Raw genomic sequence first — 57,671 nt, forward strand, 5'->3', positions numbered from 1 at the left:
AAGTAACTTTTTATAATTTAACATATTGTCAACTCGTTGTCAACTGTTTATGTTAATATTTTTTAAGTTGTTCGTTTATTTCGTAACAACGTGTTTAAATATATCATCATAAATTTAAGTTTGCAAGTGTTTCATTAAAGTAAAACTATTCGCATTATTTAAAACCGAGTTTCTTCTATATAAATGTAAAAATAATACCTTCTTTTATTTTGGATCAATCAATAAAAAACACCTCTAATTGTTAGCAACTTACTAACAATTAAAGGTGTCTGTTTAACTAACGTACCCAAATGAAGTATGCAAGGAAAACAAAGAATAGACCATACATCATTGGGTGAATTTCTTTTTTACGACCTGCTAATAACATTGTAATTGGGTAGAATACAAAGCCGATTGCAATACCAGTAGCAATTGAATAACCAAGTGGCATCATTAATACTGTAAAGAATGCAGGTACTGCTATTTCGAATTTGTCCCAATCAATTAAGCGTAAGGACGATACCATTAGTACCCCTACGATTACTAAAGCTGGAGCAGTAACTGCTGGTGTTACCACTGCAAGTAATGGTGAGAAGAATAATGCAACTAAGAACAGTACCGCTGTTACGACTGCTGAAAATCCTGAACGAGCGCCTGCAGCAACTCCAGAAGTTGACTCTACGTACGCTGTTGTTGTTGACGTACCAAATAAAGAACCGATAGTTGTTGCTAGTGCATCTGCCATTAAGGCACGTCCTGCACGCGGTAATTTATTATCTTTTACTAAACCTGCTTGTGTCGCTACAGCCATTAAAGTACCAGCTGTATCAAAGAAATCAACAAACAAGAATGTTAACACTACTACTAAAAACTTCACGTTAAATAATGTACCGAAGTCACCAAGTGGTTCTAGTGCTACCATGAATGTAGAATCTACACTTGGAATAGCTGATACAACGGCTGTCGGAGGATCAATGATACCTGTGATCATCCCAATAACTGCAGTAATCACCATCCCTAAGAAAATACCGATACTGCGCAATTTAATAATAAGAATAACTGAAAGAATAATTCCGAATACCGCTAATAATGTAGCGCCTGTGAAACTTCCTAAAGTGACTAAAGTAGCTGGGCTATCGACAATGATCCCTGCTCCTTGTAAACCAACAAAAGTTATAAATAAACCAATACCTGCAGAAACTGCATATTTAAGTTGTACTGGTATAGCATTAATAACAGTTTCGCGGATACCAGTTAAAGATAAAATAATAAAGATAATCCCTGAGAAGAACACGCCTGTTAAACCAGTTTGCCACGGAATACCGTATGCTCCGACTACAGTAAATGCAAAGAATGCATTTAACCCCATCCCAGGAGCAAGTGAAATCGGGAACTTAGCGAAAATCCCCATAATCAAAGAACCGACTGCTGCTGCTAATGCTGTTGCTACGAAAACAGCACCTTTATCCATTCCTGCATTTTCTAGAATACCTGGGTTAACAGCTAGAATATATGCCATTGCAAGGAAGGTTGTAATACCGCCTATTATTTCGCGGCGATAATTAGTTCCTAATTCATCGAACATGAAATATTTTTTCATTATCAAAAAATCCTCCGTGTGGTCGTCTTCAATATCGAAAACAAAAAAGACACGCTGACTACTCTACTAGTCGCATGTCTACGATATATTTCATCACAATTAGTGTGTGAAACAAATTAGTGTTTATACATTTATGTATAAACCTAAATCGTAGTCAAGTTATTTACGGTAACTTGGTAGAAACTCACGGGCCTTATCCCCGACATTATACGACGACGTATTTAATTTACATTCGTAATATATCATTTCGTTTTTTAGATTTCAACCCTATTTCCGAACATTTTTCTAAAAAGAAATGCGAAAGTTCGTGTAAAATTCTTATTTAATGTTCAGGTTCTCTTAAATGTATTACTAAAGAGGCTTTGTACTGAACATTTCAGCAATTAGTTTAAAGAAAAAATCCCCTAGAAATTCTAGAGGATCCTTCTTTTGAACGTATGTTTTAACTCATCACTTTACTTTGCAAGACTTGAATTCTTTTTTCTAATTTTTCTTTCCAATCTTCTGCTAATGCATCTACTGCTTGTATTTGTTTCATAGCGATTGCATCATTGTTTTTGAAGTACACTTCATTGCAATACAAAACAGAGATACGTGCAGGATGCTTTTCTACAAGCTCAATTGTTGAATCTGCACAGATTGTCCCTTCTTCAAGTACACGCGCAAGGAAACCTGTATAGCCTGTTTCGATTAAACGTTTGAGTAATGTGTTTGCCTCGATATATCTGTCAATCGTACTACATGGAATACGTCCCTGTGTAATTTGAATGACAGCATCTCCAATTTTATAAATATCACCAATACACACATCTGCTTCTAACATATTTGTTACGGTTAAATTTTCGCCAAATGCAGCAACGGGTAACGTTTTTCCAAGTTCCTGTTCCCATTGTATGTAATGCTCCGCAGGATATAAACAAACTGCTCGATCAGGGCCACCGTGATGTTTTTTATCTGCCACATCATCCCCTTCAAAGCCTTGAGAGGACAAATAAACTTCTTGCACTCGTTGCTTTTCAATCCCTGTAATCATTGAACGTCCTTTACTATCAACCAATTCTTTTGGCATCCCAACCGTTAATGTATGAATCATTGGTTTATTTTTCTCCATTTAAATCCCCCCCTAATCTGAATAGTATAATTTCTTGTGCATTCATTTAGTTTACTACATACAACACTTTACCAGCAATTTTTGCAGTTGAGATACTTCATTAAGCCATAAATTCAGAAGGAAATAAATCAAAAAAAGCCCTAAAAACCTCTCAGGGCTTTTAGGGCTTTTGCTATTATTCCCACTCAATCGTTGCTGGTGGCTTAGATGTAATATCATACAGCACGCGGTTCACGTGTTTTACTTCGTTTACAAGGCGGACGGAGATTTTCTCTAGTACATCCCAAGGAATACGTGCCCAGTCAGAAGTCATACCGTCGATAGATGTAACGGCACGGATACCGATTGCATAGTCATACGTACGAGCATCGCCCATTACACCAACTGAACGGATATCAGGTAATACCGTAAAATATTGCCAAATGTCACGATCAAGGCCAGCTTTTGCAATTTCTTCACGTAGAATGAAATCAGATTCGCGAACGATTTCTAATTTTTCTTCTGTTACTTCACCAAGTACACGGATACCTAATCCAGGACCTGGGAACGGTTGACGCCAAACGATTTTTTCGTCTAGTCCAAGCTCTAAGCCTAGCGCACGTACTTCATCTTTAAATAAAGTTTTCAGTGGCTCAATTAGTTGGAATTGCATATCTTCAGGAAGACCACCAACATTATGGTGTGATTTGATTGTTTGTGCAGTTGAAGTACCAGATTCAATAATATCTGTGTAAAGAGTTCCTTGTGCTAAGAAATCCATACCTTCAAGCTTAGATGCCTCTTCATCAAATACATAAATGAATTCATTACCGATAATTTTACGTTTTTTCTCTGGATCAGAAACCCCAGCAAGTTTGTCCATGAATCGTTTACGTGCATCAATTTTAATAAGATTCATGTCAAAGTCTTCTGTGAATGTTTTCATTACTTGTTCAACTTCGCCTTTACGGTTTAAGTTGTGGTCTACGAACATACAAGTTAATTGATCGCCTATTGCTTTATGGATTAACACCGCTACCACTGATGAGTCTACACCACCAGAAAGAGCACATAATACTTTTTTATCGCCAACGATTTCACGAATTTTTGCAATTTCAAGCTCAATGAAGTTTGCCATTGACCAATCGCCTTTCGCTTCACAGATGTCGAATACGAATTGACGTAATAGATCATTACCATATACAGAGTGACGTACTTCTGGATGGAATTGTACAGCATATAGTTTACGTTCAACGTTTGCCATTGCAGCAATCGGACAAGATGCACTAGTTGCGATGACTTCAAATCCAGCTGGAACTTCTGTTACATGGTCACCATGGCTCATCCAAACGATTTGTTCTGTAGGTAATTCACCAAATAATTTGTTTGGTGTTGTTACTTGAATTTCGGCTTTACCATACTCGCGTGTTTCAGCACCTTCAACTTTACCGCCGTTTGTATGGGCCATTAATTGCATACCATAGCAAATACCTAAAATCGGTAAACCTAATTCGAAGATAGCTGGATCCACATGAAAGGCATTTTCATCATAAACAGAGTTTGGACCACCTGAGAAAATAATACCTGTTGCGTTCATATCTTTAATTTCTTCTGCAGTTACCGTATGCGGATGTAATTCACTGAAAACACCAAATTCACGAATACGACGTGTAATTAATTGGTTAAATTGGCTACCGAAGTCTAGTACAACGATTTTTTCTTGCTCTTTTAATAAAGGGCTAGCTGTCAAAATTTCCACCTCTTCTATTATTTTTAAAGGATTTTTCATGTGTTCAAAGAAAAACGCGAAGAAAGTAAAAAAACTTTCTACGCGTTCATAAGCTCTTGAATATTGATAAAGGCGAATGCGTAGCAAAGTAAAGTGATTTACTATACTTTTCACCTAACGAAAACATCCGCCTTCATAGAGAAATCATTTAAGGTGATTTCGTAGAAACATCCGAACCCTATTATCGAACTTATATGAAAGCAATCCTTGCATTTAATTTTTTTCATTTTACTCTTTGTCTACGTTAAAATCAACTGATAGTGCGATTGATTAAATATTCCCAACTTTCTTTCAGCTTCACAAAATCAACATCTTCTTTGTCTTTCCCATAAATATGTTGCTCGTAGACTACCGTCAGCTTTTGCATTTCATCTGTTTCTAATGCTGAATCTACACGCTCTGCGAATGCACTTAACGTTTCTCCATCTTTTCTGCGCAAACCAATACGAGATAATTGCTTCAGTAAAACATGGTAGGAAGAATCGAAATTTGACCAATCCGCTACTTTTTTACGGTATGCTCGAACATGCATCTTAGGAATCCACGTTTTACGCTGTAAGAATAAAGAAATACCTGTGATTATTAATAATACAACAATTATCACCCAAACATAGGCAAACTTTTTCATCCATAACCACATTGCATCAAAGCTAAATGTTGATTTTGTCTGTTCCTTCTCGGTTACCTGTTCTTGCGGTTGTGGCTGCTCGGGTTTTCGTTCTGGCTGCGCCACTTCCTCCTCATCAGACGCATCTAACGGAATATCATAATCGATGTTAACATTCCCAGAAAAGCCGATTGTAGGCTCAAACTCCATCCATCCCGTTCCAGGTATAAAAGCTTCTACCCATGAGTGCGCATTGTCATTCGTGATGCGATATTCGCGTAATCCATCTGACATAGGTCCTGCAGTCCCAGGTGCAAAGCCTTTCACCCATCTAGCTGGGATTCCTACTGAGCGTAAAAGTACCACCATTGAAGTGGAGAAATTATCACAATACCCAACTTTTGTATCGAACAAAAATTGATCGACATAATCCTGATTTTCACCAGGAATGGCAGCTTGCGTTTTATCGTACTTAAAACCATTTGTTCTAAAATAACTTTCTACAGCCTTAATTTGTTCATAAACCGTATCTTTCTTTTGCGTTATTTCAGACGCTAAGTCCCTTACACGCTGAGGAAGTTGGTTAGGTAACTGCAAAAATCGATCAAAGGAAGAATCCATTGTTTCAAGTGTTGCTGGATATGACAATTGGAGCTGCTCCATACTATAAACAGGCTCACTATAAGACAATGAATAGTTTGATAATGATTTCGATTCCCCTACCTGTTGTTCTATATTCATTTTTTCAGTCTGCTCATCTTGAATAAATAAAGTGGAATCTTGAGCCGAAACAGAAAGCATACCATATGTTTGAATTAAAAATGGCATTGGAACAGCAATATCTAATTGAATCTGACGTTCACTTTCGGGCGGCCCTACTTGTAAAGAAGTCAGAATGGGTGTATTTGACTCATAAACATTTTTCCCAAAGTTCCCCTCTGAAACAATCCAACCTTTTGACGTATACGTATCTTTTGTTTCAATACGCCAATAATGACGATCACGGGAAGAGGCAGTGAATATTAAAGTATTATCTCCTTGGAACGGACCACCTAACTGACTATCATCCTGGCTATAACCAACTGATTTTTGACCATTTCCATTTCCGTCTTGTCCAGTAACCCCTTGGATAAACGGCACCGGATCTGCCCATGTTGGCCCAGTCTTTGGTAAAAAGTATGCTACAGAACTAACGAGTAATACAGATACTAGCATGGGAATAACAATTTTCCATTTCTCCATTACCGTACTTGTAGTTTCTACTTGAAGCCATAGGCGCTTGACAAAAAGAACACCTGTCATGATTAATCCTAAAACAACAACTTTTACAATTGCCGCTTTACCGTCATAGTCACTAAATGTATCCAAAGTAGCAATAAAGAATACGGTCATGGCAAAGAAGTAGAATATATTTTTTCGCACCGAAACCCAATGGTGAATTAAATAGACCAGCATCCAAATCAATACAAGAAATAACACTGTTCTGAAAACATCTGAAACCTGTCCAAAGTCACCTGTTAGAATCGTGGCCATGTTCCCTCTCCATTCAGCCAATAAAAAAGGCAATGTATCACCAGATAATACAGGACTAGGGCTATAGATAAAAACGACAAACCAGGTAATATAACCAAACTTCACTAATCCTGATAATAAAGGATGTACGCGGAAAAGACTTAGCGCTAAAGACATACCGATAAACACTAAGAAAAGATGCATCCCACCTGTATTCGTTAATTGCATAATGGGAATAAGCCATTCACGCAAAATGAAAAATACAATAACATAAGCTATGGCTAATTCTAAAAATTCTCCTAATGATTGCTTCACGGTCTTATCACCTCCGTGAATAAATGATAGAAATCTGCTGGATTTACATAAATAACTTGTATATGTTTATACCGCATCGCAAGCTCAGATTGCACTGGTTGCTGCTTTGCCACTACAAAACAAATACAGCTTTTCACTATATTCGCAAGAGTATGTAGGAATTCATCTGAAACATCACTTGTCACATAAAGCAGTGTTGCAACTTGTTTAAAGGCTTGTTGGTCATGAAATCGAAACTTGACATTCTCTGTAGGTTTTATCGCAGCTAAATGATACATGACTTGATCTAAATGCTTGTCACCCTGTATAGCTGGGAATACTTTCGTCATTGCTCCAGCAGAAATAAATGATAAATCTCCTCGTTCCTGAACGATCATTTGTAGCATTGAAGCTACTAACTCTACTTTTTCTTCAAACATCGAGGATTTTGTAGCGTCTAGCACTAACATTAGTTCAGATGATTGTCGATCCTCAAATTCCTTAGACTGTAACTTTTGTGTACGTGCAAATGATTTCCAATGAATCCACGAAAAACGATCTCCTGGAACGTACTCTCGTAATCCAACAGCCATCGATGTGTCCTTCACAATAGAGTATGGAGACATCATCAAGCCAACATCATATTTTGTTTGAAGCGCAGCATATTTCATCTCTTGTACTCTTGGGTAAACTAAAATAGTTTGGTCCTTTTCTGCTACGACAACCTTTTTAGCCCAGCCAAAAAAATCATAGAAAACAATTGTAACACCTAGGTAACGATGTTCACCACGTGGCATATTTTCCAATTCATATTGCCAGCTAAAGGTTTTTTTAAATCCAACGAACTTAATGGCATTCGCATTTTGTATTTTAGCTTGCACTAATCCCTCACTATCCACAAGTTCCTCCATTACGATATAGGCAAATGGAAAACGTGTTTTACGTTCTATCGTAATAAGCACCTTCGCTGATTGACCTCGTTCTATATGAATCGGGTCAATCTTGCGTTCGATTAGTAAAATATCTTCTCTAACGACAAAGAAAATGAATGCATATACTAAAAATGGGCTAACCGTAAAAAATACAAACCAGCTCACAAACCCACCTTGGAACATTGCATAACAAAATGTTATGATCATCAAGAAAGCGATTAATAGGAAATGTTTACTTTTTTCTACAAAAGCTTTCCATTGCCTCATTGTTCTGCAAACCTCTTTGTCGGAACTGGTGTTTTAGCAATGATCCGCTGGATAATTTCGTCTGCTGTCACGTTATCATAGCGTGCATCTGGTTTTAAAACTAAACGATGATTAAAAACAAATGGCACTAAATATTGAACATCATCAGGGGTAACATAGCTTCGTCCTTTTAAAAATGCGTAAGCTTGAGAAGCTTTCATTAGCGCTATTGTGGCACGTGGACTCACACCTAAATAGACATAATTATTTTCTCTTGTTAGGGTAGCAAGCTCCACCATATAATTTTTAACAGAATCTTCTACATACACACCTTGAACAAGTTCCTGTAATTCGATTAATTGCGCTACCGATAATACTGCTTCGATTTTTTCAATGGCTTTACCATTCTCAGCTCTTCGTAAAATTTCAACCTCTTGCCCCCTAGATGGATAGCCCATTTTTATCTTTAAGAGAAATCGATCTAGTTGTGCTTCAGGTAAAGGATAGGTACCTTCATGTTCAATCGGGTTTTGTGTAGCCATCACAAAAAATGGCTGATTGATCATCAGCGTTTTCCCATCAATTGTAACAGAAGCCTCTTCCATCCCCTCTAACAACGCTGATTGAGTTTTCGGTGACGTTCGGTTAATTTCATCGGCTAATACAACATCCCCCATGATTGGCCCTGGACGAAATTCAAACTCCATTGTTTTGGGATTATAAATAGAAATACCGACTACATCTGATGGCAATAGATCTGGCGTAAATTGAATACGCTTAAATTGTGCATCAAACGATTTTGCAAGTGCTCGCACCATCATTGTCTTTCCTACTCCAGGTACATCCTCCAATAAAACATGTCCCCTTGCTAATAATGCGACAATACTGAGCTCAGCAACTTCTCTTTTACCAATCATTACCTTTTCTATATTTTCTAAAACATTCTGTATTTGAGCATTCATTAATCGAAAAGCCTCCCATTCCATCAAGCAATTGTGTGAATTGCAAGCAAACTTAATCTAAGCATAGCGAAATCTGTCTTGTAAAACAATTATCTGAAACTTCTACTTCCTACGAACATTCATAAAAAAGGCTTGTTTGATAACATCCAAACAAGCCTAATCCTTATTATATAACGTCATTAACCATTAGAATGTTACAAATTCAATCTTTTTAACCATATTTCTTCTAAAGATGTAGAATTTTCTTGCAAGAAAATTTCAGATATCGCCCCAGAAATGATAATTTCACCTTCATGTAAAACTAATACATCATCTGCTATTTCTTCAGCAAAAGATAGCAAATGAGTAGAGAAGATAACGGTATTGCCTTTTTTCTTCTCCTCCAACATCATGTTTTTCAACTGTGCTATCCAAAAGGGATCTAGACCATTCGTTGGCTCATCTAAAATTAACAATGACCCGTTACCAAGTAAGCTCTGGGCTAGGTTTAGCCGTTGGAGCATCCCTTTGGAAAAGTGTTTAGCTCTTTGCTTCCGAACATCCCACAAGGAAACACGCTTCAGTACATTCTCTTGCTCATATTTATCTACTTGTTTTAAAGATGCCAACAGCTCTAATATTTCAGCTGCAGTTAGCATAGTTGGAAAGTTTACATCATCAGGCATAAAACGGATTGTTTGTGGTTGATGCCATATTATTTCACCAGATTGCTGTTTCTCTTGACCCGTTAACAAACGAATCAAAGTACTCTTTCCAGCCCCGTTTCCTCCAACCAATGCAAGAATTCGACCAGCTTGCAGCTGAAAGGAGGCTTCTTTTAATCCTCTATCATTTTCATAAACCTTAGCTACATTTTTTCCCTCTAACAGAATCATCGCCGCTCCCCCTCCTTTAACAGCTTCGTAGCAAGCATTAACGGTAGTACAATCCAGAGTATTGTTATTATTCCATACCCCACCTGACCAAGCGGTGATAAGTAAAACCTCGTTACATCATAAAAGGCTGGACCAAGCACACTAGCTTGATTACTAAATATAAAATAGCCGAAGCGCAGCCATTCTACTGGATTAATATGTATCGTTATGATGATGAGCTTTTGTAAAAGATGCCCTGAAACAACTGCACCTATCGCCATTAAAGCATAAGAAATGAGCAATAAAAGAAAGGACCATACTACAAGTGATAATGCAAGTGCAAATAATCTTGTTTTTGCAAATACCCCTAGCAAGATTCCTAAAGACACAAAGATAATAATACATAATAGCGTAAGAATAACTAAAACAATTGGTAACCGTACCCCACCTAGTAACCCACCTACGGTTAATACAAAACCAAATGCCACTACTATTACTAATAAAAACGCAAGTACCGTAGCTACATATTTGCCTGTAATATATTGCTTCCGCTTCATAGGGTATGTTTTTAATAACGATAACCAACCTGATTCTATATCACCAGCTATACTCATACTACCAATGGTGAGGATAAATAGCGGCAGCAGAAATAATAACACACTTAAAAATGATGCAGTTTGACGTGTAAAGCCTTCAATATCTGGTAAAGCCATTTGTTGAATGACGACTATGGCAACGAAAACAAACGTAAACAGAAAGGCTACTAGTTGCATCCATCGACTTCTTAAAATCTGCTTCAGCTCTATTTTTACAAACATCACTCATGAATCCCCCAATTCAATGTCAGCAAATCACGATAGGCAAATAGTTGACCTTCTTCTTCATCATTCATCCATTCTTTGGCTTCGTCTTTTGTAGCAAATGCAATAACACCATAGTTCATCGGCGTCCAATAATTTTTGTTGTACACATAAATCGCTTTATAAACGTCAATCCATTCATTCGTTGCTTTATTTTTAATATAGGCTGCTCCCACTTCACCATCGCCATTTAGCTCAATGTAATCCATTAAGCATCCAATATCATCAAAAATCTCATAGTCTCCATTTTTCAAAACAATTTGCCCTGCGTATTCATTATGAACAATACTCATATTACAAACTTTACAAACATCTGTTTCACTATTGATTTCACGTGGATGGTATGTTTTTTCACCACAGCCTCCTAAAATAATGCCACATATAATTAGTATCATTATCCATCTAGTCACACTCGTATCCCCCTTTTCCAAAGCCATAAACTTCCCATAAACACGATAAAACCAATCACTAATTGTAAGATATTTAATGAAAACTCTATCTCTTTCATATTGCTCAGTAATTTTGGTTCATTATCTACCAGTAGATTTCGTTCTGTTTTATTAATCTGTTGATCTAGTGATGTCAGGATAACAACGCTTGGTGATGCCACAAAAAATTGATAAACTGGCTTTCTCACCATCCATTGTCCAAAACTCGATACAGCCACATATGGAACATCTCCAAAACCATCACCTGTAACATCTAGCCCTGTATAATCATCATAAAAATTATGAATTAAACGTAATCCCCGATTGTCTGACCTTGCTGTTAATATATTGCCTGTAAACTGATTATCCATAATGATCGAACGCTCATCGACTTTTGTACCTTCTAATGCAGTTTGATTCATCTGAAAGCGATTTCCTTGTATTTGAAACACTGAACTCTTCTGCAACGCTACCCCTACACGATTATGCAGAAAGCTATTTTCTCTCACCATTGCCTCCTGTGTGTCATACATCATAAGTCCATAACTATTGAAGCCATTATGAGCACTAATTGTATTACTACTTATTTCTAAATTAGTAGTCATCATCACCATAAGACCTGTAACATTCTGTAAATATGTATTGAACAACACCTTCACATTACTTGAATACATAAAATGTGTTCCATAACGGCTATTTGTTACCTTGTTTCGCTGTACATCTATTCGCGTCCCTTCTTCAACATATATACCATCCTGGACTCGTTCGATCGTATTTTGATCGATCACGACATCTTCACTTTTAAAAACCGCAATTCCATTTCCTTTTTCAGCAAAGTGAGATTCATTTCCAATGATCCTATTTTCTAAAATTCGAATATGCCTTGATTGTTGAAGATGTATACCAACTCGGATATCTTTTAGTTCAATAGCTCTTAGCTCTAAATTATCCGCCTCATTAGCAACAATTCCTTTATTTTTTGCTGTTATTCTTATATTTTCTATGGAAACATTCGTTGCATGTTCAATTTTTAATGCAGGTTCATCATTTTGGGCATAAAGCTCAGTCCCTTTTTGTCCGTACAGTTTGATCGGTTTCTTCACAATGAAATTCCCTTGGTAACGACCAGCAGGAATATGAATACTATCTCCAGCTTTTGCTTGATCGATAGCATATTGGATATCAAATTCCGCATACGCCGTTTGACTGGTAAATAGAAAAAACAAAAAGAACAACATGATTTGCTTCATCACTTTCCACCTCCTCATTCAGCAAGAAAAGACTAGAGGATTTCCCCTAGTCTATGATTTAATGACCGTGCCCTTCTTGATTCATCTCATTCGAATGCATAGAACCGGATGCATCTTTTTCATCCTCAGCCTTTTTTTGCATCATTTTCTTACGTCTCTCCAATGCATCATCTTTAATTTTTTGTAGTTCCTCCACATAAGCTTTCGAATTTTCTTGCATATATTTATCTGCTTCAGCCTTGTCCACGAAATAAATATAGCCCCAGTTCATCGGAGATTTCAGCTCTGTTTTTATAATTGTTACATCTTCAATCTTTGCCCAATCTTTCGACACAAAATCACGTACAAATTTTTCGTTTTTTTCTTCATTAGCAACCTCTGCATTTAATAAACAGCCAATATCGTCATAAAAAGCGATTGTTCCATCTTCTTTTATTGCCTGTGCTGAAAATACACCCATCTCATGGTCTTTCATATAAACTTTCATATTACACATTTCACAAGTTGTCTCTTCTTCTGGCTCTTGTAACCGTGTATCTACTAATGAAGCAACTTGCACGGTTTCTGATTCATTTTTCGTAACTTCTTGCTCAATTTCCGTTTCTTCTACCTGTTTTTTTTCGCTACCACAAGCTGCAAGTACAAATAATAATATTAGTGCAGGTAACCATAATTTTTTCACAACTTTATCCTCCAAGTTTAGTTTTTTGTTGCCACCTCCTACATTACAGATTAGTTGTGAAATTAGTTAAAAATCGCTGTGAAGAAATGGAAAAATTACCTTGAACATTCCATGAACATCTTCACTTCAAATATTTTGAATTTAGCACTTTCATTTACTTCCCCTCAAAAATAAAAACTCTCCACACTGATGTGGAGAGTTTGGCTTATATGGAAGACCGGTAACTATTGAGACGCTTCTTTTGTTTGTTTAAACGACTGAGCTTTAATGCCGTTTCATTTAATTCACGGCGAATTTCCAAATCACTAGCGCTATCTATATGGATAGGTGTAATCGGTTGCTGCTGTTGTGAATTTATAGAAATAGTTGTTGAATTGTACGTCTTCTCTTTATTTTTTTGTAATCTATTCCGAAATTGCTTTTGTGGATTTTGCCCAAAGTTATGGCTGAGATCACCAGCATGTAAATACTGTTGTTCCTGCCGAAAAACACTACTTGTCGTTGCACTCACTCTAGAAGTCCTCATAAAAAGTTACCCTCCCCTACATTTTATTATCCTTATAGGTAATTATATCGACATTATATGCCGACAATTAACAACATAGAACCATAATACATAAAAAAAGAGCGAAAAGAGCTATTTTTAAAAGTGAAACCACTTTCTTTATAACCCTTTTCGCTCATCTCACTTCCAAAAATCATCAAATATTGTAATTGGCATATGACGTTTATGTTGGGAACGCAAATAATACCCTTCTAATCTTTGGCGAGGTTCTTCTGGAATTTCTTTCCCCTCTAAATAATCATCTATTTGATCATACGACACACCTAGCGCCACTTCGTCTGGCAATGAGGGACGATCTTCTTCTAAGTCTGCTGTAGGCACCTTTTTATAAAGATGCTCAGGGCATTGAAGTTCTGCTAACAATTGCTTTCCTTGTCGTTTATTTAAACGAAAGATTGGCATTAAGTCTGCTCCACCATCACCAAACTTTGTATAGAAGCCTGTAATAGCTTCCGCAGCATGATCTGTTCCTAATACAACCGCTCCATTCATTGCAGCAATTGAATATTGGACCTTCATACGCTCACGAGCCTTTTCATTCCCTTTCACAAAGTCATTCAGCTCAACCCCCGCATTTGTTAGAGCTCTCACACTAGCATCCACTGCGTCTTTTATATTTACTGTATAAACCTTCGTTGGCTTTATATAATCAATGGCATCTTGGCAATCCTGTTCATCAGCTTGTACGCCATATGGTAATCGTACAGCGAAAAACGAATACTTCATTTCTCCCTCTTCTGCATTTAATTCATCAATAGCCAACTGCGCTAGTTTTCCTGTTAATGTTGAATCTTGACCACCAGAAATACCAAGAACAAAACCTTTTACAAAACTATAGCGTTTTGCATATTCCTTTAAAAAATCAATTGATTTACGTATTTCCCTCTGTACATCAATGTTAGGCAGTACGCGTAATTCCTCAATAATTTGTTGCTGTAAAGTCATTGCACCCGTCACTCCTTTTTACATTCGTTTAACCATCGCATGCACTTCTTCAATATTACGCATCTTATTATCCCAGCATTTTTGACTGAGATCGACCGGATATTCTTCAGGATTCATCGCACGCTTATATTCATCCCACAACAGCTCTAAATTCTCCGCCGCGTAATCACGCATTTCCTCTAATGTAGGGTTTTGATAATTGATCGCTCCATTTTTAATAACATGCTGATGTAAATTTTTTGCTTCAAAATTTGTGACAAACTTTGAGACAAACGTATGAATCGGATGGAACATTTTGATACGTTCCTCAGCTTGAGGATTTTCATCGTGCATTGTGATGTAGTCTCCTTCTGCCTTTCCATTCTTTTTATCGATAATACGATAGACATTTTTCAAGCCTGGCGTTGATACCTTTTCCGCATTAGCTGAGATTTTTATTGTATCTTCAAGTTGCCCTTCGCTATTCTCGATAGCCACCATTTTATATACTGCACCTAACGCAGGCTGGTCGTAAGCTGTAATAAGCTTTGTACCAATTCCCCAAACATCCACTTTTGCTCCTTGAGCTTTTAAATTTAAGATGGTGTATTCATCTAAATCGTTTGAGACAATGATTTTGGCATCATGGAAGCCTGCAGCATCCAACATACGACGAGCTTCTTTTGATAAGAAAGCAATATCGCCGCTATCTAAGCGTATGCCAATAAAATTAATTTTGTCTCCTAGCTCTTTAGCTACTTTAATTGCAGTTGGCACCCCTGATTTCAATGTATTATAAGTATCTACCAAAAACACACAATCGCGATGACGTTTTGCATAAGCATGGAATGCATCATAATCATTTTTATAAGCTTGCACTAATGCATGGGCATGTGTACCAGAGACAGGAATTTTAAAAAGTTTACCTGCTCGAACATTACTTGTGGAAGCAAAACCACCGATAAACGCGGCACGTGTTCCCCAAATAGCAGCATCCATCTCTTGTGCACGCCTTGTACCAAATTCCATTGCCACTTCATTTTTAATAATTTGCTTGATACGGCTAGCCTTTGTAGCAATTAATGTTTGATAGTTAACAATATTAAGTAAGGCTGTTTCAATTAGCTGCGCCTCTACTAATGGAGCTTCAATTCGGACGATTGGTTCATTAGCGAAAACAAGTTCCCCTTCTACCATGGAATACATTTCTCCAGTAAATCGGATGTTCTTTAAATACTGGATAAAGTCATCTTTATAACCTACTTCATCACGTAAATACGCAATATCCGATTCACTAAAATGAAAATCACGTAGATAATCAAGCATTCGCTCTAACCCAGCAAATATGGCATAGCCATTACCAAAAGGTAATTTTCTAAAATACAATTCAAAAACCGCTTTTTTATTATGTATGCCATCCGCCCAGTAGGATTCTGCCATATTGATTTGATATAAGTCTGTGTGTAGCGCTAAGCTATCATCTGCATAGTTTGATCTCAAAAGAAACCCCTTCTTCCGCTTTGATAATTAGTCCTAGTATACACTATATACCCAAATTCTTGCGCATTACATTCCCTCTTGTAGATGTTAGGTTTTCTAACATAAATAGTCAGAAAATTTAGAACTGTACACATTTTAGACACAAATTTTAGTACCGCTTTCATTCCCTTTATAAAAACCTTTTTTCTAAAATACTTCGAGACCAGAAATATTCTGTGTAAACTAACCTTACATAGAATTCAAAAAAACAATTGCACTGTTTTTAATACCGTTTTAACATGTAAATTAAATTTACGCAAGGAGCTGGTACACATGAAAAAAATTGAAGCAATCATTCGTCCTGAAGTTTTTGGAGCTGTTCGGGATGGTCTTGCACAGGAAGGAATTGCGGGGTTAAGCGTTTCTGAAATCGCTGGTTGTGGTCGTCAGCTAGGTCGAACAGGACTCTTCCGCGGCAATACGTATGAAATTGAATTTTTACCTAAATTAAAATTAGAAATGATTGTAGACGATGGCAAAGTTGATGCCATTGTAGAGATTTTATTGCGTGAAGCAGCAACCGGTAAAGTTGGGGACGGGAAGATTTTCATTTATCCAGTAGAACAAGCAATTCGTATCCGAACAAAAGAAGTCGGATCGATTGCAGTAGAATAAAGGGGGCGATATAGATGGATGAAGTACTATTATCTGTTAATTTAATTTGGGTGATGCTTGGCACTATTTTAGTATTCTTTATGCATGCAGGTTTTGCTATGGTTGAGGCTGGATTTACCCGCTCAAAAAATGCAGTCAATATCATCATGAAGAATTTTCTTACCATTTCTCTTGGTGGGATCGTCTATTTTTTATGTGGCTATGCCATTATGTTCGGAGACTCAGTAGGTGGCATTTTCGGCACAAGTGGCTTTGCTTTAAAAGGAGTAGATGATCTTTCTTTCTTTATCTTCCAAACGATGTTTGCTGCAACTGGAGCAACTATTTTATCGGGGGCTGTTGCAGAACGTACTAATATTTTCGCTTATGTTGGAGTTATTATACTTATGTCTTTAGTTGTTTATCCTGTAGTAGGCCACTGGGTTTGGAGTGGTCAAGGTTGGTTAACAGATTTAGGTTTTGTTGATTTTGCTGGCTCGACCGTTGTCCACTTAACAGGGGCTGTTGCAGCATTTGTCGCAGCAGTTATGGTCGGACCTCGACTAGGCAAATATGAAAATGGGCGAGTAAATGTTATTACAGGACACAGCATTCCATTAGGTGCATTAGGCGTATTTTTACTTTGGTTTGGTTGGTTCGGCTTCAATGGCGCTTCTACATTAGCAGCTGATCCAGAGCTAGTTCCTAGTGTTATTGCTAATACGTTTTTTGCAGCTGCAGCTGGTGTCGTTGCCACTGCTTTCTATACAAAATTTCGATACGGACATATCGATGGCTCTCTTACATTAAATGGTGCATTAGCTGGGCTTGTAGGGATTACTGCTGGTGCAGCGAATGTCAGCATTTTTGGCTCACTTATCATTGGTTTAATTGCTGCCCCTTTACTTGTGGAAGGTGTACGCTTCCTAGAGTGGAAGCTAAAAGTTGATGATCCTGTTGGAGCAATTGCTGTTCATGGTATTTGTGGTATTTGGGGAACACTGGCAGTTGGCCTCTTTGATATTGGTGGGCAAGGCTTATTTTATGGTGGGGGTTTTGGTCTATTAGGTATTCAAGCAATCGGCGTTATTGCAACTATTGCTTGGGTTAGTGTATCTGTAGCTGCAGGTTTATTGATCATCAAAGCATTTGTCCCATTACGAGTAACAGCTGAAGAAGAAATTGCTGGATTAGATGTAATGGAACACGGAACGCCTGCCTACGAATACCAAGATATTTTCAAAAGCTCCGCTGTACGAGGCGAAACCTTCGCTCATCGTTTAACACATTTCGGTAAAACGCAGAACAATGTTCAAGAAGAACAACATGTATAGCTAGTTCATCTGCTCCTTTATCTTTGGATAATGGGGCAGATTTCTTTTGGTGCACTCCTACATGTGAAACTGTTCGTTTACAGAGAAAGAAGGTTACTTTGTTTGAAGTGATCCAATCCATAGAAAAAGCGCTCTTTCCATTATTTCGCAAGAGACTAACATTTACCGCTTCACTCGTTCTATTCCTTCTCTAACTCAAGTAAAAATTGTTTCATAGCTAAGCCGCTTCTGAAGCCTGTTAATTGACCATTTTTGCCAATAACCCGATGACATGGAATAATTGCCAGGATTGGGTTTGCTCCAATAGCAGTCCCCACCGCTCGAACCGCTTTGGGATTACCAATGCGTTGAGCAATATTTCCATAAGTTGTTGTTGTACCATAGGGTAATTCTTTTAATGCATCCCACACTGCTAATTGAAATGCTGTCCCTTTCACATGGATTGGAAGATTAAATTCAATAAGTTCCTTCTTAAAATAGGCTGTTAACTGCTCTTTATATGGGAGCAACTTTTCTGAATTCTCTTCAAAACAATATCCTTTAAATGGTTTTATAGCCCACTCCTTTACTTCATCGAATGGTGCATTTGGTGTACCTATATAAACAAGTCCTTTGTCTGAAGCCACAACATACATATCGCCTTGTGCATATGTTAATGTATCGAAATACAATATTTCCATTCCCAAATCCCCTTCTTTCTTTTATTTCAACACCATCTTCCAGTCATTTCATGCTAAAGTTATTTTACTGACTAAAGTAAAGGAGTTTCAATAGATGAATATGTTATATGAACCTGCCATTCACTTTCAACAAGTTCATTTTTCAGTAAATGACAAAATGATATTAAAGTCAATTACTGGGTCATTTCCGAAAGGGCAAATCACCACTCTCGTTGGCCCCTCTGGCGCTGGTAAAACAACATTACTTAAATTATGTAATGGCCTTCTCTCACCATCAAATGGGCATATACTCGTCGATAATCAACCTATTTCTACATATGATCCAACAGCTTTAAGAAGGCATGTTGGTATTGCTTTACAGGCAGCTCCTATGATAGCAGGTACAGTGTTAGAGAATCTTGCACTTCCCCGTACACTGCAAGGACAAAAACTTTTGCAGCAGGAGGCTATTCAATATTTAGAGGACGTTGGGTTAAACGAAAGCTTCCTGCATCAATCTACAAATGATCTATCAGGCGGACAACGTCAAAAGGTATCCATCGCTCGAACACTTATCAATAAATCCTCTATTTTATTATTAGACGAAATAACGTCTGCCTTGGATCGTCAATCCGTACAGGATATTGAAAAATTGATTGTCACCATTAACAAAAAATACAATGTTACCATGATTTGGATTACCCATAATTTGCAACAAGCGCTAACGATTGGTCACTATACATGGGTTATGATGAATGGGGAGCTCGTTGAAACTGGTAAAAGTTCATTACTCGATGCACCAACAAATCCACGTGTTGCCGAGTTTGTACAGGGGGTAAACAAATGACATATACAGCCTTATCACTGACATTAATTTTTGTTTGTATCCCTTTACTATTATCCAAAATATTAAAATTAGACCTTGAAAAAGATACGCTTATTGCAACATTACGCTCCATCATTCAATTGCTTGCTGTCGGCTATATATTAAAGTTTGTGTTTGATGCAAATAGTTATAGCTATATTTTACTGATGGTAGCACTAATGATTATCGTAGCCACGTTAAATGCACGAAAAAAAGGAGCAGGTATTAAAGGAATCACCTGGAAGATAGCACTGACTCTTGTCATGATAGAAATAATTACACAAGGTGTTTTGCTAGGCTTTCATATTGTTCCAGCAACCGCTCAGTATATCATTCCCATTAGCGGGATGCTAATTGGTAATTCCATGGTGCTATCCATTTTATTCTTAAATCGTTTTACAGCTGAAATTATTAACCATAAGGATCAAATGGAACTAATACTATCCCTGGGTGGCACACCAAAACAGGCTATTCATCGCCAATTAATTAATGCCATAAAAGCTAGTATGATTCCTACGATTGAGAGTCAAAAAACAATCGGGCTAGTACAGTTACCAGGTATGATGAGTGGTCAAATTATTGGGGGAGCCGACCCTATTCATGCAGTCCAATTTCAACTTTTAATTATCTTTGCTCTCTTAACTACTGCAACATTATCCAGCGTTATGATTGGCTTTTTAAGTTATCCTGCACTATTTAATGAACGTATGCAATTACTCGAAATGAAATAATTGTTAGGCTGAATGTAATATAGTTTAAAAAATTTATGTTATACTAAAAAGAAAATGCAGTTAGGAGAATGACCATGTTATTACGCGATTTTTTCATCCACTTATCTGAGAACCAACTATTAAATAGTGCTGCAAAGAAATATGGCCTAAAATTAGGAGCACAAAGTGTAGTAGCTGGTACAAATATCGAAGAAACAATTGCAAGCATCAAAGAACTAAATGCACATAATATTTCTTGTACAGTAGATAACCTAGGTGAATTTGTTTCAAGTAAAGAAGAAGCGACTGCTGCTAAAGAAAAAATCCTTACTGTGATCGAAGCTATTCACGAAAATGGTGTAGCGGCACATATTTCATTAAAGCCATCTCAATTAGGCTTAGATATTGATGTTGATTTTTGTTATGACAATCTGTATGAGATTGTAGAAAAAGCCGCTTCATACGATATCTTTGTTAACTTTGATATGGAAGACTATGGACGTCTACAAACTTCCTTCGATATGGTGGAAGAATTATCGAAAACATTTAATAATGTTGGTACAGTCATCCAATCATACTTTTACCGTGCAAAAGATGATATTGAAAAATTTAAGGACTACCGTTTACGTATCGTAAAAGGTGCTTATAAAGAGCCAGTTGAAGTAGCCTATCAAGATAAATTAGATATTGATTTAAACTTTATTGAGTTGATTGAATATCACCTACTAAATGGTAAATTTACATCAATCGCAACTCACGATCACAATATTATTGCGCACGTAAAACGCTTTGTAGCTGATCATAATATTCCGCTTGATAAATTTGAATTCCAAATGCTATATGGTTTCCGTACAGATATGCAAAAAGAACTTGCAAAAGAGGGCTATAACTTCTGTGTGTACGTTCCATTCGGTGAAGATTGGTACGGTTATTTCATGCGCCGTTTAGCTGAGCGTCCTCAAAACCTTAATCTTGTCACAAAACAAGTATTTACGAAAAAAACGAATACTGTTCTTGCAGTAGCAGCAGGTGCATTCGTTCTTGGCCGTTTAACTAAACGTAATAAGTAAAAAAAAGAGAACCTTTTCGCTTATGATGCGAAAAGGTTCTCATTTTATTTATTCCATCCTTTTTCTTTAAAGCGTGCAATGGCCTCAATTCGATTGCCGACGTTTAGTTTTTCTAAAATCGTCGAAATATAGTTACGAACTGTGCCAGCAGACAAAAACAGCTCAGCAGCAATTTCCTTTGTCGTCTTGCCCTCTGCTACAAGTGTCAGAACTTGACTCTCTCGCTCCGTTAAAGGATTTTCACTATCATCTTCATAGACAAAATCAACGAGCTCTGGCGCATAAATGCGTTTACCGTCCATGATTGTACGGATTGCGCTCACTAACTCCTCTATAGGGCTATCCTTTAATAAATAGCCTCTGACACTCGCTTTTCTAGCACGTTCGAAATAACCAGGTCTAGCAAATGTAGTTAAAATAATGACTTTACAACCTGAGCCAGTGCTATGCATTTCTTCTGCTGCATCTAGTCCCGTTTTCACTGGCATTTCAATATCCATAATACAAATATCAGGCTGATGCTCTTCCACAAGCATCAATGCTTCCTCACCATTTTTTGCTAAGCCAACAACCTCCATATCCTCCTCCATACTAAGTAAAGAGCGAAGAGCGCCTAATAGCATCCCCTGATCTTCAGCAATCACAATTCGTATCATGTCACAATCCTCTTTTCTATATGTTCTTCAGATTGTCTTTGACATTCTGATGCGTAATAGCTACTGGGATAGTTACCGTTAATGTGGTGCCCTCAACACTTTCAATTTTAAAGGACCCATTAATAAACTCTAAACGTTCCCGCATTCCTTTCAATCCATTACCAGTTCTCCAGGCTTGTTTTTTTGTAATGCCCTGTCCGTTATCTCGCACTACTAAATAAACTTCTTTAAAATTTTGATGGAAGGCAATTTCACATTTTGTTGCTCCACTATGTTTGACAACATTATTAACCGCCTCTTTTAAGCACATAGATAAAACATTCTCTACAAGTGGTGGAACTTGCAGTGCGTTTTTATCCCCCTCAAAGACAAACTCCATTTCAGCTGCCTTTAGCATTTGTGAAATACGCATGATCTCATCTTCAAATTTTGCCGTGCGCATATCTGAAACTAATTCCCGAACCTCTTTTAAAGCAATACTAGCCGTCTGGCGTATATCCTTAATCTCAATCAAGGCCTGCTGGGGATCTCGTTCAATCAGCCTAGAAGCTAGATCACTCTTCAAACCAATCATGGACAATTTTTGACCTAATGTATCATGTAAATCTCGAGCTATTCTTTGTCGTTCCTCAAAAACAATTAACTCAGCAATACGTTCATTGGCTGTTTCTAACTGTCCCTCTAAATTTTCACGTTTATTTTTGGAATAAAGCGTTAGCGGTAAAAGGACAACAGCTAAAATTGTTAATACAACGAAAGGCAACTGCGATAAAAATAGGTTGAGCTCTACAAAGAATCCAGCGCCAGTTGAAATAACTGTAAATCCAATATGTAGACCATACATAATATAAAAGCCGACGGGTCTTCGGATATTGCCAATAAAAAATGCTGTAAAAATGGACAAATAGACATAGCCATACAAGATGGTCATAATAATGTTTATGACCATTTCAAAGCTAATCCACATGTAAACTAAACCGCTTTTCGAATTCATGGCAAATCGATAGAAGATAAAATAGAGCATTAAAAATGTAATGCCTATCGATATTTCGATATAAGATGATTTCCTAAAAATGAAGAAAAACGGTAGGAAACAAAAAATTATCCACAAATATACACTGAGCATCGGACTATTCGGAATAATACTATGCCATTTTCTCAACATAATCTCACGCTCTTTCCTACTTTTCCCTTATTATAACAAGAAAATTAAATTTATGCCTGTACATGCTTTGACCCATATTCTTCTCTTTACATAAAACAGCCATCTCTCTTGCAGAGATGGCTGTTATCAACTAAGCGGCAATACTGCCTCTTGCTTTACGTTTTATAATTTCATTTACTTCTTTAAACGTCACAAATTTACCTTGATCTTCATCATATAACTTGTAACGTAGTGATTCTAAACTCGTACGTAAAGTAATCGTTGTTGCCATGTGTAATGGCGGTGTCTCATTGTGTGCCTTTTCAAGATTATAATTAGGTACACGAGGAGCTAAGTGATGAACATGATGGAAACCAATATTCCCTGTTACCCATTGTAAAAGTTTTGGCAATTTATAATAGGAGCTTCCTTCAACTGCAGCTTTCACATAATCCCACTCTGAATCGTGTTCAAAATAAGAATCTTCATACGTGTGCTGGATATAAAATAACCAAATTCCTAAAGAACCTGCAATAAATAAAGTAACGCCTTGCACTAATAAAAACGCTTGCCAGCCCATGAAGAAAATTAAAGCAGCACAAATTCCCACAATGACAATATTCGTTAAAATTGTATTGAGACGTTCCTTCTTCTTCGCATCCTTACGATTAAAACGATTTAAGACAAGAACCATATAAAGTGGGCCTAATCCAAACATCACAAATGGATTACGATAGAAGCGGTACCATAGACGTTGCCCTTTTGAGGCTTGCATATATTCTTCAACTGTCATCATATCAATATCACCGATACCACGCTTGTCTAAGTTTGAGCTTGTTGCATGGTGAATTGTATGTTCACGTTTCCATTTTTCATAAGGGAATGATGTTAGCACCCCAGTAAAAAATCCAACCCAGTCGTTTGCCTTTTTACTTTTGAAAAATGAGCCGTGTGTACAATCATGAAAAATAATAAAAGTTCGTACGACAAAACCTGCTGAAATAGCACTTAAGCCGACTGTTAGCCAAGGTGATACATCCACTAACAAGTAACCAGCCACCCATAATGCAATTAACGGTACAATTGTATTTATAATCTGAAAAACACTTTTACGCGTATCTGATTTGGCAAATGGCGCTACATCTTGGCGTAACTTTTTTGTTTTTTCTTTAATAGTTGCCATCTTTTACTCCCTCGTTTCTTTTTTTCTTATGACCTCATCATAAAACAAGAATACAAGTCAGTAACAGACGCAAACATCACAAAAAGGATATGACATTTGTCATATCCTTTTATGATTTCGGTCCAGTCAAATGAAGTTGATAGAACACAAGGTCTAGCCATTGTTCAAATTTATAGCCTGCATTTTTAATGGTTCCTGCATATTCAAAGCCTAATTTTTCATGTGCTTTAATACTACCAATGTTTTCTCCATCAATACCAGCAACAAGCGTTTTGACACCATTTTCTTCAGCGATCGCTATCAGCTTGTTCATGAGCTTTGTCGCAATCCCTTTTTGATAATGTTCTTTATGCACATAGACAGAGTGCTCCATTGTATATTTATAACCTGGGTAAGGACGGAATTGACTATAGGTAGCAAAGCCAGCGACAAGCCCATTATCCTCAAATACAAGTAAAGGATTATCTAATGCTTGTTGCTCCCTAAACCACTGTACTTTTTCATCTAAAGTTTGTATTTCGTATCGATAGACAGCCTTGCTTGTTAAAATAATATCATTATAGATAACCAAGACCTCGGGAATATCTCTTTCTTCCATGAATCGTATCATTCTGCTCACTTTCCTTAACCAAATTGTTTTCTTCTATAGAGAAACAGAGATAGACAGTCATTGAATAGACTATCTATCTCCTCTTATTTTATGCCTTAAACATTGAAGTAGCGAGCATCAGGATGAGCAAAAACGATTGCAGATACAGATGCTTCAGGCTCCATCATAAAGCCTTCTGTAAGATGGACACCAATATCCTCAGGTTTTAATAGGCCGAATAGTTTCTCTTGATCCTCCAAGTTAGGACAAGCAGGATATCCGAATGAAAAGCGTTGACCTTGATATTTTGCAGCAAAACGATCTCTCATAGTGAAATCTGTTGCATCAGGGAAGCCCCATTGGTCACGAATTTCCTGATGCATACGTTCAGCAAAGCCCTCTGCTAATTCTAAAGCAGTCGATTGCAAGGCATGACTTTCAAGAAATTTCCCAGCCTCTTTTAACTGGCGTGCTTTAGCCATAACTCCTTGACCTGCTGTTACAACCATGAGTGCAATATAGTCCATTTCACCGCTCTCTACCGTTTTTAAGAAATCTGCAAGACATAAAAATGGTTCAACCTGCTGACGAGGGAAGGTAAAACGTTCAATTTCTGTCTTACTATCAGCAGGATTATACACAACGACATCATCACCATCTGCTTGAGCAGGGAAAAATTGATACAAACCTGATGGCTTTAATAGATCACTTTTTAAATAATCATCTACTAAATCCTTGAGCTCTGTTGCTCTTGAATCGCCCGCATCAAGCAATTGCTGGACTTGACCTTTCAAGCCTAAATGGTGTCCTAGTAATGTACGCATATTAACATAAGGATATAAATGAGATACAGAATAGTCTTTTTTCACATGACGTCGTAAATCAGCTGGTAAAAATACTGGCGCTCCTTTTACTGTTCGTGCAGGCTTTATTGTTACCTCTTTTGCCGGACGAGCAGCTCGTTTTTCATCTGCCGCTAAACGTTTTTGACGGGATTCTTCAATTTCTGCTAAGAAATTTTCACGTGTCCCTTCACCCATTAATAGATTCGCTTGCTCTAAGCCTTGCATAGCATCCTTTGCATAAATAACAGGACCACCATATTCATCTGCAATTTTTGTTTCAGTAAAACGACGTGAAAGTGCAGCACCACCAACTAAAATAGGTACATCAATTCCCGCCTCTTTAAAATCCTGAGCAGTAATAACCATCTGTTGCGCTGATTTTACGAGTAAACCTGACAGCCCAATAAAATCAGGTTTTTCCTTACGAATCGCTTCAATCAATTGGGCAGGGGTTACTTTAATGCCCAAATCGACTACCTTATAGCCATTATTACTTAATATAATATCAACAAGGTTTTTCCCAATATCGTGAACATCGCCTTTTACTGTAGCAAGTACCATTTTCCCTTTTCCAGCACTCTCTTCATCCTTCTCCATGAATTGCTCTAAATGAGCAACTGCGGCCTTCATCACACCTGCTGATTGTAAAACCTCTGCTACAATGAGTTGATTATCATTAAATAATCGACCTACCTCAGCCATGCCCTCCATTAAAGGACCATTAATTATATCAAGTGGCGCCTCGAAGATTTCTCGTGCGGCGTCTAAATCCTCAATTAGCCCTTCTTTTGTACCTTCTAATATATAGTAAGCTAAACGACCTTCAACCGTTTTCGGAATATCAGCTTCCGTTTTTTCCTTCTTTTTATCTCGATAAAAATCTGTAAACACTGCTAATGTTTCATCATTTGTATTAAAGAGCAGGTCATTTGCGAGTTTGATTTCCTCTTCAGGGATGGATGCATAACGCTCCAATTTCTCTGTATTAACAATGGCATAATCTAAGCCCGCCTGTGTACAATGATAGAGATAAACAGCATTCAGTACTTCACGACCAACAGGTGGTAAGCCAAATGAGATATTACTTACGCCAAGTACAGTCAATGTCTGCGGCAATTTTTCTTTGATGAGACGAATGCCTTCAATTGTTTCTAGCGCTGAACCAATATACTGCTCATCCCCAGTTCCTACAGGGAACATTAATGGGTCGAAAATGATATCCTCTGGTGCAATCCCCCATTTTTCCGTTAAAAGTTGATAGGAGCGCTCGGCAATTTCGAGCTTTCGATGACGGTCAACCGCCATCCCCTTTTCATCTATCGTTCCAACAACTAATGATGCACCATATTTTTTCACGAGTGGTAATACTGCATCAAATCGTTCTTCACCATCCTCTAAATTAATAGAGTTAATGATGGCTTTCCCTTGTGAAAACTTTAATGCTTCCTCAATTACTTTTTCATCAGTTGAGTCAATCACAAGAGGCACCTTAACCTTTTTTACAACCTCCTGCATAAATCCGCGCATATCGGCTAATTCATCGCGATCAGGGTTGGCTAAACAAATATCAATAACATGTGCACCATTTTTGACTTGAGCACGTGCAATCTCTGCGGCCTCCTCAAATTTCCCGTCAATGATTAAATTCTTAAATTTACGAGAGCCGATTACATTTGTTCTCTCCCCAATAAATAACGGACGCATAGAATCGTCATACAATAACGGTTCAATTCCTGATACCGCATGACCATGTGTTTTTTCTGGTAATTGACGAGGTTTTTCATCTTTTAAGATCTCACGAATAGCTGCAATATGAGCGGGTGTCGTCCCACAACATCCACCTACAATATTAAGCCAACCCTTTTCTGCAAAGCCTTTTAATTTTTGCGATAGCGATTCTGGTGATTCATGATAACACCCTTCTTCATCTGGTAAGCCAGCATTTGGGTAACAGCTAATATAGCCTGTTGAAAGCTCTGCTAATGAACGAATGTGATCCGTCATAAACTCAGGTCCCGTCGCACAGTTTAGGCCAACTGATAATGGTTTAATATGCTCGATCGAAATATAAAAGGCATCAATTGTTTGCCCTGCAAGCGTTGTACCCATCGGTTCTATTGTTCCTGAAATCATGACAGGTAGCTCTTTTCCCATTGATGCAAAAGCGCGCTTTACGCCAAGTGTGCCTGCTTTGACATTGAGCATATCCTGACTTGTTTCTAATAACAAAACGTCGGCTCCTGCCTCAATTAAAGCTTTTGCCTGTACATAAAAATTTTCCTCTAGCTCTTCAAATGTAATACCACCTGTTACTGATAACGTTTTTGTTGTTGGCCCCATAGCCCCTGCAACAAAACGTGGCCAATCCGATGTGGAATAACGATCCACTGCTTGTCGAGCAATTTCCACTGCACGCTTATTAATTACTTCTGCTTTTGTGCCAAGATCATATTCATTTAACACAAGAGGCGTCCCACCAAATGTATTTGTACAAATAATATCTGCGCCTGCCTCTAAGTATTTATGGTGAATTTTTTCAATAACATCTGGTCTAGTAAGCACAAGATTTTCATTACAGCCATCAAGTTCCTCGCCACCAAAATCCTCTGCTGATAAATTTTCATTTTGTAGCATTGTTCCCATTGCGCCATCAAGAATTAAAATACGTTTCTCTAGTTGCTCTTCAATCGAGTGCTTAGCCATGTATACTTACTCCTTTTTTCTGTTCATCCAATTGCTTTATATATTTCATCAACTCTAGTGTCACATCGTAACGTAAAAATGGTGTAATAAGGTAAATCCCATTGAAATATTGCGTAGCCACTTCTACTAATTCTTTGGCAATAGCAATCCCTTCCAATGTTGCCTTTTCTTTATCTTCTCCACATGCTTTCATTCTTGTTAAGGCATCTTCAGATAATTTGATACCTGGCACTTCATGATGTAAAAATTCAGCGCTTTTATAACTCGTAACAGGCATAATACCGATGTAAATTGGAGCTTGTAAATGCTTTGTTGCCTCATAAATCTCTACAATTTTCTCTATCGTATATACTGGTTGAGAAATGAAGTAGTCTGCCCCATGCTCAATTTTCTTCTCCAAGCGTGTCACAGCACGATCTAACACACGGACGTTTGGATTAAATGCAGCAGCAACTGAAAAATTTGCTTTTTTACGAAGTGGCTTACCTGAGAAAGAGACCCCTTCATTTAATTGCTTAATTAATTGGATTAGCTCCATGGAAGATACATCATAAACACTTGTCGCACCTGGGAAATCTCCTACTTTTGTTGGATCACCCGTAACGGCCAACACATCATGAATACCTAAAGCATTTAACCCCATTAAATGAGATTGTAGACCAATTAAATTACGGTCTCGACATGTAATATGAGTTAGTGGGCGTACACCATGTGAGCTCTTCAACAATGCGCCCATTGCAATATTGCTAATACGTGGAGAGGCCAATGAATTGTCTGCCATCATAACTACATCTGCACCTGCATCATATAATTGCTTTGCTCCTTCAAGGAACCCATCAATCTCTAAATGTCTAGGCGTATCCAACTCTACTATGACAGAACGTTCACGTTTAACTTTTTCATGAAGAGGCTCATACTTTGTTGGCTCCGCTTCCCGAACAATCTCAATCTTTTTAGGCTTCGCAAGCTTCTCCTGAACCGGTGATAACTCTTCTAAATACTTCTTTGCTGCTGCAATATGTTTGGGTGTTGTACCACAGCAGCCCCCTATTAAACGTACACCTTGATCACGCAATTCAACAGCCGCTCGACCAAAATAATCAGCTTCTGATTCATAAACGACACGCCCATCCTCTAAGTCCAGTAGTGATGCATTTGGATAGGCCGACATAAATGCCTTATTAGGAAGTTCTACACCTTCAAATGCCTGAATTGTATGGTGTGGACCTAGTCGACAATTGACACCAACAATATCAGCACCTAGGGCTTCAAGCTCATGGAGAGCATTATTTAAAGACATCCCATTTTGTAGAACACCGGGCTCATGCATAGAAACTTGTGCAATAATCGGCAATTTTGTTTTTTCTCGTAGCATCTTTAAGGTTGCTGTTAATTCTTCAAAATCATAATAAGTTTCAAGTAAAAGGCCATCTGGATTCCCTGCAAGTAAGACGCTTGCTTGTTCTTCAATAGTCGCTAATATTTCATCCAAGGTTGCATCACTTTTACGAATTCCCCGAATACCACCAATTGTTCCTAAAACAAATTGACCGCCATCAGCCGCTGCTCGTTTTGCGATGGTGATAGCAGCTTCATTAAAATGTTGGACACGTGATTCCAATCCATAGCGAGCTAATTTAATGGCATTTGCACCGTACGTATTCGTTTGAATGATGTCAGCACCAGCCGCAATATATTCTCTATGAATCTTTTCAATTAACTCGGGTCTCTGAACATTCATTTCCTCATGGCAATACTCCAATCCATAGCCATATAGCACTGTGCCTATTGCACCGTCTGCCGTCAATACATGCGTTTTTAACCTTTCAAGCAATCCCATAAAATTAGCCTCTCTTCCTATGTCTCTATATAATAAAAAGCCTTCTTTCATAAAAAAAGAAGGCTTTAACGATTCATCATTGTTGTTCCTTCTCATCTTCGACTCAACGGTCTTCTGGATTTAGCACCTGACAATAAAGTTGGTTGCTGAAGCTTCAATGGGCCAGTCCCTCTGCTTCTCTTGATAAGAATTAAGTATGAATTTTTTAAATAATTAAAAGAATCATATCGTTTACTGACGAATGAGTCAAGACTATTTCACATAACAAAGTTTTTTTCCACTTAAAACCTTAGAAATTGGCAAGTTCCTTTGCAAGCTCTTCACCAATTTTTTTCCCGTTTTGAATGCAAGCACCAATACCTACGCCAAAATACGAGCACCCTGCAATCGATAAATTAGGATATTTCTCATGTAATTCTTGTAGTAATCCTTGTAATGCTTCACGATGCGCTAGATCATATTTAGGCATTTGATCAATCCATTTTGTTACATTCACAACGGTTGGCTGCTCCTCTATTCCTAGGCTCTTTCTCACATCTTCTAAAGCAACTGCTGCCAATTCTTCATCCGTCATGGCGCGTAGTTGCTCATAGGCTGGATTGATGCTCTTATAAAAGAGTCGCACAAGTAATTTATTTTCTTTCGATGTATGCTTCCATTTACGACTAGTCCAAGTTGCCGCATTACAAGTTACGTCTGAATTATGGGAAACAATATAGCCCGTTCCATCTGCTGGCAATTTAGCGTCTGGCACATCAAAACCTAAATAGATAGTAATCGCTGACGCTGTCGTAAATTGGTCAAAATAGCGGTTTAAAGATTCATCCTGTAGCAGATTTTGTACAGTATGGTTCGGTAATGCTAAAACGACATAATCTGACTCAATAATTTCACCATTAGCTAAGGAAATTGTGTAGTTCTTATCTTGTTTTTGAACATTTAGTGTAGTAACACCCTTGATAATTTCTACATCGGATAAGGTTTGTTCAAGTCGATCAATTAAAGAAGATAAACCATTTTTAAAGGATATAAATTTTTTGTTCGCTGCTTTAACAAATTGCTCACGATTCGCATCAAAGCCTTTAATAATACTTCCAAAATCATTCTTATAATCAATTAAATACGGTAAAGTAGAGCCAATAGAAAGCTGATGTAAATCTCCCGAATAAACACCTGCAAGGACTGGTGCAATTTGGTTTTTCACCAGTTCCTCTCCTAAATAGTAAGTTAAAAATTCACCAATTGAACTTTCCTTTGTGAAGCCATTGTTTGGCAATGTTAAATCCTTCAACGCTTCTTTTTTTCCCTGCTCGGAAATAAGTGTACTTTCCTCTAAGGATGCTACACTCATCGGTATTCCGAAAGTTGAATCTGCCGGAATAGCATGTAACTCATTATTCGTATAAATATAAGAAATACCTGTTTCGTTGTAAACTAATTCCGCCTCAAAATCAAGCTCCTGCACGAGTTCCATAACGCCTTGATGACGGGCTACAATAGAATCAGCACCCGTTTCCATGATGAAACCTTGTTCATGTGCTGAATATAATTTGCCTCCTAAATATGTATTTTTTTCTATAAGCACTAGACGAACATTTAAATTATGTTCCTTCACTTGACGTTGCAAATAATGCATTGTACATAGTCCTGTAATACCGCCGCCTAAAACAACAACTGTTTTCATCATAACCGCCCCTATTATTCATTCTTTCTACAGTATAATCCTTTTTTCATTGAAAATTACGTTAAACCCTTTACAAATTTAGCAAAAATAGAGCTATTTCATCAGTGAAATAGCTCTTACTTTCTGAATCTCTATAAAATTGATCCTCTATAGCGATAACTTCACAACAAACATTTAAATAGGTACTATAGTGTTTATTACGTCTAAAAATATGAAAAATAGAATGTAAATGTTAGTAGTCTATCCTTTTAAATTTTGCGCAAAGCTCGCTAATTTTTCAGCTGAATTTGTTACCTCAGTAAATGAAGTGCCTAATTCACTTAATATGCCTACAATTGCTTGTATTTTTGTTGCCATACACTCATTTTGATCTTTTGCTTCTGTCATGGCTCCCAATATACTCGTAAATTGGCCTTCAGTTTGTAACATATTTTCTTCACCTGCTGCAACTTCATCTTGAATGTTGGTCAAAGAATACTCTAATTTCTCTGTTCGTTCACCTGTCTTTTTCAATAACAAAGCCACCGCTGTAACAGATTCTTTTGTCTGAATTGATAATTTACGTACTTCATCGGCCACTACGCTAAAGCCCTTTCCCGCTTCCCCAGCACGTGCTGCTTCAATTGCAGCATTTAAAGCCAATAGATTCGTTTGATTCGCAATATTGGTCACAACACTCATAATTGTTTCCATTTCCTTAGACATACCTGATAATTGTTCAATATTTTCTTCTATATCATGAAGAGAATGACTAATATTGAGCATATTTTGTGATTGATTTTTTAAACGCTCGCGACCCTCAAGTGCTTGGTTTTCAGCCAGTGTAGACACATCGAGTGATTTTTTTGCCAAATGTTTAATTTCGTCAGATTGCTTACTTAAGCAGCAAAATGAATTATTGGTTTCCTGCGAGATAGCTGCAAGTGCTTCCGAAGAATCTACAATCTGTCGTTCAATCGCTTCTTTTTCATGAACCATTTTTTCTTTCAGTTGTTCCACAGTGTTTTCAAAAGCTTCTAAAACGAGTTGTTGCTCAAAATTACAAATTTTCGATATAGCTCTGATCGTATTAAATTGATCTTGTGGAAATTCTATATTTTTTTCGACTAAATCAATAAATGATATCGATAAATCTTGGAATGCGCAGATATACCACTGTGTTCTAAGCCCAATGTGGACATGCACCTTTGCAATTTTTACACGCCTTTGGTAATACATCTCATCAATGGTTCCGTTAAACATTTCAATAATATGTTGCCGTAATGTTACTTTAAGCTTTTCTACAGAACTATGATGACTGATAATATCTACCAAATGATGCTCTGTTCCAATCATGTTGTAAAAACGGTTTACGATGTGATCTACATTATCCATAACTATTGGCTGGAAAGCTTTTAAATATTGTAAGTCGTTCTTCGTTAAGTTCAGCATTTCAATTTGCTTCGCCATCGATTGACGAGAGGACAAATCCATTTTCACTGTGTATTGCTGTAAATCCAATACCTTCGTCTTTCTTTGTTTTTGAAAAATCACACATCTTCCCTCTTTCATTCCGTTTACTTTCATCAGGCTGAGAAACATCAAATCCCTTTTAACATATTGATGGATACACGAAAAAATACCGATAAAATCTGATTAGTCAGATTTAATGGTTACATTCGATAGCGCAATTCCGTATGACAAACTTCCTCCAAAAGTATGTCGGGTACCCATTTGCTCAATTTATCCTAAGGTCATTTGCTCTCAGCAAACAGATATAGTCCCTACATGACTAACAGTAAATTATTTACGTATGCTTCTTTTCAAAATCACTCATTTACATTAATCATTTTATAAATGACTGTCAATCTTATTAATACCATTTTTTTACACAAAATGTATAAAAAGTCCTTGTTGTTAAATAAAGCGTAATAAACTATAAAAAAGCTACCACAATATTATTGGGTAGCTTTTTTAACTATTTTTTTGTTTATTATGCTTACTTGCTTTATATTTATTCTACTTTTTTATCGATCGTCTTCAAATTTCACTATACTAATATTTTTTATCCTCAATCATGATCTATCTAAATACTCGTAAAAAGCAGTATGATTTAGACTAAAATACCCATATACCCTAGCATTATAAATCATTCTAAAAGCCTATGTTTTTTTAACACTAAATTTACAATCCTTTAAGTTCCTGTAATATTTTAGCCGCTTCTTCGGATCCTGCATCTGCCGCGAGTCCATACCATTTAATAGCTTCTTTCAGATTTCTATCTAACCCTGTATCTTTATTAAAAATATGCCCCAATTGTAGCTTGGCTTCCACATCTCCTTGAAGTGCAGCCTGCTTAAACCAATGAATACCTTTTTCGAGATTGCGTATTCCTGCCAGACCATTACTCCATATATAACCTAAATCATAAAAGGCGTCTACATGATATTGCTCCGCAGCTCTTTCATACCAAAACAGACCACGATTGACATCTTTCGCTTGGCCTAAGCGCCCCTCTAAATAAATTCCACCAAGTCGATATTGTGCTTCCACATACCCTGCCTCAGCTGATTTTTTATAGGCGTTAAAAGCTTCTTTCTCATCTACCTCAACGCCTAACCCCTGCTCATAAATTATTCCTAACGTAAACATTGCCTCTGCCACATTCTTTTGTGCAGCATAATCAAACCATTTTTTTGCTAATGTATAATTCGTTGCTACGCCCTCGCCATTAAAGTACATATCTGCTAAATTATTGGCAGCGTCCGCATGTCCCTGCAAAGCTGCTTTTTCATAGTATGAAAAGGCAAGGGAATAATTTTCCTCCATACCTATGCCTCCAAAGCAAAAATTCCCAAGCATATATTGAGCATCTGCATTTCCCTGGGCAGCGGCTAGCTCAAACCATTTCAATGATTTTTCAGGTTGAAAATGTTTACCCTCTCTAGAATTATAGTATTCACCCAGTTGATATTGGGCATCCCCATCCTGCTCTTCAACCGCTTCTTTATACAAATCAATAATGAGCTCATGATCTAAGTCCTCTTCATCTAGAGCAGCAACTTGTTCATCTTGATGGCGTAAATACCACTCTACAATATCAAGCACATCATCTACTACTTCTATACTGTTTTTTAACTTTTCTAGCGAAGAAATTTGCCAAATGAGTATATAGATAGGCTGTGGAATGGCATCGCGCAAGACATCATCATATTCTGCCAACAGCGTTAATACATTCTCCTGTATCGATTGAGATTGCACTGTATGGACAATCTGTAAATGACGTTGTTGCTGTTCTTTTAATAACCCTCGTACTACTTGATACAGTATTTTCTGCAAGGCTGTTAGGTTAACTTCAGCGAATGTAAGTAATTTTATATTTTGAGCAAACCACTGATCTTGAGTTTGTGTAAGATTTTGTAGGGAAATTATTCGTTCTTTATTTCGCTTGGCTAAAATTTGCTCGTACATTATTTTCCTCCCTTGCACACTATGTAAAAAAACTGCCTTACCACTATTATATGGAAGACAGTTGAAGTTTGGTTACACATATGCTCTCAATAGTAAGCCTACGAATAGCGTAATAATTAAAAATACTGTGACATGGGTCCATTTATACATGGCTAATAAACCTATAAATTCTCGTGTGAATGCATTAGGAACATAGTAAAAAGCAGTTTTTGAACCAATCCCCTCAGCATCTAATGCTGCTTTCCTAGCATAAATACTTGCGCGAAACACATGGAAATTATTCGTAACAAAAATGGAACGATAGTTCTCTTCATGAGAATGGTGGTCCATTATTTGCTTTGAAAAGATCATATTTTGTTCTGTATTGGCTGAACAATCCTCCATAATTATCTTGTCAGTCGGAATATGATGTACTTCTATTAGGTATTGTTTCATTGCATATGCTTCTGATACCTTTTCATCATTTCCTTGACCACCAGAGACAATGATATAAGGCTTCATCTCATACTTTATATATTGCTTTACTGCTTCATCTAAACGGCTTGCTAAAAGTGGAGGTACTCTATCGCCAATTAATCCTGAACCTAATGCAATAATGTAATTTGGTTTATAACGTATTGGTGTAAGAAGATACAATATTGAATAAGCAAGGACACTAGTGTATAAGAACATTGTATAACCAAAAATCAAAAACGCATAGAAGAAAAGAATATGCCAAAATACATTTTCAATTTCAATAAAAATGACGAATACATACCATAACATCATAATAACAAAACTTAGCCCTAATATGGCTAACATTAAGTTACGGAATTTGCGTCCTTCCTTTTCCAATAATACTTTACTATTGAAAAACATGGCTATTGATAAAATAAACATAATACTTGGAAAGCTTCCTAATATAATGAATATCCCCATTTCAGAAATAATCCCCTGATCATTTGGTAGCAATAAAGGATAATGAATAATAAACGCTCTGACAATATATATCCCTATCACGCCAAGGGCTACAACGTTGAGAAAGCGCCTTTTTTCTGTTAGGTACAAAATGATAAAAATGGTAAGGAAGATTGATAAAGTTAGTAGCATTTTTTCACTCCTTCCTATTGCATAATTTCTACAATCATTACATCTGCCACTATTTGTCCATATTTTTTGATATAGCTTAATTTTTGAAAGCGTTTGTTTTATTTTTTAATATAGTTCATGTAATATTACTATATAAGAACTAGTTTATGATTAAATTAAAAATTATATTGGAGGAATGTATGTAATGAAAAAAATTCTTGCCGCTCTTTTTGCAGCGACACTGATATTTTCGACTGTTGGTGCAACATTATTTATTTCTGATACACCAACGGCAGAAGCTAAATCCTATAAATCGGGTAAAAAGGGCTTCTCTAACAATAATAATAGCTCGAATATCCAAAAGTCGGATACTACTAAAGATCAAAACAATGCAACAACAAATAAAAACAACTCAACATCTACTAATAAAGCAGATACTACTAAAAAAGGTGGTTTTTTCTCAGGTGGTCTGATGAAAGGATTAATGCTTGGCGGACTTGCTGGATTATTATTCGGTAGTCTATTTAGTGGTATGGGTATACTGGGGAATATTTTAGGTTTACTTATTAATGTGGCAGCAATTGTTGTTATTGTGATGCTTGTTGTGAAGATAATAAATATGTTTAAAGATAAAAAGCGCAAAGAGGAAGCACAATGGCACAAATAATCAACGAACAAGATATTATTAATGCTATTTGTTTATCTCAAGCCTACTATCAAAACATTCGCCCTGAGGATGTTCTTGTTGAATTAACTTACGAGGATGATGCAGGTTTTGGTGCAGAGGTCGAAGTCAACGGTCAAATCGAGGTGCTTAATACAGCAGCCATGATTGGTGCCTTACGTGTTTGGATCAAGGATGTTCTACACGGTGATCCATTCTCGACAGGGATTGAATTAGTTTTAGATGACGAAGAAGGCATTATTGCCAAACTATCATAAAAAAATAGCAGTACAATGAATCGTCCAAAAAATTCATTGTACTGCTATTTTACTTTTTCAAACGTTTTTTAACCTCTTCTTTTTCTTCTTCATTCAGAGAAAAATCTACGATAGAGCGTCCCAGCATTAATAACATGATAAACATTACTCCTGTACCAACAATTAAATAAATCATTGTAAATACTTTAGAATAAGCCGTTGTTGGATATAGTCCTGTTTCGACTCCAGTTGGAATTAAGCTCACTACAGCAAAATACATGGCATCCAACCAGTACCATCCTTCTGTCCCCTTGTAGAATAGAGTTCCTGATAGAATGATTAAAAATAGTGTAGTAAATAATGATAGGAACTGTGGACGTTTAAAGGACCTCCACAGTCCTTTTCCTAATCTTTTAGCAGATAATATAAATGACAGCATCCCATTCTCCTTTATTTAGATAGACTATACTTCGTTTTTTACGAAAACATCAAAAGGTAGAGGAGACAATCCCCCTACCTTTTAATGATTATTGAATGAGTAGCTGACTAAGATTGGTAAATATTTTAGCTGCTTGACCTCTTGTTGTGACAGCCTCAGGTGAAAATTTCCCTCCATCCCCTGTCACGATTCCTAATTCATACAGCATTGTGATTGCACGTTTGGTTTCTGCATTATATGAAGCGACATCTACAAATGGCACATTACCTTTTGCAATATACGGCTGATTAGATTGCTGTTCATAAGCGCGATGAATCATTAAAGCTAATTGAGCGCGTGTCACAGGGTGTCCAGGCTTAAATTTCCTATCTGTTCCTTTAATAAGACCATGTACATATGCTGCCGCAATTTCTGCCTGTGTTGCTGCATCATAATTTTCGATATCAGTAAATGGTGCTTTTTCTTCTGTAGTTAAGCCAAGGCTTCTTACAAGAATAGCTGCAGCTTGGGCACGTGTTACACTACTCTCAGGTCTAAATGTCCCATCAGTATAGCCGTTCATTATACCTATATTTGCAGCTGTTTGAATATAATCTTTTGCCCAATGATTCTGTGTATCTGTAAAGCTAACTGTTCCTTTCGTAGTGAAAGTTACTGTAGGATTTTGAACACTTTCATTACCAGCAGCATCAATTGCTTTGATAGATACATTGTAGGTTGTATTTTCTATTAAATCTTTGAGCGTAATTGTAGTAGTGTCAGCATTTAATGTTGAAGTTAATTTTCCATTCACATAGACAAGGTAATTTGCTACGCCTACATTATCTGTCGCTTCTTGCCAGCTAACCTTAACAGTTGTACGATCTTTTACCTCTACTCCAATAGCCTGCGTGACATCCCATAAAGAGCTTGTTTTAATGATTGGTAAAAATGCTTCATTTGCTACTGCTAAATAACCAGCTTCACTTAAATGAATATTTTCAGGGTTTGGTAGATAGTTGGCAACATCCTTTGCAACAACATCATATGTAGGAACAAAAATAGCGCCCGCTTTTTCAGTAGTTGTTTTAATTGTTGCATTCAATGTAGCTAATAACAAATTAAATTGTTTTTGTAAGTTCTCACTATAGTATGGGAAGGAATTATAATAGCCCATTACATATACTTCAGCTTGTGGATTAATCTTTTTGATTTCAGATAGAATAGTAGCAATGTTCGATACAGCTTCTTTAGTAGCTTTTATGATAGCCACAGTGTCAATTCCCGTTGCTTGAGATTCTTTTAATATTGGCAATAGATCATTTGCCCCAGCTGTTAATGTGATGATTTCAGCTTCTTTAATAGAAGCCCGTAACTTTGCCTGTTCGTCTGTATAGCCAAAACCAGTCACTGTTTTTGCAACATCATTTTGTAGATCAGCTAAAACATTTTTAGTTGTGTAGCCTGACATAGCAAAGCCCTTATTAAAGGAAGTAAGGAAGCCGTCTTGCTGTAATGCCTGTGCAATAAAATCGGTATAGCCTAATCCAATTACACCTACTTCATTCATTCCATGTGCTAATGAATCACCAAGTGCCACATAATCGGTTTGTACAACCCAACTTGGTGCTATATGGTCACCCTGTCCTTCTTCTGCACTAGCTGCTACAGGTATAGCTAATTGCAAAGCCAATACACTTGAAGCTAAAAAACGAAATTTCTTTGATAATCGCATTTACTCTCTCCTCTACTTATAAAATAGTCGTTATTTTCACTATTTTACTAGAGGAACGATAAAAATAGGTTAAATTACAACAATCTTTTTGAAACATTTCATTTTTTATCTAATTAACCTGTATCTTTCCATAAATCCCACCACCACCAACTTCAATGGCTAATTGACCCGTTCTCGCTAAATCGATTAAATGGGCTAGTTTATGTGGCACAATTTGTTCAAGCTGGTCGATTGTTACACGATGCAAAATATTCATTTCTGTACCAAATGCTTCGATTAAACGTTCCATCATTTTAGGACCAATACCTGGAATGAAATCAAGTGGTATCTGATGAATATAAGGTGGTCTATTTCGTTTATCGGGAAAGTCTTCAGATAGCTCTTGTATACGGGTAGCTACTCCCTTTATAATTTGAGTACTCCCACATTCTGTACAAATGGTAGCCTCTTTACTTAGCTGTTGACTACATTTTGCACAAACTGTTTGATGATATTTGCCAAGCAAAGGGTTTAGGCCATAATTGGCTATTATCGCTCGTCCCTCTTGCTCATGCAGGGCCATTTTTAATTCTGTAAAATTCGCTTCTGCTAATCGTAACTTTTGATACTCTCGTGCTAATTTCCCAAGCGAATGTGCATCAGAATTGCTAACGAATGTATATGCTTGTAATTCTTTAATATGACTTACCATATTTGTATCAGAGCTTAAACCTAATTCAATACCATCAATAAGCTGCGGATCAAAGACTTCAGTTAAACTTCGACGAACCCCTTTGCCAAACAAGCTTTTAAATGGTGTAAATACATGTGCAGGAATAAAAATACCTCCCAATTCATGTACCTTTTGCTGCAAGGTCTGACCATCACAATAAATACGCTGTGAACTTAAATGGATATTCTTCATATGTTGTGACATCCATTCTGAGAACAGCTTCATGAGCTCTAGTGTAGGAAAGTAAGCAAGCACATGAATAGGACCCTGACAATGTTGATCATAAATTTCGATCTCTGATCCGGGAATTAAAGTGGTTTCCTGAAATCGCAGACCACCTTCTTTAAGTTCTTGTAGTTCTCCGTGTTCAATCATCCTCACCATTTCTTCGATTACTTCAGGTGAGTGACAGTCAATGATCCCAATGATGTCTAATCCCTTTCTTGCACTAGCCGTCTCTAAAATTCGTGCTAATGTTAACGTTTTACTGCCAGTAATTTTCACTGCCCTTCCACTAGAAGTACGTCCAATATGAATATGTAAATCAGCATAGAATTCATTCAATTCAAACACTCCTTTAAATACATTCTATAAAACGAAAATACCTTACATTACTGCAAGGCATTTCTCACTTCATTATGATGGATGATTTGTAGTAGTGCTATTATTTGACTCAAAAGCGCCGGAACCGTGTGATGGTGTGGAGGAAGCATCATAGGCAACTAATGTTACACCAATCTTTTCTTCAAGCTCATTAATTTTTTCTAGTTGCTGCGGGTCTAATTGTGCAAACTTAATTTCTTTCATGGTCATCAATCCTTTCAATTATACAATTCCCCGAAATATAGAAAATATACTCCTTCGCATAATTGTGGAATTACAAACGAACATTGGATAATAAAAATGACTGATAATCAGTCATTTTTATTGACATTATTTTTCTTATTCTATAACATAATAATTAAGTAAGGCAAAAGTGAGGGATTGCATGTCAAAAGAAGAAAAAATTATTCAAGCTGCCATTGAGGTTTTTCGAGAAAAAGGTATAGAAAAAACAAAAGTTTCAGATATCGTTAAAGCTGCTGGGATCGCTCAAGGAACATTTTATCTTTATTTCCCATCACGCCTTTCTGTTATGCCTGCTATTGCAAAAAATATGGTAGAAAGAATTATTGCTACCTTAGATGAAGGTATTTCAAGTCATAAGCCCTTTGAACAGCAACTTGAAGAGGTTGTGGAAATGGTTTTCTTAATCACGAAAGATTATGGAGATATCGTTGCACTTATTTATGCAGGTATTGCGCAAACTGAGCATTTAAAAGAATGGGAAAATATATATGCACCCTATTATGACTGGATGAGTCATTTCTTATTATCTGGCCAGCAACAGGGAATGATACGTGATTCAATTGACCCAACACGTTCTGCTAAACTGATGATTGGTCTAATTGAATCTGCTGCTGAACAAATTTATTTATTTGATGATAGCAAGGACGAAACAATGAAATTGCTCAAGCTTGAGCTTATAGACTTCCTATCTCACGCACTTGGCCTACGTCACCCATAAAAGTGACGTTCTCTTTTACCTCGAAAATGACTGAATGTCAGTCATTGTATTACCTAATAGAAAGGATTTTATTGATGAAAAAAGAATGGATGTACGTCGTTTTAACAAGTTTATTTGAATTGCTTTGGGTATTTGGCTTTAACGTAGCAAGCTCATGGTGGCATTGGATAATTATTGTGACAATCATTGCTATAGATTTTCATTTCTTATCGAAGGCTTGTGAGAGCTTACCTACTGGTACAGTCTACGCTATTTTCGCTGGAGCAGGTGCAATCGGTACCACATTAATGGATATTTTCATTTTCGAAGGAGAATTTAATGCCATTAAAGGACTGTTCATGATTATTTTATTATTAGGTGTGATTGGTCTAAAATTAGCGGATAATTCCTCTAAAGAGCAGGTGCAAACGAAAGGAGAGAATGTATAATGGGTTGGGTACTTATTATCTTAGCTGCATTGTCTGAAATTATAGGTGTGGTTGGCTTACGCTTCTATAGTCAGCATAAAACATTACGAAACTTAATGTTATATATTGGTGGTTTTGGTGTGTCTTTTGCCCTTTTATATGCATCCTTCAACTATTTGCAGTTAAGCATTGCCTATGTTGTTTGGGTAGGAATTGGTACTGTTGGAGCTGTACTCGTAAATATCATTTTCTTTGGCGAATCTAAAAATCTATCACGTATTATCAGTATCATAGCAATTATCATAGGTGTAGCAGGCTTAAAAGCAGTATCTTAATGGCTTTACAATATAGGACGCCACTCTTAAATCGGAGGCGTCCTGTATTCATTTATTTAAAATGGCATAACGAAGAAGGATGGGAGTAATTAAGATAAAAATTCATAAATACCTTCCGCAATAAATTCTGCAGGTCCACGCATCCAGATATGGTCATTGTCAGCCCATCGAATGACTAAGTCACCGCCCCTAAGTTGGACTACTATCTCTTCTTCCTTCTGACAAAAACCATTTAATATAGCAGCCACTACCGCTGCACAAGCACCTGTCCCACATGCCTCTGTTATACCCGAACCTCGTTCCCAAACGCAGCATTTTAATGCCTTCTCATGAACAACCTCTACAAACTCAACATTGCAACGATAAGGAAATCTCATATCGTTTGCTATAATACCGCCTAATGTTCTTAATGGTGCTTGCTCGATCGCATTCACAAAAACTACAGTATTCGGATTGCCCAAAAACAAAGCTGTTACCAAAAGAGATTGTTGGGGTAAAGGAAATATCTCATTGATGACAAGCTCATTTGGGTTTCCTAACATCGGAATGTCTTTGCGCAATAAGAGAGGTTTGCCCATATCGACAATCACTTCTATTACACGATTGTCTTGCACCACTACCTGTGCCAGCATAATCCCGGATTTCGTTTCAATCGTAATTAGCTCTTGTCGTACAATATGACGTTCAAAAATATACTTAGCAACACAGCGAAGACCGTTACCACAATTTGTCCCCTCAGATCCATCTTTATTAAATACACGCATACCACAGTCAGCAATTTTAGAGGGTTGGATAATAATCAATCCATCTGAGCCAATACCAGTATGGACATTGGCCATTTTTTGAGCCAATTCACAAAAGATATCTTCCTTGTAATCATGTTGGAAAAGATCAAGATAGATATAGCTGTTGCCAATACCATGCATTTTCGTAAAGGCTATTTGCATACAGTCACTCCTTAAAGGATGTTTTATGTATCTAATAGAAGATGAAACTTTTCTATATTTGGCTAAACCCCTTCGTGAACTGTTCAGGAACATATGTAAGATACGGCTTCCCTGTCATTGGATGTATTTGAATATCCGCAAAAACACCAAATACATCTTGCAGCACTGTTGGCGTAAGTACTTCCTCTGGTGTACCATGACAAACTATTCGCCCTTGCTGTAAAACGTAAATTTGATCGCAATACATAGCAGCAATATTCAAATCATGTAAAGCTGCTACTACGGTTAAATGCAAAGTCTGAATTAAATCCATAAGTTGAAGTTGATGTTGAATATCTAAATGATTCGTCGGCTCATCTAATATTAATATCTGTGCTTGTTGAGCGAGTGCCCTTGCAACCATGACACGTTTTTTCTCGCCACCAGAAAGCGAACTAAAGCTTCGTTTCTCTAAATGCGATATGCCCGTTTGTCTAAGAGCCTCTTTAACAATTTGAAAATCTTTCTCTTGATCAAGCTCTAACAGCTTTTTATGTGGGGTTCTTCCCATACTGACTAAATCATGCACAGTGAAATCAAATAATACGGGTGTCTCTTGGCTTACAACAGCCAAATTTTTCGCAATTGCTTTACTTGATTGCTTTAATATATCTTGCTCATTTAATACTACTGATCCACTTTCAGGTTTTAGGAGACGATACATATTTTTTAACAATGTTGATTTTCCGCTCCCATTAGGACCAATTAATCCAACAAATTGCTTTTCTTTTATTTGAATGCTTACATCATGCAGTATACGCTGATCGTAAATGGAGAATGATACTTTTTTCGCTTCTAATGTCATGGAAGTTAATCTCCTTCACCGAAAGAATAGTTGTTACGACGGAGAAGCCAAATGAAAAATGGTCCTCCACAAAAAGCTGTAATAATACCAATTGGCATTTCCTGAGGAGCAATAATAATTCGAGCAAAGGCATCTGCCCATACTAAGAATATTCCACCTATTAAAGCACTGATAGGTATTACGTATTTATAGTTTGAGCCCACAATTAAACGCACAATATGGGGAATAATCAATCCCACAAATCCTATAGAACCACTAACTGCGACAAGCACACCTGTTAATAGAGATACTAGTAGTATTAACTGAATACGGAATTGCTGAAGATTAACGCCTAATGTCACTGCCGCCTCTTCTCCTAGTAATAATAAATTTAAATTGCGATAGTGTAGCCACAGTAGCCCAAATACAACCAAGAATACGAAAGCTGGAATCACAATATTATTCCATTTGGCTCCAGCTAAACTACCTAGCATCCAAAACATAACAGCCTTTAAGGCCCCTTCTTGCTTTGACATCATTAAAATAAAGTTAGAGATAGACGTTAAGATAAAGGACACAGCCATGCCTGCCAATAGCAAGCGGAAAATAGAGACACGTCCCCCAACACGTGATAAGAAAAAGACAAGTGCAATGGCAAGTAATGAACCAAGGAATGCGGATACTGAAAGAGCGTAAATACCTAAAAATGAAAAGGCTCCTAAAATAATCACAGAAGTAGCTCCGACAGCTGCCCCTGAAGAAATCCCTAGAATATACGGGTCTGCAATAGAATTACGTACTAGTGCCTGAATGGCTGCCCCTGCAATAGCTAACCCCGCTCCTACTATCGCAGCTAGCAAAACACGAGGTGCTCTTATTTGCCAGATGATGATTTCCTGAGAGCGACTCCAATCTTGCTCGATCGAATTTTGTATAAAAGGAATTTTAGAAAGAATAACTTTCCATACATATAACGGTGTAACTGAAACTGAGCCAACCATTACAGCAAAGGTCATTGAAACAATTAATACCATGAAAAGTACGAAGGAAAATAACATAAATTTTTTATTCATCTGTTTTAAACTCCTACTGAATATTGATGAATGAAGCAATAAAAAAAGGTATCCCATGCGAAAATGCGCATAGAAATACCCAAGATTAAACAAAGTCAGAAAAATATCCAGCTATTGTCCGTAATTGCTTGCATCCTCGTGGGCATTACAGGTATTACTAAATGGCAGGTCTCCTGGCTTCGATTCACTATCCTATAATTGCCTTCCCATTCTTAAACAGTGGCAAATCATATTATAGGATTCCTCGTTACAGTTGCGGGACAGCGTCGGACTTCCACCGACTTCCCTTTTAAGTGACATTCAAAATGTCACACCAATAGTATTTGAAGTTATAAAATTGTGACGGTTCTATCATACATTTTTATAGATAGATAGTCTACTTCAATTTAATTCAGCAATTGAGTTAACTAATATAAATAATAAAGTTGACACAAATACATTCGTTTTTTACACTAGCAGTAATAACTTATAAAACGAGGTGAAATCATGGCAACTGTTACACAACATAGTCACCATAAGTTAAGAACTGTTGACATTACCTACATTGGATTATTTACAACGTTAATGATGGTGGGTGCTAATATCACTTCCTTTGCACCTTTTATGGTAGTTGGTGGTGTACCCATTACGCTTCAAACCTTCTTTGCAATTTTAGCAGGGCTTATTCTTGGTAGTAGAAAAGGTGCGCTCGCCTGCACAATTTATATGTGCGTAGGATTGGCAGGAGCTCCTGTCTTTGCTCGTTTCGGGGGTGGAATTGGCCAAATTTTAAGCCCTACCTTTGGGTTTATTATTACATTTATATTTGCGGCATTTGTTGCGGGGTTAATCGTAGAACGAAGCGGAACAAAGAAAAGTTTTATCGTAGCTGCTTTGGTAGCAACGGCTATAAATTATTTGATAGGAACAAATTGGATGTTTTTTGCCTATAAGCTATGGGCAAGTGCGCCAGAGAATTTTTCATATAAGCTCGCTTGGCTTTGGATGATTCCTCCACTACCAAAAGATATTATTTTAGCTATTTTTGCTGGTATCTTCGCCCATAGATTACAAAAAACATTGAAGATCATGCCCATTCAATAGCATATCTCCCCGCCAGACTAGAGAAATGTTTTTCATAGGTTATATCCATCGTTTCTGCACATTTATTTGCTACATTAGGAGCACATAGTGAGGAGGATATCATATGAAATTCAATAAAAGATGGTCAGTCGGACTATTATCAGTAGTCGCTCTAATTAGTTTATCGGCTTGTACAGAGGATCAAACAAAACCTGCGTCCACTTCTAATGAAGCTGCTGAAGAAATGGATCATTCTACAATGAACCATTCAAGTTCTGGCGAAGTACCAGTAACGTTAAAAAAAGCTGAAAATCCGAAATTTCCTATAGGAAGCACAGCCATTATTACAGATGGACATATGGAAGGTATGAAAGGGGCCGAAGCAACAATAGTAGGTGCCTATACTACAACTGCCTATGTTATTTCCTATGAGCCTACATCTGGTGGAAAGCGAATAGAAAAGCATAAGTGGGTAATTCATGAAGAATTAATTGACCCACAAGAAGCACCACTGGCTCCTGGAACAGAAGTAAAAACGGACGCAACACATATGGAAGGTATGGAAAATGCGACTGTCCTTATTGACGAGGCTGTGCAAACAACTGTATATATGGTTGATTATACTTCCACTACAAGTGGTGAAGCTGTAACAAATCATAAATGGGTAACAGAAGAAGAGCTTAGTCCAAAATAATAGAAAATAACCTCTACCTTCAATTCTGGTAGAGGTTATTTTCTAGCTTTTATGTTCCATTTGCTTTCTCTTTGCAGACTTATGCCATTTATAGCCGATGCCCCAAACGGTTTGCAAGTAATCATCCGCCGGAAAACCACTTTTTCTTAATTTTTCTCGTAAATTACGTACATGTGAATCAATGGTACGATCTTCAATCGTTACATCATATCCCCAAACGGCATGTATAAGGTGTTCTCTAGAAAATGCTCTATTTTGATAATCTAAAAATAGGGCGAGCATGGCAAATTCCTTTGGTGTTAATGGAATTGCCTTATGTTGAAAATATACTTCAAAGGACTCTCTATCTAAACAAAGCCCTTCAAAGTTAATCACTTTTTCTTCAGATATCGTTCTTCTTAATACAGCATGTATGCGTGCTAACAATTCTTCCTCATCAAAAGGCTTTAAAACGTAGTCATCAGCACCAAGATTTAAACCTTTTACAATATCAGCGTGTTCTCCTTTTGCAGTAAGCATAATGATAGGAACATCCCAAAACTTCCTAATTTCCTGGCAAACCTGCCACCCATCCATCTCTGGCATCATAATATCCAAAAGAACTAAATCCACATGCTCTTCTTCTAAAAAATGCAATGCCTCTTGTATAGAAGACATTGCTCTACAATTAAATAGTGGTTCCAAATAAAGGGTTAATAAATCTAACATTCTTGGTTCATCATCAATGCATAAAATCGTTTTCATTCATTTCTACTCCTTTAAATGATAATTCAAAAGTAGTCCCTTTATTTATTTCACTTCTAACCTTTATTTCTCCCCCATGTGCTTGTACTAGCTCCTTGACAATAGCAAGCCCAAGTCCAGATCCACCTAAAGCACGACTACGTGATTTTTCCACTCGATAAAACCGATCAAAAATATACGGTAAATCCTTCTTTGGAATTCCTTTCCCTGTGTCTTCAACGATGATGCTTAAAATTCCACTGTCTTGTTTTACAGTGACTGTAGTCATATCTCCTGGTGCACAATAGATTAATGCATTATTTAATAGATTAATCAGAATTTGCTCAAGTCTTGCTTCATCTGCACATAGTGTTAAGCCATTATCACAACGTACAACTAAATAGATACCTTTATCTTGAAAAGCGGGACTTAATTTTTCTTCAATGCTTGTAAAAAACGGCTCTAAATGTAAGCAATGTTTTTCAATTACAAATGAGTTTTCATCCATTTTCGCTAAATCAAATAAATCTTTGATTAATCTAGAAAGTCTATTTGTTTCTTCTATTATAATAGCTAAATACTTTTGACGATCTTGCCCTGTTAAATCCCGTTTAGCAAGAATGTCTGTATAGCCTTTAATAAAAGTTAGCGGTGTACGAAGCTCATGTGCAATACTCGATAAAAACTCCTTACGCTCTTGCCTTAGATGATTTAAATCATTGGATAAAAGCTGGATAGCATTTGATAAATCCCCAAGCTCATCTTTTCCATTCGTAGAAAGAGCAACTGTAAAATCACCCTTACTCATTTTCAATGTAGCCTCTTTCATTTGAATAAGTGGCTTAGCCAGCTTACGAGATAGAACAACAATGACTGCAATACTGACTAGACCAGATACAATACCCACAATGAGAAAATGCTTATTCAGCCGTTTCATTAATGCATGGATGGAATCGGTATTTTGAAACATAAATACATAGCCAATCGTTCCTTGCTGATTTTGAATAGGGCTTATAGTCGCAATTGCTTTAACTTCTTGCCAATTGTCTTGTAAAACCCTTCCTTCATAAGGTATTTCCCCCTCTATTTCACGAATCAGATCACTGATTTCTTGATGTGGCTGTGAGGATGCAAGGATTGTCCCGAAATGGTCAGTCACCACGACATCTGTACTTGCTTCTGATTCCATAAGAACGACATGTGCTAGTGTTTCATTATTGAAGTTCTGTTCTAATATAGTACGATGTGAATTTCCTCTCGCTTGTAAACGCTCTAGTTCCTCTTCCACTCTAGAATTCGTCAGGGAAACATGCAAAAAAAACATCATAAAGGTTTCAATACAAAACAATGTGATGAAGAAGATAATGCCCAGCTTTAATGATAATTTTCTCATCCGTAACCACCATTTTAGAATTTCTTAAAAGTATATCTTGAAAGTGTGAAGATTTCATGCAGAAGTAGCATCTTTCCAAACAAAAAATGCCCATAAGTATATTGTATACCTATGGGTCATAGTATTGAACATTCATTAGAATTTGTATGAAAAAGGCTTGCCGTTTCACAAGAATTACCATCTTAGCAAAGATTTTATGGGTAACTAATCACTTCTCCAAGTGCCTATCCTTTCTCTAATGGGCTATTTTATCCGCTACTGCTAATATGAAAAATAATCTCTTGATGTATGGTTGATGGGAGAGGAGCTAGCGTCACAGAGTAGACCCTAGAGCGAACGGAATTGAGGGAAGCGGCATCGGACGCTAGCGGAACCGAAATCAACCATTCGCCTTAACAAAAGAGCTTTTTTTGCTAGTGACATCCTCTTTTTTTCAACAATATAACCCATAAGTATATTGTATACTTATGGGTTATATTTTAATTAAACGTATTTTTTTGCCCAACTTAAGAAATTATCAATAACTACGTCAAGGAATTTCACTGTACCTTCATCAGTTAAATTGCCTTCTTCATCAAATTTAGTGTGAACAGCACCAATATAAACGTCATTACCGCTAAGTAATGGTGAGTTAATGCCTGGAGAGAATAAAATATCACGTAAATGTAATTGTGCTTTTACAGTACCTAAGTTCCCCATTGATGCACCCATAATGATAGATGGTTTGCCAATCATTACTTTATCTACACGAGATAGCCAATCAATAGCATTTACCATAACCCCAGGAACTGTACCATTATATTCAGGTGTAACCCAAAGTACAGCGTCTGCAGCTTTTACTTTTGCTTTAAAATCAAGAACTGCTTGTGGAGCCTCATTTTCAATATCTTGATTATACATTGGTAGGTCCTTTAAGCTTAATACTTCAAGATCTAACTTTTCTGTATAACGTTTTTGAATAAATTGAGCTAATTGCATATTATAAGATTCTTTACGGATACTACCTACGATTGCTACTACTTTCATGATGTTTCCTCCTAAATGTACATTATTCTTAGTATTTGTATAGCTATTGTATTTTATACCATTTCAATAATAAATGGCAAATTCTTCAACTGGCTTGCGATACCCACGTAATCGACGACTGCTTTCTTTTTCTTTTCCAATAGTAATCATTAAGGCTATTTCATGTGTTTCTGGCACATTGAAAAGCTCACGCATTTTCTGATTATCAAAGCCAATCATTGGGCAAGTGTCCCAACCACGATTTTTCGCAGCTAGCATGAATAACATTGCAGACAGAGAAGCATTACGAATGGCTTCATCTTTCATGAATCCTTCACCGCGATCCTCATAAAATCTTGTATTCTCTGCTACAATATCCTCTAGTTCACCCGCTGTAATTATGCCTAAATCCACCATGCCCTGACTTAACTCAGCAGTATTTTTATATGCTTCCTTGTCACCTAGTACAAGAATTACACCTGAAGCTGAATGTACTTTATATTGACCATATGCTGCCTCTCTCACCTTTTCTTTCATATCCTCATCCAGCACAACAATATAATTAGCATGCTGTAAGTTAAATGCTGAAGGGGCAAGCTTAACATCCTCCAAAATAGGGCGTATATCTTCTTCAGTCATTTTAACGTCCTTGATAAAATTATTAGCAGAGCGACGCTTATCAATCAGCTTGGAAAATTCCATTTTTTTATCCCCCAATACAGTTATGTATACATCCAGTGGGGCTTTGCTTTCCCAACTGGATGAAATTGTGTTACTCATATTCTTTATCGAACATAATGGAACTTCTTACAGTGTCAATCGGACGAACAAGACTTTCAATCTGTTCACGTTTTGGTTCTAAAAATGGTGGTAATGACAGTTTTTCTCCTAATGTTTCATATGGTTCATCGCCCATAAATCCTGGACCATCTGTAGCCAATTCAAATAAAATCTGCGGAGCTACTCGTGCATACAATGATTCAAAGAAATGACGATTTACATAGCCAGAAGTGTGGAAACCAAAACTTTCGAAACGTGCAGTCCATTCATCTAATACCGAACGATCCTCTACACGAAAGGCAGCATGGTGAACAGTACCAAAACCTTGACGAGCAACGGGTAACACTGTGTTGTGCTCGACAATAATCTGGGCGCCATTTCCTCCCTCGCCTACTTCAAATAAATGGAAGTCCCCTTCATCTGCAATCTCTGTAAAAAGCATTACCTTTTCTAAAACATCCTTAAAGTATTTAAAATTAGCGACACGGACAAAAACTGGTCCTAAACCTGTAATGGCATACTCAAGTGGGATGGGGCCATTCTGCCAAGGCGTACCTGCCGCCACACCTGTATTGTGCTCATCAGAAATTAACTGATAGTGCTGATCATCAAAATCTACGAAAGATAGTGTTTTTTTACCAAACTGTTCTTTCATACCTGTATGCTTCACATTTAAACGGTCAAAGCGCTTTATCCAATAATCTAAAGCAGCATCCGTTGGTACACGGAAAGAAGTCTTTGAAATTTCATTTGTACCATGCACACCTTTTGGGATATTAGGGAAATCAAAGAACGTCATATCTGTACCCGCACTACCCTTATCATCTGCAAAGAATAAATGGTATGTTTGAATGTCATCCTGATTCACTGTTTTCTTTATTAAGCGCATTCCTAAAACATAGGTAAAGAATTTATAATTTTCTTCAGCACTACTTGTGATAGCCGTTACATGGTGTACACCTTTTAAATGATTCATAGTATGCTCCTCCTATATATCTCGATATCGAGATATATATTTAAATTTTTTTATTGGTTAGTGGCGTTCTTGCCAACTTTTTTAAGTGATAAAATCATGTTGTCCAGCTCCTGGGCTTCCAATACTTCAAATATCTCATTTATTTTCTGTTCATGCTTAGGGAATATTTCCTCCATCAAAACCTGTCCCTCAAGCGTTAGTAATACGTACGTAACACGACGATCTCTTGGACATGCCTTACGGTACACATAGCCCTTTTGCTCGAGCTTATCAATCACATAAGTAATACTACTGCTTGCAATTAATATTTTTTTACCAATCATTTGAACTGGTTGTTCTCCATGGTGATACAAAAATTCAAGAACCGAAAATTCAGTTTGATTTAAATCGAATTGAAGTAAATCTCTTCTAGTTGCATCTTGAATCGTTTGATATGCTCGGAACAAGACCGTAAATGCTTTTAAGTTACGATTGTTTTGCTTCATACGACTCCCTCTTTTTACTTCGAATTTAATTATCTCTAATTCGAGATAATAATAACATATACATTTTTAAACAGCAAACAATTTGTTTCTTTATGTTTGCCATCTTTTCGTTCGGGTAGAAGGTAGTTGTAACTTATAAAGGAGGATTCTAAATGAAAAAAGATGTCAATCAAAAACAACAACAGCTAGAAGCATTCCGAGTAAGTGATAAAGATCAACCTCTCACAACCAATCAAGGATTAAAAATATCGGAAGATGAACATTCACTAAAAGCAGGTGAGCGAGGACCCACTTTACTAGAGGATTTTCATTTCCGTGAAAAAATGACTCACTTTGACCATGAACGAATTCCTGAACGAGTAGTACACGCACGTGGCTCAGCCGCTCATGGAATTTTTGAAACATATGAATGCGCAAGTGATATTACAAAGGCTCAATTTTTAAATGGAAAAGGCACTAAAACCCCTGTTTTTGTCCGCTTCTCTACCGTTGCCGGGTCTAAAGGCTCTGCAGATACTGTTCGTGATGCACGCGGCTTTGCTACTAAGTTTTATACACAAGAGGGCAATTATGATTTAGTTGGAAATAACATACCAGTATTTTTTATTCAAGATGCTATTAAATTCCCCGATTTTGTACACGCTGTAAAGCCCGAACCAAATAACGAAATACCACAAGCACAAAGTGCCCATGATACTTTTTGGGATTTCATTGCAAATAATCAGGAGTCTGCTCATATGGTTATGTGGCATATGTCAGATAGATCGATTCCACGAAGCTATCGAATGATGGAGGGCTTTGGTGTTAATACTTATCGCTTTATCAATGCCGAAGGAAAAGCCCACTTTGTTAAATTTCATTGGAAACCTGTACTTGGGGTAAAATCATTAGTATGGGATGAAGCACAAATCATTGCTGGAAAAGATCCCGATTTTCACCGCAGAGATTTATGGGAATCCATTGAACGTGGGTATTTCCCAGAGTGGGAGCTTGGTGTGCAACTTATTCCCGTTGAAGATGAATTCAAATTTAGTTTCGATATTCTTGATGCCACGAAAATATGGCCTGAAGAAGAAATTCCAGTACGCATTCTTGGGAAAATGACCTTGAATAAAAATGTGGATAATTTTTTTGCAGAAACGGAACAAGCCGCATTCCATGTCGGGCATGTTGTGCCTGGCATTGATTTTTCAAATGATCCTTTATTACAAGGTCGTTTATTCTCCTACACCGATACACAGTTAATACGACTGGGAGGACCTAATTTCCATGAGCTTCCTATTAATAAACCAATCTGTCCATTTCATAATAACCAACGAGATGGCTATGGCCGACAAACCATTAATGTGGGACAAGTTAGCTACCATAAAAATTCCTTAGCCAATAATACACCACATCCTGTTTCTGAAGCAGATGGTGGATATAAGCATTATGAAGAAAAAGTTGAAGGGCATAAAGTACGTGCACGTAGTGAGAGCTTTAAAGACCATTTTTCTCAAGCAAGATTATTCTGGCTTAGTATGACAGATATTGAGAAAAAGCATATTATCGATGCCTTTAACTTTGAACTTGGCAAAGTAAAAAATAAAGCGATTCGAAAACAAGTTGTAGACATGTATGCTCATGTCAGTTACTCACTTGCTTCAGCTATCGCTGAACGTATTGGTATAGTTCCACCTGTAGAAGTGGAAGTACCACATATTCAACAAACTTCTCCTGCTGTTAGCCAAGTAATCAATGCAAAGGAAAGTGTCAAATCTAATAAAGTAGCTGTAATTGTTACAGAAAATAGTAGTGAAAAATTAAATGAACTTATTGCTACATTTTTAAGTGAAGATATCGTAGTTGAACTAGTAAGTAATAAACAAGGCATAGTAAGAGGCTATGAAATTCACGAAACATTTGCTACTACCTCCTCAGTTCTTTATGATGGGGTTTATGTTACAGGAGCCTTTCAGAATTCCTATGAACAAGCAAAAGCAGAACAGTTTATTGAACAAGCCTATCAGCACTGTAAAACAATAGGTTATACGGAAAATGTTTTATTTTTACAGCATATAGCCAATAAACATGGGGTTGCAACCGATCCAAAATCTTTTGTTCACGCCCTTGCTAAACATCGACATTGGGTACGAGAATGTAAATGAATGAATGAAAAGCCAGCTAACTGATTAAATCAGCTAGCTGGCTTGTTTTTATTATTTAATTCGTTTAAATTCCTTTTCATTGCCGTCTACAAATTCGACATCCACTTCAATGGATTGATAGTTATCTTCAATATTAAATACTTTGATTACTTGATCAATCACTTCATCATTAGATGTTGTAGAATCAAAATTCAACTGCTTAAATAACGGCTCTAATTTAGTATAAGCTTCATCGTCCTGCAGTTTTTCATTTTTTCGATCATCTTCTAATTTTGCTTCTATTCCTGTTTTTTTATCCTCATATTCTACCTCATAAGACTCCGTTGCAGAGTAATCAACATCTAAAGAAAACTCTAAAAAATTAAATGTCACTTGGTCAGTTGGCGTCTCACCCGTCTGTTGAGTAGCATTCTGATCTGCTGGAGCATTTGCAGGCACATCTTTTACCTCATCCTTATTACAGCCGTAAAGAATAACAGTCATTAAAGAAATCACTAAAATAAATTTCAATTTCAATTTATTCACTCCTTTCTTTACATATTATTTCCCCATTCTTCTACAAACTAACCTAAAAAGGGCATCTCCTACAAATAAGGAGATACCCTTTTCATGGAATGCGACTTAATAATAGAAGTTACGATCCACTTTATTTTCTTGAATAGCTTTTGCTAAACGAACTGTTGACACAGCCAAATCGGCATATGACACACTCTTGGTAGCATTAAAGTTATTTTGCTGTGTATCAATAAGCCCCATCCCATTTGCTATTGCTATATAGCCTGTATACGCTGGATCAATAGAAGCTGCATCCGCAAAGTTTAATTTGTAAATATCCTTATACTTTGCAACATTCTCCAATTGCATTGCTTTAACAGCCCATACTGCTAGCTCTTGACGAGTCAATGTTTCATCCAAAGCGAATTGGTTTGCTGGCTGTAAAATTCCCATTCTTACAGCTTGTTCAACCACTCCATATAATGGATGGTTTTTATCGATATTGCTGAAGGTTTGCTTTTCACCATCGCCACTACCAAAATGGCCATATGTTAAAGATTTTAGTAGAATCTTTAATGCTTCTCCCTTTGTCACAGCAGCATCAGCATTAAAGTTTGCTATATCTTTTACCTCTAATACATTTTGATGTAAAAGATAATTTAATTCATTGGCTGCTGTTGGGTGTGAAATAGATGGTTTTTCTTTTGAGTCATCTACCTCATACAACCATTCACCAGTAATTGCATCAATCTGATTAACTAAGCTACCGTTGTAAGTTGGAGCATAGACTAGATCATAGTGTTGTTTACCTTCAGTATCTTGTTTTATATATTGTAACTGTAATGTAAGGGCCTTACTATATGCTTCTTTTGCTTTATCAGCAGAGATTACCTGACTAAGAGAAGGCCAGTTATTAATCTTTTGCTTATTAACATTCAATGAACGTAATGACCCATCAGAGCCAATACCTACGTTTATTTCATCTCCAACAACCGCAATCCCGTTTACGATGCGTGGGAAGGAGAAGTAATAATCTTTACTATAATCATCATATACAGGATCATCAATTGGCATCGAATACTCATGTAAATAGGATGGAGCCCATTGCTTTAAGTATTCAATCGCCTTTGCTAATGCCGCATCCTTAGAGAGGGTAGTTGTTTTGTCAGTGTTGATAAAATCTCTCATAATATCGTGATACTGCACGATATCGCCTGTTGCCTTATTAATTTCTAAAGAGGTACCAGACCCGCCATTATTGTACATATACATGTAATTTACTGTATAAACTGTTTCACCATTGTCATTTTCTCTTTCGTCAACCATATCAATAGTGAGCTTTGCCTTGTCTTCATCAACTTTTAATAAATTTTTAGCGAATTCCTCAACCTCTGCTACTGTCATACCGCTTTTTCTTGGTGGTAATTGCTGTGAGGATATTTTCTCAGCGCTTTTCGTCTTTGGAACTTGTGTAGAGAAGCCATTCGTTGTTTGCCATTGACCTGTTAAAGCATGTACACCATTAAATCCTGTTGCTGGCATATAGACAAGCTTCACATTACGTTGATCGCTAAAATAGTCAACGTAATAACGAAGTTCAACTGCTAAGTTATCACGTACTTGTGCAACAATTTCTTCCTCATTTTTTTTCTGGCTTGAGCTATCAAAGGTTGCTTTACCAATTGATTCTGTATTTTTATACATTCCTGTTATTTGACCATTAGCAAGAACATCTATAGTGATACTTTGATCGCCAATAAGCACTCCATTATAGGTTGGTGAATAAACAAATGAGTAGGTAATTGGTTGTGATAATGGACGATTAATGACATTGTAATAACCGAAGCCATCTTCACGGAGTTTATAGTTCTCTATTTTCGCAAATTTTCTTAGGAAGTCATCTGCAATTTTTTTTGCTTCAGTCTCTGAATATTTTGCGGGATATACTGCTTCAGCGATATTAGCTGGCTGATAATAGAAATGTTCTAACTCTAAATCTTCACCTTTAAATGTAAAACCACCATATACATCTTTACCATTTACCGTTTTATGGAAGTTTAAATCATAACGGACCGTTGTATCATCTCTAAAGAAATGACCGCCTCCAGAATTAAACTCATTATCAGCTACAAATTTGAACTCTTCAGGGAATAGTGCACGTAATTTGTTAATTAGCATACCTTTTGTCACTTTCGTCTCTGAGGCAGCCAACTGTATTGCAATACGCTCTGAAGGTTCTTTCACATTTGCAGAAGCTTGTGAAACAGGTGCTAGAATACCAACAGAAAATGCAGTAGCTGTTAAAATAATACCTAACTTTTTAAATTTACCCAAAATATACCTCCTAAAATACTATTTACCATAATTATAATATATTTACCCATAATTAGAAATGAATTTTACAGATAATTTCCTCTTCGAAGAAAATACATTGGGCAATCCGTCCTTTTTTCTTCATTTTCTCAT

Annotated in this window: 54 protein-coding genes and 4 riboswitches (1 of these 58 running past the window's edge); of the genes, 13 read left to right on the forward strand and 41 right to left on the reverse strand. The window is 36.9% G+C overall.

From position 1 onward, the window contains the following. Window positions 1–277: 277 nt before the first annotated feature. From B3D98_RS01645 to B3D98_RS01710, 14 genes are all read right to left on the reverse strand, one after another. Entirely contained in the window at window positions 278–1,579 is a 1,302-nt protein-coding gene (locus B3D98_RS01645; protein ID WP_004230532.1) for an NCS2 family permease, read from the reverse strand. Between the two features lie 131 nt (window positions 1,580–1,710). Further along, window positions 1,711–1,812, reverse strand: a riboswitch (purine riboswitch). Window positions 1,813–2,021: 209 nt separating this feature from the next. Then, window positions 2,022–2,690 (reverse strand): MOSC domain-containing protein, encoded by a 669-nt coding sequence (locus B3D98_RS01650; protein ID WP_288579946.1) that lies wholly within the window; start codon window positions 2,688–2,690, stop codon window positions 2,022–2,024. 175 nt (window positions 2,691–2,865) lie between these two features. After that, entirely contained in the window at window positions 2,866–4,419 is a 1,554-nt protein-coding gene (guaA, locus tag B3D98_RS01655) for a glutamine-hydrolyzing GMP synthase (protein WP_036076059.1), read from the reverse strand. A gap of 155 nt (window positions 4,420–4,574) precedes the next feature. Next, window positions 4,575–4,676, reverse strand: a riboswitch (purine riboswitch). Between the two features lie 32 nt (window positions 4,677–4,708). Continuing rightward, entirely contained in the window at window positions 4,709–6,892 is a 2,184-nt protein-coding gene (locus tag B3D98_RS01660) for a DUF4129 domain-containing transglutaminase family protein (protein WP_288579947.1), read from the reverse strand. Further along, entirely contained in the window at window positions 6,889–8,070 is a 1,182-nt protein-coding gene (locus tag B3D98_RS01665; RefSeq protein ID WP_103118862.1) for a DUF58 domain-containing protein, read from the reverse strand. Before B3D98_RS01665 ends, B3D98_RS01660 begins: the two co-directional genes overlap by 4 nt. Then, window positions 8,067–9,011 carry an AAA family ATPase gene (locus B3D98_RS01670; protein WP_048395021.1) on the reverse strand — a complete coding sequence of 315 codons (945 nt, stop codon included), beginning with the start codon at window positions 9,009–9,011 and terminating at the stop codon, window positions 8,067–8,069. The genes B3D98_RS01665 and B3D98_RS01670 overlap by 4 nt, the downstream gene beginning before the upstream one ends. Window positions 9,012–9,205: 194 nt before the next feature. Beyond that, entirely contained in the window at window positions 9,206–9,886 is a 681-nt protein-coding gene (locus B3D98_RS01675) for an ABC transporter ATP-binding protein (RefSeq protein WP_103118863.1), read from the reverse strand. Beyond that, window positions 9,883–10,683, reverse strand: a complete 801-nt coding sequence (locus B3D98_RS01680; RefSeq protein ID WP_279496392.1) for an ABC transporter permease — start codon at window positions 10,681–10,683, stop codon at window positions 9,883–9,885. The genes B3D98_RS01675 and B3D98_RS01680 overlap by 4 nt, the downstream gene beginning before the upstream one ends. Next, window positions 10,683–11,135, reverse strand: a complete 453-nt coding sequence (locus B3D98_RS01685; RefSeq protein WP_288579949.1) for a nitrous oxide reductase accessory protein NosL — start codon at window positions 11,133–11,135, stop codon at window positions 10,683–10,685. The genes B3D98_RS01680 and B3D98_RS01685 overlap by 1 nt, the downstream gene beginning before the upstream one ends. Further along, window positions 11,132–12,403, reverse strand: coding sequence for a NosD domain-containing protein (locus B3D98_RS01690; protein ID WP_288579950.1), 1,272 nt, complete (start codon window positions 12,401–12,403; stop codon window positions 11,132–11,134). The genes B3D98_RS01685 and B3D98_RS01690 overlap by 4 nt, the downstream gene beginning before the upstream one ends. A gap of 58 nt (window positions 12,404–12,461) precedes the next feature. Continuing rightward, the gene (locus B3D98_RS01695) at window positions 12,462–13,085 is read right to left on the reverse strand and encodes a nitrous oxide reductase accessory protein NosL (RefSeq protein ID WP_257962257.1); all 624 of its coding nucleotides are present in this window, start codon (window positions 13,083–13,085) and stop codon (window positions 12,462–12,464) included. Window positions 13,086–13,290: 205 nt separating this feature from the next. Further along, entirely contained in the window at window positions 13,291–13,611 is a 321-nt protein-coding gene (locus B3D98_RS01700; protein WP_066038124.1) for an NAD synthetase, read from the reverse strand. Between the two features lie 159 nt (window positions 13,612–13,770). Further along, window positions 13,771–14,595: an ammonia-dependent NAD(+) synthetase gene (nadE, locus tag B3D98_RS01705; protein WP_048395002.1), complete on the reverse strand. Its 825-nt coding sequence runs from the start codon at window positions 14,593–14,595 to the stop codon at window positions 13,771–13,773. Between the two features lie 18 nt (window positions 14,596–14,613). Next, window positions 14,614–16,074, reverse strand: coding sequence for a nicotinate phosphoribosyltransferase (locus B3D98_RS01710; protein WP_082148178.1), 1,461 nt, complete (start codon window positions 16,072–16,074; stop codon window positions 14,614–14,616). Window positions 16,075–16,386: 312 nt separating this feature from the next. Between B3D98_RS01710 and B3D98_RS01715 the strand changes: the two genes are divergently transcribed. After that, a complete protein-coding gene (locus tag B3D98_RS01715; RefSeq protein ID WP_016995352.1) occupies window positions 16,387–16,728 on the forward strand; it encodes a P-II family nitrogen regulator in 342 nt (113 codons plus the stop codon). A 14-nt stretch (window positions 16,729–16,742) separates the two neighbouring features. Next, complete coding sequence (locus B3D98_RS01720; RefSeq protein WP_016995351.1) at window positions 16,743–18,041, forward strand: ammonium transporter; 1,299 nt, start codon at window positions 16,743–16,745, stop codon at window positions 18,039–18,041. A gap of 179 nt (window positions 18,042–18,220) precedes the next feature. Here B3D98_RS01720 and B3D98_RS01725 read toward each other — a convergent pair whose 3' ends face one another. Next, window positions 18,221–18,721, reverse strand: a complete 501-nt coding sequence (locus B3D98_RS01725) for a methylated-DNA--[protein]-cysteine S-methyltransferase (RefSeq protein ID WP_016995350.1) — start codon at window positions 18,719–18,721, stop codon at window positions 18,221–18,223. Window positions 18,722–18,815: 94 nt separating this feature from the next. On the opposite strand from B3D98_RS01725, the gene B3D98_RS01730 reads away from it, so the two are divergent. The 3 genes from B3D98_RS01730 (at window position 18,816) to B3D98_RS01740 (ending at window position 21,345) form a co-directional block, all read left to right on the forward strand. Beyond that, entirely contained in the window at window positions 18,816–19,547 is a 732-nt protein-coding gene (locus tag B3D98_RS01730) for an ABC transporter ATP-binding protein (RefSeq protein ID WP_016995349.1), read from the forward strand. After that, the gene (locus B3D98_RS01735; RefSeq protein WP_066038126.1) at window positions 19,544–20,296 is read left to right on the forward strand and encodes an ABC transporter permease; all 753 of its coding nucleotides are present in this window, start codon (window positions 19,544–19,546) and stop codon (window positions 20,294–20,296) included. The genes B3D98_RS01730 and B3D98_RS01735 overlap by 4 nt, the downstream gene beginning before the upstream one ends. A 74-nt stretch (window positions 20,297–20,370) precedes the next feature. Continuing rightward, the gene (locus tag B3D98_RS01740; RefSeq protein WP_048394992.1) at window positions 20,371–21,345 is read left to right on the forward strand and encodes a proline dehydrogenase family protein; all 975 of its coding nucleotides are present in this window, start codon (window positions 20,371–20,373) and stop codon (window positions 21,343–21,345) included. A 44-nt stretch (window positions 21,346–21,389) separates the two neighbouring features. Here B3D98_RS01740 and B3D98_RS01745 read toward each other — a convergent pair whose 3' ends face one another. From B3D98_RS01745 to B3D98_RS01790, 10 genes are all read right to left on the reverse strand, one after another. Continuing rightward, window positions 21,390–22,001, reverse strand: a complete 612-nt coding sequence (locus B3D98_RS01745; RefSeq protein WP_048394990.1) for a response regulator transcription factor — start codon at window positions 21,999–22,001, stop codon at window positions 21,390–21,392. 16 nt (window positions 22,002–22,017) lie between these two features. Continuing rightward, window positions 22,018–23,166, reverse strand: a complete 1,149-nt coding sequence (locus tag B3D98_RS01750; RefSeq protein WP_422655536.1) for a sensor histidine kinase — start codon at window positions 23,164–23,166, stop codon at window positions 22,018–22,020. 130 nt (window positions 23,167–23,296) lie between these two features. Then, window positions 23,297–24,328: a fatty acid desaturase gene (locus B3D98_RS01755; protein ID WP_054548858.1), complete on the reverse strand. Its 1,032-nt coding sequence runs from the start codon at window positions 24,326–24,328 to the stop codon at window positions 23,297–23,299. A gap of 109 nt (window positions 24,329–24,437) precedes the next feature. Continuing rightward, window positions 24,438–24,938 (reverse strand): GNAT family N-acetyltransferase, encoded by a 501-nt coding sequence (locus B3D98_RS01760; RefSeq protein ID WP_048394984.1) that lies wholly within the window; start codon window positions 24,936–24,938, stop codon window positions 24,438–24,440. 95 nt (window positions 24,939–25,033) lie between these two features. Next, entirely contained in the window at window positions 25,034–28,465 is a 3,432-nt protein-coding gene (gene metH, locus B3D98_RS01765; protein WP_288579958.1) for a methionine synthase, read from the reverse strand. Beyond that, the gene (locus B3D98_RS01770; protein WP_288579960.1) at window positions 28,458–30,305 is read right to left on the reverse strand and encodes a bifunctional homocysteine S-methyltransferase/methylenetetrahydrofolate reductase; all 1,848 of its coding nucleotides are present in this window, start codon (window positions 30,303–30,305) and stop codon (window positions 28,458–28,460) included. Before B3D98_RS01770 ends, metH begins: the two co-directional genes overlap by 8 nt. Before the next feature lie 89 nt (window positions 30,306–30,394). Beyond that, window positions 30,395–30,495: riboswitch (SAM riboswitch) on the reverse strand. Window positions 30,496–30,594: 99 nt separating this feature from the next. Beyond that, entirely contained in the window at window positions 30,595–31,989 is a 1,395-nt protein-coding gene (locus B3D98_RS01775) for a protoporphyrinogen oxidase (RefSeq protein ID WP_269899052.1), read from the reverse strand. Window positions 31,990–32,229: 240 nt separating this feature from the next. Further along, window positions 32,230–33,522, reverse strand: a complete 1,293-nt coding sequence (locus B3D98_RS01780) for a globin-coupled sensor protein (RefSeq protein WP_048394980.1) — start codon at window positions 33,520–33,522, stop codon at window positions 32,230–32,232. Between the two features lie 630 nt (window positions 33,523–34,152). Then, the gene (locus B3D98_RS01785; RefSeq protein ID WP_288579963.1) at window positions 34,153–35,439 is read right to left on the reverse strand and encodes a tetratricopeptide repeat protein; all 1,287 of its coding nucleotides are present in this window, start codon (window positions 35,437–35,439) and stop codon (window positions 34,153–34,155) included. A 72-nt stretch (window positions 35,440–35,511) separates the two neighbouring features. Further along, entirely contained in the window at window positions 35,512–36,528 is a 1,017-nt protein-coding gene (locus B3D98_RS01790) for a YdcF family protein (protein ID WP_269897902.1), read from the reverse strand. A 184-nt stretch (window positions 36,529–36,712) separates the two neighbouring features. Here B3D98_RS01790 and B3D98_RS01795 point away from each other — a divergent pair, with 184 nt between their 5' ends. Both B3D98_RS01795 and B3D98_RS01800 read left to right on the forward strand, forming a co-directional pair. Continuing rightward, window positions 36,713–37,174 carry a hypothetical protein gene (locus tag B3D98_RS01795; RefSeq protein WP_048394976.1) on the forward strand — a complete coding sequence of 154 codons (462 nt, stop codon included), beginning with the start codon at window positions 36,713–36,715 and terminating at the stop codon, window positions 37,172–37,174. After that, complete coding sequence (locus B3D98_RS01800; protein ID WP_004224435.1) at window positions 37,162–37,449, forward strand: DUF2653 family protein; 288 nt, start codon at window positions 37,162–37,164, stop codon at window positions 37,447–37,449. The genes B3D98_RS01795 and B3D98_RS01800 overlap by 13 nt, the downstream gene beginning before the upstream one ends. A gap of 49 nt (window positions 37,450–37,498) precedes the next feature. On the opposite strand, the gene B3D98_RS01805 is transcribed toward B3D98_RS01800, so the two are convergent. From B3D98_RS01805 to B3D98_RS01820, 4 genes are all read right to left on the reverse strand, one after another. Next, on the reverse strand, window positions 37,499–37,867 hold the full coding sequence (locus tag B3D98_RS01805; protein WP_048394973.1) for an ion channel: 369 nt from the start codon (window positions 37,865–37,867) through the stop codon (window positions 37,499–37,501). Between the two features lie 88 nt (window positions 37,868–37,955). Then, window positions 37,956–39,581 carry an S-layer homology domain-containing protein gene (locus B3D98_RS01810; RefSeq protein ID WP_269897904.1) on the reverse strand — a complete coding sequence of 542 codons (1,626 nt, stop codon included), beginning with the start codon at window positions 39,579–39,581 and terminating at the stop codon, window positions 37,956–37,958. 109 nt (window positions 39,582–39,690) lie between these two features. Further along, window positions 39,691–40,857 carry an endonuclease Q family protein gene (locus B3D98_RS01815; protein ID WP_269897905.1) on the reverse strand — a complete coding sequence of 389 codons (1,167 nt, stop codon included), beginning with the start codon at window positions 40,855–40,857 and terminating at the stop codon, window positions 39,691–39,693. A 72-nt stretch (window positions 40,858–40,929) separates the two neighbouring features. After that, on the reverse strand, window positions 40,930–41,100 hold the full coding sequence (locus tag B3D98_RS01820; protein WP_175400775.1) for a hypothetical protein: 171 nt from the start codon (window positions 41,098–41,100) through the stop codon (window positions 40,930–40,932). A 181-nt stretch (window positions 41,101–41,281) separates the two neighbouring features. Here B3D98_RS01820 and B3D98_RS01825 point away from each other — a divergent pair, with 181 nt between their 5' ends. The 3 genes from B3D98_RS01825 to B3D98_RS01835 all read left to right on the forward strand — a co-directional run bounded on the left by B3D98_RS01825 (window position 41,282) and on the right by B3D98_RS01835 (window position 42,602). Next, window positions 41,282–41,860, forward strand: a complete 579-nt coding sequence (locus B3D98_RS01825) for a TetR family transcriptional regulator (protein WP_048394966.1) — start codon at window positions 41,282–41,284, stop codon at window positions 41,858–41,860. A 74-nt stretch (window positions 41,861–41,934) separates the two neighbouring features. Continuing rightward, window positions 41,935–42,288: a DMT family transporter gene (locus B3D98_RS01830; RefSeq protein ID WP_054548870.1), complete on the forward strand. Its 354-nt coding sequence runs from the start codon at window positions 41,935–41,937 to the stop codon at window positions 42,286–42,288. Continuing rightward, window positions 42,288–42,602 carry a DMT family transporter gene (locus tag B3D98_RS01835; RefSeq protein WP_054548871.1) on the forward strand — a complete coding sequence of 105 codons (315 nt, stop codon included), beginning with the start codon at window positions 42,288–42,290 and terminating at the stop codon, window positions 42,600–42,602. The genes B3D98_RS01830 and B3D98_RS01835 overlap by 1 nt, the downstream gene beginning before the upstream one ends. Window positions 42,603–42,691: 89 nt before the next feature. On the opposite strand, the gene dapF is transcribed toward B3D98_RS01835, so the two are convergent. Genes dapF through B3D98_RS01850 form a run of 3 tightly spaced genes read right to left on the reverse strand, consistent with a single transcriptional unit; the run spans window position 42,692 to window position 45,445 of the window. Beyond that, the gene (gene dapF, locus B3D98_RS01840) at window positions 42,692–43,549 is read right to left on the reverse strand and encodes a diaminopimelate epimerase (protein ID WP_288579970.1); all 858 of its coding nucleotides are present in this window, start codon (window positions 43,547–43,549) and stop codon (window positions 42,692–42,694) included. A gap of 52 nt (window positions 43,550–43,601) precedes the next feature. Continuing rightward, window positions 43,602–44,393: a heme ABC transporter ATP-binding protein gene (locus tag B3D98_RS01845; protein WP_048394959.1), complete on the reverse strand. Its 792-nt coding sequence runs from the start codon at window positions 44,391–44,393 to the stop codon at window positions 43,602–43,604. 5 nt (window positions 44,394–44,398) lie between these two features. Then, window positions 44,399–45,445, reverse strand: a complete 1,047-nt coding sequence (locus tag B3D98_RS01850) for a FecCD family ABC transporter permease (protein WP_288579973.1) — start codon at window positions 45,443–45,445, stop codon at window positions 44,399–44,401. 146 nt (window positions 45,446–45,591) lie between these two features. Beyond that, window positions 45,592–45,778: riboswitch (cobalamin riboswitch) on the reverse strand. A gap of 153 nt (window positions 45,779–45,931) precedes the next feature. Between B3D98_RS01850 and B3D98_RS01855 the strand changes: the two genes are divergently transcribed. Together B3D98_RS01855 and B3D98_RS01860 are read left to right on the forward strand one after the other, a co-directional pair. After that, on the forward strand, window positions 45,932–46,528 hold the full coding sequence (locus B3D98_RS01855; protein WP_048394956.1) for a biotin transporter BioY: 597 nt from the start codon (window positions 45,932–45,934) through the stop codon (window positions 46,526–46,528). A gap of 103 nt (window positions 46,529–46,631) precedes the next feature. Further along, window positions 46,632–47,201, forward strand: a complete 570-nt coding sequence (locus B3D98_RS01860) for a YdhK family protein (RefSeq protein ID WP_048394955.1) — start codon at window positions 46,632–46,634, stop codon at window positions 47,199–47,201. A gap of 42 nt (window positions 47,202–47,243) precedes the next feature. On the opposite strand, the gene B3D98_RS01865 is transcribed toward B3D98_RS01860, so the two are convergent. The 6 genes from B3D98_RS01865 to B3D98_RS01890 form a co-directional block, all read right to left on the reverse strand. Then, window positions 47,244–47,945, reverse strand: a complete 702-nt coding sequence (locus B3D98_RS01865; RefSeq protein ID WP_048394952.1) for a response regulator transcription factor — start codon at window positions 47,943–47,945, stop codon at window positions 47,244–47,246. Further along, complete coding sequence (locus tag B3D98_RS01870; protein WP_175400776.1) at window positions 47,923–49,317, reverse strand: sensor histidine kinase; 1,395 nt, start codon at window positions 49,315–49,317, stop codon at window positions 47,923–47,925. The genes B3D98_RS01865 and B3D98_RS01870 overlap by 23 nt, the downstream gene beginning before the upstream one ends. A gap of 483 nt (window positions 49,318–49,800) precedes the next feature. Then, complete coding sequence (locus tag B3D98_RS01875; protein WP_048394950.1) at window positions 49,801–50,343, reverse strand: NADPH-dependent FMN reductase; 543 nt, start codon at window positions 50,341–50,343, stop codon at window positions 49,801–49,803. A gap of 63 nt (window positions 50,344–50,406) precedes the next feature. Then, a complete protein-coding gene (locus tag B3D98_RS01880; RefSeq protein ID WP_004224402.1) occupies window positions 50,407–51,024 on the reverse strand; it encodes a nitroreductase family protein in 618 nt (205 codons plus the stop codon). A 70-nt stretch (window positions 51,025–51,094) separates the two neighbouring features. After that, entirely contained in the window at window positions 51,095–52,078 is a 984-nt protein-coding gene (locus tag B3D98_RS01885) for a ring-cleaving dioxygenase (protein ID WP_048394949.1), read from the reverse strand. A gap of 50 nt (window positions 52,079–52,128) precedes the next feature. Further along, window positions 52,129–52,563, reverse strand: coding sequence for a MarR family winged helix-turn-helix transcriptional regulator (locus B3D98_RS01890; protein WP_004224400.1), 435 nt, complete (start codon window positions 52,561–52,563; stop codon window positions 52,129–52,131). A gap of 152 nt (window positions 52,564–52,715) precedes the next feature. Here B3D98_RS01890 and B3D98_RS01895 point away from each other — a divergent pair, with 152 nt between their 5' ends. Next, window positions 52,716–54,710 carry a catalase gene (locus tag B3D98_RS01895; protein WP_288579979.1) on the forward strand — a complete coding sequence of 665 codons (1,995 nt, stop codon included), beginning with the start codon at window positions 52,716–52,718 and terminating at the stop codon, window positions 54,708–54,710. Between the two features lie 51 nt (window positions 54,711–54,761). Here B3D98_RS01895 and B3D98_RS01900 read toward each other — a convergent pair whose 3' ends face one another. The 3 genes from B3D98_RS01900 to B3D98_RS01910 form a co-directional block, all read right to left on the reverse strand. After that, entirely contained in the window at window positions 54,762–55,226 is a 465-nt protein-coding gene (locus B3D98_RS01900) for a YusW family protein (protein WP_288579981.1), read from the reverse strand. A gap of 105 nt (window positions 55,227–55,331) precedes the next feature. Next, entirely contained in the window at window positions 55,332–57,539 is a 2,208-nt protein-coding gene (locus B3D98_RS01905; RefSeq protein WP_054548879.1) for a YcdB/YcdC domain-containing protein, read from the reverse strand. 128 nt (window positions 57,540–57,667) lie between these two features. Continuing rightward, a protein-coding gene (locus B3D98_RS01910; RefSeq protein WP_414674028.1) for a glycosyl hydrolase family 18 protein crosses the window boundary here: on the reverse strand, window positions 57,668–57,671 show its end. Its footprint extends 1,169 nt past the window's final position; only the last 4 of its 1,173 coding nucleotides appear in the window; its start codon lies beyond the right edge, outside the window — the gene reads right to left on this strand; its stop codon occupies window positions 57,668–57,670.

The organism is Lysinibacillus sp. UBA5994, from assembly GCF_002429725.1.
In the GTDB taxonomy this organism is placed as follows: domain Bacteria; phylum Bacillota; class Bacilli; order Bacillales_A; family Planococcaceae; genus Lysinibacillus; species Lysinibacillus capsici.

Coding starts and splice junctions, on each gene's coding strand:
- B3D98_RS01835 (WP_054548871.1), top strand. CDS start 42,288: ATGGGTTGGGTACTTATTATCTTAGCTGCATTGTCTGAAATTATAGGT.
- B3D98_RS01750 (WP_422655536.1), bottom strand. CDS start 23,166: ATGTTGAGAAAATGGCATAGTATTATTCCGAATAGTCCGATGCTCAGT.
- B3D98_RS01690 (WP_288579950.1), bottom strand. CDS start 12,403: ATGAAGCAAATCATGTTGTTCTTTTTGTTTTTTCTATTTACCAGTCAA.
- B3D98_RS01745 (WP_048394990.1), bottom strand. CDS start 22,001: ATGATACGAATTGTGATTGCTGAAGATCAGGGGATGCTATTAGGCGCT.
- B3D98_RS01865 (WP_048394952.1), bottom strand. CDS start 47,945: ATGAAAACGATTTTATGCATTGATGATGAACCAAGAATGTTAGATTTA.
- B3D98_RS01850 (WP_288579973.1), bottom strand. CDS start 45,445: ATGAATAAAAAATTTATGTTATTTTCCTTCGTACTTTTCATGGTATTA.
- B3D98_RS01880 (WP_004224402.1), bottom strand. CDS start 51,024: ATGGAATTTTCCAAGCTGATTGATAAGCGTCGCTCTGCTAATAATTTT.
- B3D98_RS01730 (WP_016995349.1), top strand. CDS start 18,816: ATGAATATGTTATATGAACCTGCCATTCACTTTCAACAAGTTCATTTT.
- B3D98_RS01755 (WP_054548858.1), bottom strand. CDS start 24,328: ATGGCAACTATTAAAGAAAAAACAAAAAAGTTACGCCAAGATGTAGCG.
- B3D98_RS01725 (WP_016995350.1), bottom strand. CDS start 18,721: ATGGAAATATTGTATTTCGATACATTAACATATGCACAAGGCGATATG.
- B3D98_RS01870 (WP_175400776.1), bottom strand. CDS start 49,317: ATGAGAAAATTATCATTAAAGCTGGGCATTATCTTCTTCATCACATTG.
- B3D98_RS01720 (WP_016995351.1), top strand. CDS start 16,743: ATGGATGAAGTACTATTATCTGTTAATTTAATTTGGGTGATGCTTGGC.
- B3D98_RS01650 (WP_288579946.1), bottom strand. CDS start 2,690: ATGGAGAAAAATAAACCAATGATTCATACATTAACGGTTGGGATGCCA.
- B3D98_RS01770 (WP_288579960.1), bottom strand. CDS start 30,305: ATGGGATTGCTTGAAAGGTTAAAAACGCATGTATTGACGGCAGACGGT.
- B3D98_RS01860 (WP_048394955.1), top strand. CDS start 46,632: ATGAAATTCAATAAAAGATGGTCAGTCGGACTATTATCAGTAGTCGCT.
- B3D98_RS01825 (WP_048394966.1), top strand. CDS start 41,282: ATGTCAAAAGAAGAAAAAATTATTCAAGCTGCCATTGAGGTTTTTCGA.
- B3D98_RS01800 (WP_004224435.1), top strand. CDS start 37,162: ATGGCACAAATAATCAACGAACAAGATATTATTAATGCTATTTGTTTA.
- B3D98_RS01700 (WP_066038124.1), bottom strand. CDS start 13,611: ATGAGGACTTCTAGAGTGAGTGCAACGACAAGTAGTGTTTTTCGGCAG.
- B3D98_RS01715 (WP_016995352.1), top strand. CDS start 16,387: ATGAAAAAAATTGAAGCAATCATTCGTCCTGAAGTTTTTGGAGCTGTT.
- B3D98_RS01885 (WP_048394949.1), bottom strand. CDS start 52,078: ATGAATCATTTAAAAGGTGTACACCATGTAACGGCTATCACAAGTAGT.
- B3D98_RS01855 (WP_048394956.1), top strand. CDS start 45,932: ATGGCAACTGTTACACAACATAGTCACCATAAGTTAAGAACTGTTGAC.
- B3D98_RS01830 (WP_054548870.1), top strand. CDS start 41,935: ATGAAAAAAGAATGGATGTACGTCGTTTTAACAAGTTTATTTGAATTG.
- B3D98_RS01790 (WP_269897902.1), bottom strand. CDS start 36,528: ATGCTACTAACTTTATCAATCTTCCTTACCATTTTTATCATTTTGTAC.
- B3D98_RS01895 (WP_288579979.1), top strand. CDS start 52,716: ATGAAAAAAGATGTCAATCAAAAACAACAACAGCTAGAAGCATTCCGA.
- B3D98_RS01645 (WP_004230532.1), bottom strand. CDS start 1,579: ATGAAAAAATATTTCATGTTCGATGAATTAGGAACTAATTATCGCCGC.
- B3D98_RS01845 (WP_048394959.1), bottom strand. CDS start 44,393: ATGACATTAGAAGCGAAAAAAGTATCATTCTCCATTTACGATCAGCGT.
- B3D98_RS01670 (WP_048395021.1), bottom strand. CDS start 9,011: ATGAATGCTCAAATACAGAATGTTTTAGAAAATATAGAAAAGGTAATG.
- B3D98_RS01890 (WP_004224400.1), bottom strand. CDS start 52,563: ATGAAGCAAAACAATCGTAACTTAAAAGCATTTACGGTCTTGTTCCGA.
- B3D98_RS01810 (WP_269897904.1), bottom strand. CDS start 39,581: ATGCGATTATCAAAGAAATTTCGTTTTTTAGCTTCAAGTGTATTGGCT.
- B3D98_RS01665 (WP_103118862.1), bottom strand. CDS start 8,070: ATGAGGCAATGGAAAGCTTTTGTAGAAAAAAGTAAACATTTCCTATTA.
- B3D98_RS01795 (WP_048394976.1), top strand. CDS start 36,713: ATGAAAAAAATTCTTGCCGCTCTTTTTGCAGCGACACTGATATTTTCG.
- B3D98_RS01775 (WP_269899052.1), bottom strand. CDS start 31,989: ATGAAAACAGTTGTTGTTTTAGGCGGCGGTATTACAGGACTATGTACA.
- dapF (WP_288579970.1), bottom strand. CDS start 43,549: ATGCAAATAGCCTTTACGAAAATGCATGGTATTGGCAACAGCTATATC.
- B3D98_RS01680 (WP_279496392.1), bottom strand. CDS start 10,683: ATGTTTGTAAAAATAGAGCTGAAGCAGATTTTAAGAAGTCGATGGATG.
- B3D98_RS01740 (WP_048394992.1), top strand. CDS start 20,371: ATGTTATTACGCGATTTTTTCATCCACTTATCTGAGAACCAACTATTA.
- B3D98_RS01875 (WP_048394950.1), bottom strand. CDS start 50,343: ATGAAAGTAGTAGCAATCGTAGGTAGTATCCGTAAAGAATCTTATAAT.
- B3D98_RS01675 (WP_103118863.1), bottom strand. CDS start 9,886: ATGATTCTGTTAGAGGGAAAAAATGTAGCTAAGGTTTATGAAAATGAT.
- B3D98_RS01735 (WP_066038126.1), top strand. CDS start 19,544: ATGACATATACAGCCTTATCACTGACATTAATTTTTGTTTGTATCCCT.
- B3D98_RS01760 (WP_048394984.1), bottom strand. CDS start 24,938: ATGATACGATTCATGGAAGAAAGAGATATTCCCGAGGTCTTGGTTATC.
- B3D98_RS01820 (WP_175400775.1), bottom strand. CDS start 41,100: ATGAAAGAAATTAAGTTTGCACAATTAGACCCGCAGCAACTAGAAAAA.
- metH (WP_288579958.1), bottom strand. CDS start 28,465: ATGGCTAAGCACTCGATTGAAGAGCAACTAGAGAAACGTATTTTAATT.
- nadE (WP_048395002.1), bottom strand. CDS start 14,595: ATGACTTTACAGCAACAAATTATTGAGGAATTACGCGTACTGCCTAAC.
- B3D98_RS01805 (WP_048394973.1), bottom strand. CDS start 37,867: ATGCTGTCATTTATATTATCTGCTAAAAGATTAGGAAAAGGACTGTGG.
- B3D98_RS01785 (WP_288579963.1), bottom strand. CDS start 35,439: ATGTACGAGCAAATTTTAGCCAAGCGAAATAAAGAACGAATAATTTCC.